This window comes from Winogradskyella thalassocola, from assembly GCF_900099995.1.
Taxonomy (GTDB): Bacteria; Bacteroidota; Bacteroidia; order Flavobacteriales; family Flavobacteriaceae; genus Winogradskyella; species Winogradskyella thalassocola.
The window spans coordinates 1,268,771-1,326,441 of the sequence record NZ_FNCZ01000001.1; the positions used below are offsets into that span (position 1 = coordinate 1,268,771).

The 57,671-nt window shown below is 34.1% G+C and carries 42 protein-coding genes (2 of these 42 running past the window's edge); 22 read left to right on the forward strand and 20 right to left on the reverse strand.

The features are described from left to right. Positions 1 to 6 carry the 5' end (the start) of an ammonium transporter gene (locus tag BLT80_RS05245; RefSeq protein ID WP_394331385.1) on the reverse strand. Its footprint begins 1,290 nt before the window's first position, so 6 of the gene's 1,296 nt are visible here — the first part of the coding sequence; its start codon is at positions 4 to 6; the stop codon falls past the left edge of the window. 30 nt (positions 7 to 36) lie between these two features. Then, complete coding sequence (locus BLT80_RS05250) at positions 37 to 1,071, reverse strand: outer membrane beta-barrel protein (RefSeq protein WP_092466510.1); 1,035 nt, start codon at positions 1,069 to 1,071, stop codon at positions 37 to 39. A 441-nt stretch (positions 1,072 to 1,512) separates the two neighbouring features. Between BLT80_RS05250 and gltB the strand changes: the two genes are divergently transcribed. Together gltB and BLT80_RS05260 are read left to right on the forward strand one after the other, a co-directional pair. Next, positions 1,513 to 6,027, forward strand: coding sequence for a glutamate synthase large subunit (gltB, locus tag BLT80_RS05255; RefSeq protein ID WP_092466511.1), 4,515 nt, complete (start codon positions 1,513 to 1,515; stop codon positions 6,025 to 6,027). Positions 6,028 to 6,118: 91 nt separating this feature from the next. After that, positions 6,119 to 7,582: a glutamate synthase subunit beta gene (locus tag BLT80_RS05260; RefSeq protein ID WP_092466512.1), complete on the forward strand. Its 1,464-nt coding sequence runs from the start codon at positions 6,119 to 6,121 to the stop codon at positions 7,580 to 7,582. 188 nt (positions 7,583 to 7,770) lie between these two features. Here BLT80_RS05260 and argH read toward each other — a convergent pair whose 3' ends face one another. From argH to ilvD, 15 genes are all read right to left on the reverse strand, one after another. Beyond that, positions 7,771 to 9,051 carry an argininosuccinate lyase gene (gene argH / locus BLT80_RS05265; protein WP_092466513.1) on the reverse strand — a complete coding sequence of 427 codons (1,281 nt, stop codon included), beginning with the start codon at positions 9,049 to 9,051 and terminating at the stop codon, positions 7,771 to 7,773. 88 nt (positions 9,052 to 9,139) lie between these two features. Further along, entirely contained in the window at positions 9,140 to 10,201 is a 1,062-nt protein-coding gene (locus BLT80_RS05270) for a M20 family metallo-hydrolase (protein WP_092466514.1), read from the reverse strand. Then, positions 10,198 to 10,974 (reverse strand): acetylglutamate kinase, encoded by a 777-nt coding sequence (argB, locus tag BLT80_RS05275; RefSeq protein ID WP_092466515.1) that lies wholly within the window; start codon positions 10,972 to 10,974, stop codon positions 10,198 to 10,200. The genes BLT80_RS05270 and argB overlap by 4 nt, the downstream gene beginning before the upstream one ends. Before the next feature lie 85 nt (positions 10,975 to 11,059). Then, positions 11,060 to 11,995, reverse strand: coding sequence for a Rossmann-fold NAD(P)-binding domain-containing protein (locus BLT80_RS05280; protein WP_092466892.1), 936 nt, complete (start codon positions 11,993 to 11,995; stop codon positions 11,060 to 11,062). A gap of 67 nt (positions 11,996 to 12,062) precedes the next feature. Further along, positions 12,063 to 13,196: an aspartate aminotransferase family protein gene (locus BLT80_RS05285; protein ID WP_092466516.1), complete on the reverse strand. Its 1,134-nt coding sequence runs from the start codon at positions 13,194 to 13,196 to the stop codon at positions 12,063 to 12,065. Continuing rightward, the gene (proC, locus tag BLT80_RS05290) at positions 13,193 to 13,993 is read right to left on the reverse strand and encodes a pyrroline-5-carboxylate reductase (RefSeq protein WP_092466517.1); all 801 of its coding nucleotides are present in this window, start codon (positions 13,991 to 13,993) and stop codon (positions 13,193 to 13,195) included. Before proC ends, BLT80_RS05285 begins: the two co-directional genes overlap by 4 nt. A 211-nt stretch (positions 13,994 to 14,204) precedes the next feature. Continuing rightward, positions 14,205 to 15,182, reverse strand: a complete 978-nt coding sequence (gene argC, locus BLT80_RS05295; RefSeq protein WP_092466518.1) for an N-acetyl-gamma-glutamyl-phosphate reductase — start codon at positions 15,180 to 15,182, stop codon at positions 14,205 to 14,207. Continuing rightward, positions 15,179 to 16,366: an argininosuccinate synthase gene (locus BLT80_RS05300; protein ID WP_092466519.1), complete on the reverse strand. Its 1,188-nt coding sequence runs from the start codon at positions 16,364 to 16,366 to the stop codon at positions 15,179 to 15,181. Before BLT80_RS05300 ends, argC begins: the two co-directional genes overlap by 4 nt. Beyond that, positions 16,359 to 16,988, reverse strand: coding sequence for a GNAT family N-acetyltransferase (locus tag BLT80_RS05305; RefSeq protein ID WP_092466520.1), 630 nt, complete (start codon positions 16,986 to 16,988; stop codon positions 16,359 to 16,361). Before BLT80_RS05305 ends, BLT80_RS05300 begins: the two co-directional genes overlap by 8 nt. Before the next feature lie 433 nt (positions 16,989 to 17,421). After that, on the reverse strand, positions 17,422 to 19,014 hold the full coding sequence (locus tag BLT80_RS05310) for an NADP-dependent glyceraldehyde-3-phosphate dehydrogenase (protein WP_092466521.1): 1,593 nt from the start codon (positions 19,012 to 19,014) through the stop codon (positions 17,422 to 17,424). 80 nt (positions 19,015 to 19,094) lie between these two features. Next, positions 19,095 to 20,360 (reverse strand): threonine ammonia-lyase IlvA, encoded by a 1,266-nt coding sequence (ilvA, locus tag BLT80_RS05315; protein ID WP_092466522.1) that lies wholly within the window; start codon positions 20,358 to 20,360, stop codon positions 19,095 to 19,097. Between the two features lie 150 nt (positions 20,361 to 20,510). Next, on the reverse strand, positions 20,511 to 22,010 hold the full coding sequence (ilvC, locus tag BLT80_RS05320) for a ketol-acid reductoisomerase (RefSeq protein ID WP_092466523.1): 1,500 nt from the start codon (positions 22,008 to 22,010) through the stop codon (positions 20,511 to 20,513). Between the two features lie 15 nt (positions 22,011 to 22,025). Continuing rightward, positions 22,026 to 22,556, reverse strand: a complete 531-nt coding sequence (gene ilvN / locus BLT80_RS05325) for an acetolactate synthase small subunit (RefSeq protein ID WP_092466524.1) — start codon at positions 22,554 to 22,556, stop codon at positions 22,026 to 22,028. 2 nt (positions 22,557 to 22,558) lie between these two features. Then, positions 22,559 to 24,295 (reverse strand): biosynthetic-type acetolactate synthase large subunit, encoded by a 1,737-nt coding sequence (gene ilvB / locus BLT80_RS05330; RefSeq protein ID WP_092466525.1) that lies wholly within the window; start codon positions 24,293 to 24,295, stop codon positions 22,559 to 22,561. A 153-nt stretch (positions 24,296 to 24,448) separates the two neighbouring features. Further along, the gene (ilvD, locus tag BLT80_RS05335) at positions 24,449 to 26,128 is read right to left on the reverse strand and encodes a dihydroxy-acid dehydratase (protein WP_092466526.1); all 1,680 of its coding nucleotides are present in this window, start codon (positions 26,126 to 26,128) and stop codon (positions 24,449 to 24,451) included. A 317-nt stretch (positions 26,129 to 26,445) separates the two neighbouring features. Between ilvD and BLT80_RS05340 the strand changes: the two genes are divergently transcribed. From BLT80_RS05340 to BLT80_RS05405, 15 genes are all read left to right on the forward strand, one after another. Continuing rightward, positions 26,446 to 27,090, forward strand: a complete 645-nt coding sequence (locus BLT80_RS05340; protein WP_092466527.1) for a fasciclin domain-containing protein — start codon at positions 26,446 to 26,448, stop codon at positions 27,088 to 27,090. A gap of 141 nt (positions 27,091 to 27,231) precedes the next feature. Beyond that, positions 27,232 to 30,039 (forward strand): helix-turn-helix and ligand-binding sensor domain-containing protein, encoded by a 2,808-nt coding sequence (locus tag BLT80_RS05345; RefSeq protein ID WP_092466528.1) that lies wholly within the window; start codon positions 27,232 to 27,234, stop codon positions 30,037 to 30,039. A gap of 250 nt (positions 30,040 to 30,289) precedes the next feature. After that, positions 30,290 to 33,388: a SusC/RagA family TonB-linked outer membrane protein gene (locus BLT80_RS05350; RefSeq protein ID WP_092466529.1), complete on the forward strand. Its 3,099-nt coding sequence runs from the start codon at positions 30,290 to 30,292 to the stop codon at positions 33,386 to 33,388. Between the two features lie 13 nt (positions 33,389 to 33,401). Then, positions 33,402 to 34,811 (forward strand): RagB/SusD family nutrient uptake outer membrane protein, encoded by a 1,410-nt coding sequence (locus BLT80_RS05355; RefSeq protein WP_092466893.1) that lies wholly within the window; start codon positions 33,402 to 33,404, stop codon positions 34,809 to 34,811. A gap of 107 nt (positions 34,812 to 34,918) precedes the next feature. Continuing rightward, a complete protein-coding gene (locus BLT80_RS05360; RefSeq protein ID WP_092466530.1) occupies positions 34,919 to 36,280 on the forward strand; it encodes a glucoamylase family protein in 1,362 nt (453 codons plus the stop codon). 3 nt (positions 36,281 to 36,283) lie between these two features. After that, positions 36,284 to 37,657, forward strand: coding sequence for a glucoamylase family protein (locus tag BLT80_RS05365; protein WP_092466531.1), 1,374 nt, complete (start codon positions 36,284 to 36,286; stop codon positions 37,655 to 37,657). Between the two features lie 18 nt (positions 37,658 to 37,675). After that, entirely contained in the window at positions 37,676 to 38,482 is an 807-nt protein-coding gene (locus tag BLT80_RS05370) for a carboxylesterase family protein (protein ID WP_092466532.1), read from the forward strand. Next, a complete protein-coding gene (gene bglX, locus BLT80_RS05375) occupies positions 38,482 to 40,824 on the forward strand; it encodes a beta-glucosidase BglX (RefSeq protein WP_092466533.1) in 2,343 nt (780 codons plus the stop codon). The genes BLT80_RS05370 and bglX overlap by 1 nt, the downstream gene beginning before the upstream one ends. 138 nt (positions 40,825 to 40,962) lie before the next feature. After that, entirely contained in the window at positions 40,963 to 41,883 is a 921-nt protein-coding gene (locus BLT80_RS05380) for a T9SS type A sorting domain-containing protein (RefSeq protein WP_092466534.1), read from the forward strand. Between the two features lie 89 nt (positions 41,884 to 41,972). After that, positions 41,973 to 42,134 (forward strand): hypothetical protein, encoded by a 162-nt coding sequence (locus BLT80_RS20005; RefSeq protein WP_175455546.1) that lies wholly within the window; start codon positions 41,973 to 41,975, stop codon positions 42,132 to 42,134. After that, positions 42,135 to 43,019: an alpha/beta hydrolase gene (locus BLT80_RS05385; protein WP_092466535.1), complete on the forward strand. Its 885-nt coding sequence runs from the start codon at positions 42,135 to 42,137 to the stop codon at positions 43,017 to 43,019. A gap of 2 nt (positions 43,020 to 43,021) precedes the next feature. Next, positions 43,022 to 44,869 carry a family 43 glycosylhydrolase gene (locus tag BLT80_RS05390; RefSeq protein ID WP_092466536.1) on the forward strand — a complete coding sequence of 616 codons (1,848 nt, stop codon included), beginning with the start codon at positions 43,022 to 43,024 and terminating at the stop codon, positions 44,867 to 44,869. A gap of 76 nt (positions 44,870 to 44,945) precedes the next feature. After that, the gene (locus tag BLT80_RS05395; protein ID WP_092466537.1) at positions 44,946 to 46,712 is read left to right on the forward strand and encodes a DUF4886 domain-containing protein; all 1,767 of its coding nucleotides are present in this window, start codon (positions 44,946 to 44,948) and stop codon (positions 46,710 to 46,712) included. Between the two features lie 242 nt (positions 46,713 to 46,954). Continuing rightward, the gene (locus BLT80_RS05400; RefSeq protein ID WP_092466538.1) at positions 46,955 to 47,776 is read left to right on the forward strand and encodes an endonuclease/exonuclease/phosphatase family protein; all 822 of its coding nucleotides are present in this window, start codon (positions 46,955 to 46,957) and stop codon (positions 47,774 to 47,776) included. Between the two features lie 47 nt (positions 47,777 to 47,823). After that, entirely contained in the window at positions 47,824 to 49,200 is a 1,377-nt protein-coding gene (locus BLT80_RS05405; protein ID WP_092466539.1) for a sugar porter family MFS transporter, read from the forward strand. Between the two features lie 103 nt (positions 49,201 to 49,303). Here BLT80_RS05405 and BLT80_RS05410 read toward each other — a convergent pair whose 3' ends face one another. From BLT80_RS05410 to BLT80_RS05420, 3 genes are all read right to left on the reverse strand, one after another. Continuing rightward, the gene (locus BLT80_RS05410; RefSeq protein WP_092466540.1) at positions 49,304 to 50,140 is read right to left on the reverse strand and encodes a universal stress protein; all 837 of its coding nucleotides are present in this window, start codon (positions 50,138 to 50,140) and stop codon (positions 49,304 to 49,306) included. 65 nt (positions 50,141 to 50,205) lie between these two features. Then, positions 50,206 to 51,036, reverse strand: a complete 831-nt coding sequence (locus BLT80_RS05415; protein WP_092466541.1) for a universal stress protein — start codon at positions 51,034 to 51,036, stop codon at positions 50,206 to 50,208. 55 nt (positions 51,037 to 51,091) lie between these two features. Beyond that, positions 51,092 to 51,940: a universal stress protein gene (locus tag BLT80_RS05420; protein ID WP_092466542.1), complete on the reverse strand. Its 849-nt coding sequence runs from the start codon at positions 51,938 to 51,940 to the stop codon at positions 51,092 to 51,094. A 360-nt stretch (positions 51,941 to 52,300) separates the two neighbouring features. On the opposite strand from BLT80_RS05420, the gene BLT80_RS05425 reads away from it, so the two are divergent. The 5 genes from BLT80_RS05425 to BLT80_RS05445 all read left to right on the forward strand — a co-directional run. Further along, a complete protein-coding gene (locus tag BLT80_RS05425) occupies positions 52,301 to 53,314 on the forward strand; it encodes a glycoside hydrolase family 5 protein (RefSeq protein ID WP_217630749.1) in 1,014 nt (337 codons plus the stop codon). Between the two features lie 17 nt (positions 53,315 to 53,331). Continuing rightward, on the forward strand, positions 53,332 to 54,213 hold the full coding sequence (locus tag BLT80_RS05430; protein WP_092466544.1) for an AraC family transcriptional regulator: 882 nt from the start codon (positions 53,332 to 53,334) through the stop codon (positions 54,211 to 54,213). Positions 54,214 to 54,321: 108 nt separating this feature from the next. Continuing rightward, the gene (locus BLT80_RS05435) at positions 54,322 to 55,419 is read left to right on the forward strand and encodes an SGNH/GDSL hydrolase family protein (protein WP_139181018.1); all 1,098 of its coding nucleotides are present in this window, start codon (positions 54,322 to 54,324) and stop codon (positions 55,417 to 55,419) included. Between the two features lies 1 nt (position 55,420). Continuing rightward, entirely contained in the window at positions 55,421 to 56,395 is a 975-nt protein-coding gene (locus BLT80_RS05440) for an aldo/keto reductase (protein WP_092466546.1), read from the forward strand. Then, positions 56,392 to 57,671 carry the 5' portion of a sialate O-acetylesterase gene (locus BLT80_RS05445; RefSeq protein WP_245710121.1) on the forward strand. The gene runs 94 nt beyond the window's last position, so the window shows 1,280 of its 1,374 coding nt (coding positions 1–1,280); the start codon lies at positions 56,392 to 56,394; its stop codon lies off the right edge, out of view. The genes BLT80_RS05440 and BLT80_RS05445 overlap by 4 nt, the downstream gene beginning before the upstream one ends.

Genomic DNA, 57,671 nt, shown 5'->3' on the forward strand with positions numbered 1-57,671 from the left:
ATATATCATAATAAATGTGTTAGTTAGTGTTGTGGTTTAGAATGTGTAGATTGCAGCTAAAGTAAATGCGCTTAAGCTACTGGCTGCTAAGCCATCATTGTCTACAACATTACCGTAAATACCTCCATCTGCATCGGTTAAAGAATCTAACCTAAACTCTGGTTTAATGATTAAGTTACTATCAACAGTATAACTACCTGTTAACGTTAATCCTATTACGCTAGGATAATCTACGCTATCTTCATCGCCATGTAATGCAAAGTACTCACCTCTTAATCCAATGCTAAAATCATCAGATGTAGCATATTGTGGATATAATGCAGCTCCGTAAAAACCACTTCCGTCATTGTCATTGTATGCAGCGTTGATTCCTAAGAAAAATTCATCAGATACATCAAAACCACCTGTATAATCAACTTCAAAACCTAATCCGCCATTGTTGCCACTATCATAGTAAAGATTTAAGTATTGACCAGAATATCCTAATTGAGCTCCAAATGAATATTCACCTGTAGTAGAAGTATTGTTAGTATCCCAAGGGTTCATAACCGCTAACATTAAACTAAAATCATCAGATAAAGCAAAATCTGCTTTTAAGCCCATGTGTGAAAAAGGGCCACTAGAGAATAAGTAAGATGTACTGTAGTTAAAGTTTGCTGCTGGAGCTATAACTTCGTACCCTAAAAATGTATTAAAACGTCCCATTGTTAAAGTGGTCGTTTCTGAAACATTCCAGTATACGTAAGCTTGATTTACAATACCATCAACAATATCACTATTAAAAGTTGCGCTAGCACCTCTTGGTCCTGTAACTAAATCAAGAACAGCACCCACTTTACCACTTTCGTAGCTAGCAATGATGTTACCCATTCCAAAAGCAAAACCTGTTTGATCTGCAAAAGCAGTACCGAAAGACGCTCCAACGTCATCAGGTGCAGATATATAAGTTTGGTAATAAGCATCTACACTTCCAGATAATGTGAATTTTTTTTCAGCTTCAGCTTCAGTAGAGTCCTGTGCAGTTAAAACTATTGACATTAATAGTAACGTTAATGTGAAAATTTTCTTCATAATAAAAATATTTAATATAGTTAGTTCGCTTCAAATCTATATAATCTTTATTTATGCCCTATAAAAAAACGGGTATAAAATGTAATTTTTATGAATATAAAGTTTTATACCCTATAATTTTTGGGGTGATAATAAAATAGATTGATTTTTTTGATATATCAATAATTTCGTTTTGATTAAATTGAGGTTAAAAGGCTTGTTTTGTGAGTTATTTTTAATCTTTTATTATTTTCGAAAACGTTTTAGCAATAAATGAGGTTTTTTGTTGAATAATTTTCATTAGCTAATTATTAGAATTTGTAGTTATTATTGCAATATTTTCATTTAGAATGCACTTAACTATCGATATGAGAAAAGTGTTTCAACTATTTTCATTATTAACTTTATGCATATATATTAGAGGAGTAATAAGGTGTAAAAACCTTTAAATTTTTTGAAAATATGTTTAAGAAGCAAGGGCTATATTCACCAGAGTTTGAACACGAAAATTGTGGTGCAGGATTTATCTGTAATCTAAAAGGGGAAAAGACAAATCAAATTATACATGACGCCTTAGAAATCCTAGTAAAATTAGAGCATCGTGGAGGTGTAAGTGCTGATGGAAAAACAGGAGATGGAGCAGGTTTATTAATCGATATTCCACATGCTTATTTTAAACGCGTTTGTGGTTTTAAAGTACCTGTAAAAGGTAAGTATGCTGTAGGGATGGTGTTCTTGCCAAAAAACAGAAATCAATATAAATTTTGTAAGGATACGTTCGAGAAAGAAATCATCGCACAAGGACTTACTGTTATAGGTTGGAGAGAAGTTCCTGTAGATTCTACGCAACTTGGAGAAATAGCATTGGCATCAGAACCAAATATAGAACAGCTTTTTGTTGGGAAATCTAATGAGGTTTCTGAAGCTGATTTTAAAGCAAAACTATATGCAGCACGTAAGATAACAGAACATACGGTTCGTAAATCTAAAATGTCTCAAAGCGCTTATTTCTACGTGTCTAGTTTGTCAATGAATACATTGATATATAAAGGTATTATTATGCCCGAAGATATTGGGCCGTATTATAAAGATTTACAAGAAGATGATTTAGTCACACGTTTAGCATTAGTGCATCAGCGTTTTTCTACGAATACGATGCCGACATGGGAATTGGCACAACCATTTCGATTTATGTGTCAAAATGGTGAAATCAATACATTGCGTGGTAATGTGAGTCGAATGCGTGTTCGAGAAGAAATTATGAAAAGTGAAGTCTTCGGTCCACAAATAGATAAATTATTTCCAATCATTCTGCCAGGAAAATCAGATTCTGCGTCTATGGATATGGTGGTAGAATTGTTAACACACACAGGAAGGTCATTGCCCGAAGTGATGATGATGATGATTCCGGAAGCATGGGAAAAACATGCAACAATGTCTCCAGAACGAAAAGCATTTTACGATTATAATGCTTGTATTATGGAGCCTTGGGATGGACCCGCTTCTGTGCCATTTACAGATGGAAATTATATTGGAGCACTATTAGATAGAAATGGTTTAAGACCATCGAGATATACAGTTACAAAAAGTGGTAAATTAATCATGTCTTCAGAAATTGGAGTTGTTGATATTGCACCAGAAGATGTAGAAAGTCATGGCCGTTTAGAGCCAGGAAAAATGTTCTTGGTAGATATGAACCAAGGTCGAATAATCAATGACGAAGAAATAAAAAGTAAGATTGTTAAAGAAAGACCATATCAAGAATGGTTAGATAAAACGAGATTACATTTAAAAGATATTCCTTATACAGGAGAAACATGTCCAATTGAAACTTTAGATATCAAAACAAGACAGCGTTTATTTAATTATACGTTCGAAGATATTCAAGAAGTTATTACACCAATGGCTATAAACTCTAAGGAAGCTTTAGGTTCTATGGGAACTGACACACCTTTAGCCGTTTTATCAAACAAACCACAGATCATTTCTAACTATTTTAAGCAATTATTTGCTCAGGTTACCAATCCACCTTTAGATGGAATTAGAGAAGAAATTGTAACCGATATTAGCTTGTCATTAGGTAAGGATAGAAATATTTTCAGCATTACAGAACGCCAATGTCGAAAATTAAAAATTCAGAATCCTGTAATCTCAAATGATGATTTAGATAAAATCCGACATATTAATGTGGAAGGCTTTAAAGCTGAAACCATAGAAATGTTGTACCAAAAAGATAAAGGTCTTAATGGATTGGAGGATGCTTTAGATACTATTATTGTTCAAATTGAAAAAGCATTATTAAGAAAAACAAATATTATCATTCTATCTGATAGAGGAGTAAGTAAAGCTATGGCGCCAATTCCGTCTTTATTAGCGTGTTCTTATGTAAATCATCAAATGAATCGTTTACGTAAGCGTTCGTATTTTGATATTATTATTGAATCAGCAGAACCACGTGAGCCACATCATTTTGCGACTTTATTTGGATATGGTGCAAGTGCTGTAAATCCTTATATGGTAAATGAAATCATCAGAGCGCAAGTAAAAGAAGGCTTCATTACGGGAATGGATGAGCAAAAAGCAGTAGATAACTTCAACAAAGCTATTGGAAAAGGTATTTTAAAAGTGATGAACAAAATAGGAATCTCTACATTACATTCTTACAGAGGTTCTCAGATATTCGAAATCGTTGGTTTCAACTCACAATTTGTTGAAAAATATTTTCCATATACAGCTTCGCGAATTGAAGGTATAGGCTTGTATGAAATCGAAAAAGAAATTGATAAGCGCTACAAATATGCCTATCCAAATACAGAAGTTGATAAACGTTTAGGCTTAAATATTGGAGGGGATTACCGTTGGAGACGGAATGGAGAAAAGCATTTATTTAACCCTACAACGGTAGCAAAATTACAACAAGCAGTTCGTTTAAGTGATCAGGCTAGTTATGATGTTTATGCAAAAACAATTAATGAACAGTCTGAAAATTTAATGACTATTCGTGGCTTATTCGAATTTAATAATATTGACCCCATTCCTATTGAAGAAGTAGAACCTTGGACAGATATTGTAAAACGATTTAAAACAGGGGCCATGTCTTATGGGTCTATTTCTCGTGAAGCTCATGAAAATTTAGCCATTGCGATGAATAGAATTGGAGGAAAATCTAATTCAGGTGAAGGAGGAGAAGACCGTAAACGTTTTCAGCCCGATGTTAATGGAGATAGTAGGAATTCAGCTATTAAGCAAGTTGCTTCTGGTCGTTTCGGTGTTACTTCTCACTATTTAACAAATGCGAAAGAGATTCAAATAAAAATGGCTCAGGGTGCAAAACCAGGAGAAGGTGGTCAGTTACCTGGTGAAAAAGTATTACCATGGATTGCTGCAGCGCGTAACTCAACACCATTTGTAGGTTTAATTTCGCCACCACCACATCACGATATATATTCAATAGAAGATTTAGCACAATTAATATACGATTTAAAGAATGCAAATCGTGAAGCTAGAATTAACGTAAAACTTGTTTCAGAAGTTGGAGTGGGTACTATCGCAGCTGGTGTTGCAAAAGCAAAAGCAGATGTTGTTTTAATTGCAGGTTACGATGGCGGAACAGGAGCATCGCCTTTAACCTCATTAAAACATGCGGGTTTACCATGGGAACTTGGTTTAGCCGAAGCACAACAAACTTTAGTACTGAACAATTTAAGAAGTAGAATTGTAGTTGAATGCGACGGACAATTAAAAACAGGTAGAGATGTAGCGATTGCCGCATTATTAGGTGCAGAAGAATTTGGTTTTGCTACAGCACCTTTAGTCGCTTCAGGATGTATTATGATGCGAAAATGTCATTTAAATACGTGTCCTGTCGGAATCGCAACACAAGATAAAGAGTTGCGTAAAAACTTTAAGGGCACACCAGAACATGTGATTAATTTCTTCTATTATATAGCAGAAGAATTGCGACATATTATGGCAGAATTAGGATTCCGATCTATGTCAGAAATGATTGGTCAAACGCATAAAATAAATGCGAATAAAGCCATCAAACATTACAAAGCTAAAGGCTTAGATTTATCTTCAATTTTGTACCGACCAGAAGCTTACAGTAAAATGACAGTTAAGAATACTGAAAAGCAAGATCACAATCTAGATAATGTTTTAGATTTTACGATTCTTAAAGATTCGCATCGTGCTTTGTATAGAAAAGAACAAATGACATTGTCGTATCCCATAAAGAATACGAATAGAACGGTTGGAGCTATTGTGAGTAATGAAATTTCAAAAATATATGGTCATTTAGGTCTGCCAGAAGATACGTTGAATATCAATTTCACAGGTTCTGCAGGTCAGAGTTTTGGTGCTTTTGGTGCTCATGGATTAACGTTTAAACTTGAAGGAAATACAAATGATTACTTAGGGAAAGGCTTGTCTGGTGCTAAGTTAATAGTTAAAAAGCCTAGCAAAGCAAGTTTTAAAGCGGAAGATAATATCATAGTTGGTAATGTTTGCTTATTCGGTGCGGTTGAAGGACAAGCGTATATTAACGGAATTGCCGGTGAACGTTTTGCAGTCAGAAACTCTGGAGCAATTGCAGTTGTAGAAGGTGTTGGTGATCATTGTTGTGAATATATGACGGGTGGAAAAGTCATTGTTCTTGGTAAAACAGGTCGAAATTTTGCAGCCGGCATGAGTGGAGGTATTGCCTATGTTTATGATCCTGAAAACAAATTTGTAAACGGCTTATGTAATACGGAAACAATAGAATTTGAAAAAATCTTGAAGAAAGACGCTAATGATTTAAAAGGTATTATTGAAAAGCATGTACAATATACAGATAGTCAATTGGGTGAAAGATTATTGGCAGATTGGGAAATAAGCTTGAAGAATTTTGTTCGCGTTATGCCTACGGAATACAAACGTGCTTTAAAGCGTTTAGAGACAGAAGAACAAATGTTTGAAGAATTAGAAACAGTATAATTCAATAATCAGATTGTCTTAGAAAAAATAAATTTACAGTAGAATTAAAATTAGAAAGTCAGGGTGAAATTCCTGCTTTCGCCGGAATAAAATGGGAAAAGTAACAGGTTTTAAAGAGTTCGAAAGAAAAGATGAGTCCTACAAGCCAGTAAAGGATCGTGTGAAGCATTATAATGAATTTACGGTGCCTTTAAAGGATAAAGACATGACAGAACAAGGGTCGCGTTGTATGGATTGTGGAATTCCGTTTTGCCATAGTGGTTGTCCGCTGGGTAATTTAATTCCAGACTTTAATCATATGGTACACCAAGGCGAATGGCAAAAAGCGTCTTGGATATTACACTCAACGAATAACTTTCCGGAGTTTACAGGTCGTTTATGTCCTGCTCCTTGTGAACAGGCTTGTGTGTTAGGTATTATTGAAGATCCGGTTTCTATAGAAAATATTGAAAAAAATATTGTCGAACGTGCTTTTAAAGAAGGGTGGATTAAACCGCAACCACCTAAAACAAGAACAGGAAAAACAATTGCCATCGTTGGTTCTGGCCCTGCAGGTTTAGCAGCTGCTCAACAATTAAATAGAGCAGGACATTTAGTAACCGTGTTTGAACGCGATGATGCTATTGGAGGATTATTACGTTACGGTATTCCAAATTTTAAAATGGAAAAAGGTATCATAGATCGTCGTTTAGCCATTTTGGAAGCTGAAGGTATTGTGTTTAAAACTAATGTAAACGTTGGTGTGAATTATGATGTAAAAGATTTAAAAAAGTTTGACGCTGTTGTACTTTGTGGTGGCGCAACAGAAAGACGAAGTTTGCCAACCCCAGGTATTGATGCTGATGGTGTAGTACAAGCTATGGATTTTTTAACGCAACAAACTAAAGTTGTTTTCGGACAGAAAATTAAGGATCAGGTTTTAGCAACTAAGAAAAATGTTATTGTTATTGGAGGTGGAGATACAGGTTCTGATTGTGTTGGGACATCCAATCGTCAAGGAGCCAAATCGGTAGTTAATTTTGAAATTATGCCAAAACCACCAGGACATCGTTCGCCAGCAACACCATGGCCATATTGGCCATTACAATTAAAAACGTCATCGTCTCATAAAGAAGGTGTGGAGCGTAATTGGTTAATTAACACCAAAGAATTTATAACGGATGCTAAAGGAAAACTTACAGCAATAAAAACGGTAAATGTAGAATGGGAAATGGTGCCAGGAGAACGTCCTAAATTAATAGAGATTGCGGGTACGGAAAAAACATGGCCTTGTGATTTAGCATTATTAGCTTTAGGTTTTACGGGGCCAGAATCTACAATTGCAGACCAACTAGGTTTGGAAAGAGATGTAAGGTCAAACTATAAAGCAACCTATGGGAAATATCAAACCAATATTTCAAATGTGTTTACTGCAGGTGATATGCGAAGAGGACAATCATTAATAGTCTGGGCAATTTCTGAAGGTCGTGAAGCGGCTCGTCAAGTGGATATTTACTTAATGGGTAAATCGGATTTGGCAACTAAAAATGAAGAAGGAGATTTAATAGGATTATAATTTAATAATACTTCTGCTGCTATAAATTTTAGGGTAGTCTTTTACTAGAGTAGAATCTAAAAAGCATCTGTTTTACAGATGCTTTTTTTATTTTTTATACTGCAAGATCTTGCGGGCCTTGTAGGTGTTATTTTCATTTTTAGACCTACAAGGTTTTTGAAACCTTGCAGGATTTGGTATTATTAGGATTAATCTTTGCTAGGATATTTGGCTTTGATATCATCCAAGCACAAATTATGAATACTTCCTATATGAGAGTGTTCTTTTCCTAAATCGGGCTTGTACGTTCCTGCTTGTACTTGACTTCCGATTTTCTGATACGCTTCTCTAAAGCTCATGCCTTCAACTACTAAATTATTAATACTATCTACTGTAAATAAGTATTGGTATTTCTCATCAGTGAGGTCAATATCCTTCACGATGATTTGTTGAATGGAATAATTAAAGATGTCTAAAATATCTTTTACATCTTCAAAAGCATTGATGATATTTTCTTTCAATAATTGAAAATCTCTGTGGTAACCACTTGGTAAATTATTGGTGATTAATAACATTTCAGAATGTAAGGCCTGAATTTTATTACACTTACCTCGAATCAATTCAAAGACATCAGGATTCTTTTTGTGTGGCATAATGCTACTTCCTGTGGTTAATTCATCTGGAAATGTCACAAAGCCAAAATTCTGACTCATATACAAGCAAATATCCATAGCAAAACGTGCCATGGTATTACATAATCCGCCTAAAGCACTAGCGATAGCACGTTCACTTTTTCCTCGACTTAATTGCGCAGCAACCACGTTATATTTTAAGGTTGAAAAACCTAATTCTTTAGTGGTAATGTCTCGGTCTATTGGAAAAGAGCTTCCGTAACCAGCAGCTGAACCTAATGGGTTTTGGTCTGCGATTTTCGATACTGCATTTAAGACGTAAACGTCATCAATTAACAATTCCGCATAAGCAGAAAACCATAAGCCAAAAGATGATGGCATGGCGACTTGCAAATGTGTGTAGCCAGGTAATAACTGAGTTTTATGAGTTTCGGCTAAACCTAAAAGCGTATCAAAAAATGTTTTTGTTTTAGAATTTATAATTTCAAGATTCTCTTTATAGTAGAGTTGAAGGGCTACTAAAACTTGATCATTTCTAGAACGTGCCGTGTGGATTTTCTTTCCGACGTCGCCTAAGGTTTTTGTGAGCTCATGTTCAATTTTAGAATGGACATCTTCAAACGAGTCTTCAATTATAAAGGTACCATCTTCAATTGATTCCGCTAAAACTTTTAATCCTGATTTCAATTGTTCTAACTCTTCCGAAGTTATTATTCCGATAGATTCTAACATCACAGCATGCGCTCGCGACGCTTCTACATCATATTTTGCAATATGCATATCGATTTCTCTATCGTTTCCGACGGTAAATAATTCTATTTTTTTATCTATTGAAAATCCTTTGTCCCACAATTTCATAGTTCTATTTTTTTAATTGCTGTCTCCTCGAGCGCAGTCGAGAGGTTTTTAATGTAAATAGGTCTCGACTGCGCTCGACCAGACAGTCTTATAATACTTTCTCTAACAATTTAATATACAAATCTACACCTTCTTCAATTTCAGCGATATAAATAAACTCATCTGCTGTGTGCGAACGTGTACTGTCACCTGGTCCTAATTTTAAAGATGGACAAGTTAAAACTGCTTGATCGGATAGGGTTGGTGAACCATAAGTTTCTCTTCCTATTTCAATACCAGCTTCAACTAATTCATGATTCAAGGGAATCGAGGATGAATTTAATCGTAAGCTACGTGCCACAATACTAGTGCACGGTGATTTTTTAGCTAAGATATCAGCTATTTCCTGATTACTGTATTTATCATTAACACGGACATCAATGACTAAATCAACTTCAGCAGGAATGGCATTATGTTGTCTGCCTGCGTTGATTTGAGTTACGGTCATTTTTACATCACCTAAAACAGGTGAGTTTCGTGCAAACTGATAATCTTTAAACCATTTTAAAACCTCAATAGTATTGTAAATTGAATTATCCTTATTTGGGTGAGCGGCATGGCCAGCTGTGCCTTTTACTTTGGCATCAAAAACGACCAAACCTTTTTCGGCAATAGCTAAATTCATTAAAGTAGGTTCGCCAACAATGGCGACATCAATTTTTGGAATGATGCTTAACATGCTATTGAGTCCGTTTGGGCCACTACTTTCTTCTTCAGCAGAAGCGACGATAACTAAATTATAGTTAAGGTCTTTTTTGTCGTAAAAATAAGTGAAGGTTGCAATTAAAGACACTAAGCAACCACCAGCATCATTGCTGCCTAATCCGTATAATTTACCATCTTCAACAATAGCTTTTAATGGGTTTTTGGTGTAACCATTATTAGGTTTTACGGTATCGTGATGCGAGTTTAATAATAGAGTTGGTTTGCTATCATCAAAATATTTGTTAGTTGCCCATATGTTATGATGATCTCTTTTAAAAGGAATTTTATGTGATTTAAACCAATCTTCTATAAGCAATGCTGTGTTGTCTTCTTCTGACGAAAATGATTCTGTTTCTATAAGTTGCTTTAATAAAGCAATGGCTTGTGTGGTTAGTTTTTCAATCATTGGGTTATAGTTGTGTGTCTATTGTTGGTATTGAAAAGCATGTCTGATTTTCCAATACAAACTTTTTGAACGTTTTGATTTATGGCATGAAAGCAATTATCTAATTTAGGTATCATGCCTTCAAATATGATTTTGTTTGCTTTTAATGTTTTGTAGCTTTCTGTGTTGATGTTTTCAATTACAGAATCGTCATTGTTTACATCTTCTAAAACGCCATTTTTTTCAAAACAATAATAAAGCTCTGTGTTGTAAATTGAAGCAAAGCCAATGGCTAATTCTGAAGCAATGGTATCTGCATTTGTGTTTAATAATTGACCGTTTTTGTCGTGTGTAATAGCGCAAAAAACAGGTGTAATACTGTTCTTTAAAAGTATTTCTAAGGTTTCAGTGTTCACTTGTTTTACATCGCCAGCAAATCCGTAATCAATGGGTTTTGTTGGTCGTTTATCTGAAACAATGGTGTTACCATCTGCACCAGAAAACCCAATAGCATTACAGGTGTTGGCTTGCAACTGCGCAACGATATTCTTATTGATTTTTCCAGCATAAACCATGGTGATAATATCTAAAGTATCCGCGTCTGTAATACGTCTGCCTTCATTCATTTGCACAGGAATATTCATTTGAGTCGCTAATTTAGTAGCTAATTTCCCTCCTCCATGGACTAAAATTTTAGGGCCTTTTAGAGTTGCAAAATCTGTAATGAACGCTGCTAGTGCGTCTTCATTATCGATAATATTTCCTCCTATTTTTATGACTTTTAGTATTTTCATCTTGTTGTTTTTGTCATTCTGAGAGAAGCGAAGAATCTTAAACTAAGAGATTCTTCACTATGTTCAGAATGACATTCGTTTACTTTTATAAATCCTCCAAAATCTGTTTCAAAACAATCTGCGCAGCATACGTTCTATTATTCGCTTGTTTAATCACCACAGATTGTTCACTATCTAAAACGGCATCTTCCACCACAACATTTCGTCTTACAGGTAAACAATGCATAAATTTGGCATCACCTAATTTGGCTTTCGTTATCATCCAATTTTCATCTTGGTTTAGGATTTTACCGTAGTCTTTATAGTTACTCCAGTTTTTGACATAAACAAAATCGGCATCTTTTAAAGCGTCTACTTGGTTGTGGTTTATAGGCGTGTCTTTGGTGATGGCTTCGCTTAATTCATAACCTTCAGGATGCGTTATTGTGAAATCAACTTCTAAATCTTGCATCATTTCTACAAACGAATTCGCAACCGCTTGTGGTAATGCTTTGGGATGTGGCGCCCAAGATAACACGACTTTAGGCTTTGCTTTTTCGGTTAATTCAGAAATTGTAATGGCATCTGCCAAAGCTTGTAAAGGATGTGCTGTAGCGCTTTCCATATTTACAATCGGAACAGTCGCATATTTTTTAAAGTTATTGAGGATATATTCGGATTCATCCTTCGCTTTGTTTTGTAGCGTTGGAAATGCTCTCACAGCAATAATATCTGCATATTGCGAAATAACTTGTGCGGCTTCTTTGATATGTTCAGATGAATTACCGTTCATCACTGTGCCGTCTTCAAATTCAATATTCCAAGCGTCATTAACGTTTAAAATCATCACTTCCATGCCTAGGTTTTTTGCTGCTTTTTCAGTGCTTAATCGTGTTCTTAAACTCGAATTAAAAAAGAGCATGACTAAAGTTTTATGTTTCCCTAAGTCTTGAAATCCAAAAGGATTCATCTTCAATAAGATGGCTTCCTTTATGGTTTGTGACAAGTTGGGCAAATCTTTTATTTGGGTGTAATTTTTCATATTCATTTCCCACGAAAGTGGGAATCTCATTAATTAAACTTTAATTCTAAGGTTTTTAAATTAATCCTTATTTCTTTTTTAATTCATTTTCCAAGGCTTCAAAAAATACATCAATGTGTTTTTTCTGAATCGTTAAAGGTGGAAGAATTCTTATCAAATTAGGATTTGTAGCACTTCCAGTAAAAATATGATGATCGAAAATTAGCTTTTTTCTCAATTCTGCAATCGGGAAATCGAATTCTAATCCTATCATTAAACCACGACCTTTGATTGATTTTAAGTTTGGTAATCCTTTTGCTTTTTCTTGAAAATAATCAGCAATGTTCTTCGCATTTTGCATCAGCTTTTCGTCTTCTAAAACATCTAAAACAGAAAGCGTTGCAGCGCATGCCAAATGGTTGCCACCAAAGGTGGTGCCTAATAAACCAAAAGAGGCTTCAATTGAAGGATGGATTAAAATCCCTCCAACCGGAAAACCATTTCCCATGCCTTTGGCAATAGAAATAATATCTGGTGTGATATTATGTTTTTGAAATGCGAAAAAGTCGCCAGTTCTGCCAAATCCAGATTGTACTTCGTCTGCAATAAATGCTGTGTTGTATTGTTTGCAAAGTTGTTCTAGTCCTTGATAGAATTCCGTTGTACTTTGGTCCAAGCCACCAACACCTTGGATAAATTCTACGATGACAGCGCAAGTTTCGTTTTGTTTTAAAATGGTTTCAACCGTGTCTAAGTCACCTAATTCTACAAAATCAACTTTTTGTTGCGCATTAATTGGTGCAACAATTTTAGGATTGTCAGTTGCGGCAACTGCAGCAGAAGTTCTGCCATGAAACGAGTTTTTAAAAGCTAAAACTTTTTGTTTGCCATTGTGGAATGATGCTAGTTTTAAAGCATTTTCATTGGCTTCTGCTCCGGAATTACACAAAAATAATTGGTAATCTTTACAGCCAGAAAGCGCTTCTAATTTATCAGCTAATTCAACTTGTAATGGATTTTGAATCGCATTACTATAGAAACCCAATTTTTCAACCTGATTAGAAATAGCTGATACATATTTTGGATGTGAATGTCCAATAGAAATCACAGCATGGCCTCCATAAAGATCTAAGTATTCAACATTTTTATCATCATAAACGTAAATATCTTTGGCGCTTACAGGAGTGATGTCGAATAATGGGTATACATTAAATAAACTCATATCTGCTCTTTTTTAATGTTACTAATTTTATTGAACGAAGCGACCATACCTTGAATTAAAGACGAACTTAATCCTTTGTGCTCCATTTCGTTTAAACCTTCAATAGTACAGCCTTTTGGTGTGGTAACGCGGTCTATTTCTTCTTCCGGATGATGCCCATTTGTTATTAATAAATTGGCAGCTCCTTCACTAGTGTACATGGCTAATTCTTGTGCTTCTTTAGCATCAAAACCTAATTGAATAGCAGCCTGTGTTGTCGCTCTTATTAATCGCATCCAAAATGCAATACCACTCGCGCAAACCACGGTTGCGGCTTGCATTTGAGATTCTGGAATAGCCAAGGTGTGACCTAATCTATTAAAAATAGCTTCAGCAATAGGTATGCGTTTTTTGCCGTTTTCATTACTACACATGCAAGTCATGGATTTACCAACCGCAATGGCTGTATTTGGCATAGCTCTGATAATAAATTGATCTGTACCGACAATAGCTTCAATTTTTGGAATTAAAAATCCTGTGATTGTGGAAATTAAAACGTGTTTTTCGGTTAAATGTGGTTTAATGTCGTTCAGAATCGTCTCAAAATGTGTTGGTTGAACGGCGAAGATTAAAATATCAGATTGTTTAACAGCTTCAATATTATCGGTTGTTAATGTTACATTCTTATAACCATCTAAATCTTGAATACCGCTCAAGTTTCGTTTGGTTAAGTATAGTGTGGTAATGGCGTTGTTGGTGATTAATCCCTTTGCGATGGACTTTCCTAAATTGCCTGTTCCTATGATTGCTATTTTCATTTTGCTTTTCTATTCTTTTTTAATGGTAAAATGTGTTCGCATTAAAAAATGCTCGGTTCATATTTATTAACCGCGAAAGCGGTTATCTCTTTAAGTTAAACTTTATTTTAATCGAGACCTTTCGACTGCGCTCATTGTGACAACTTTTATCGATTTTAAATTTGATTTTAGACCTGCTAGGTTTTTGAAATCTGACAGGTTTGAATGTGTGTTAAAAATAATTAGCCTTTAATTTTAAGCCTTCAGTTTCCTCATATCCAAAAATTAAATTCATGTTTTGAATGGCTTGTCCTGATGCTCCTTTTAATAAGTTATCGATGATACTCGTGACTAATAATTTATCGTTGTGTTTATGTAAATGAAGGATGCATTTATTGGTGTTGACCACTTGTTTTAAATGAATGTCCTCATCGGAAACAAACGTAAATGCAGCGTCCTTATAAAATTCTGTATATAATTGTTTTGCCTCTTCTAAACTGCCTTCATATTTCGTGTAAAGTGTGGCAAAAATGCCTCTCGAAAAATTCCCACGATTGGGCATAAAGTTGATATCGGACTTAAAATCTGATTGTAATTGATTTACAGTTTGATTAATTTCTCCTAAATGCTGATGCGTAAAAGCTTTATAATGAGAAAAGTTATTATCTCTCCATGTAAAATGTGTGGTTGTAGATAATGAAGTTCCTGCACCTGTGGCGCCTGTCACGGCATTAATATGAACATCGTCTTGTAACGTTTCGGCTTTAGCTAAAGGCAATACGGCTAATTGAATCGCGGTTGCAAAACATCCAGGATTAGCAATATAATTCGCTTTTTTTATGGCTTCTTTGTTTAATTCAGGTAAACCATAAACAAACGTTTTGCCATCTAAATTTGACTCTGCGTTTAGTCTGAAATCATTACTTAAGTCAATGATTTTAGTCGCGTCGGAAAAGCTGTTATTTTCTAAAAACGCTTTTGAATTGCCATGACCTAAACATAAAAACAGGACATCAACTTCTGCATTTATGGCATCTGAAAAGACTAAATCTGTAGAGCCTAATAAATCTTGATGTACCTTACTAACTTTGTTTCCAGCGTTAGAGGTACTGTAAATAAAATCGATTTCTACTTTAGAGTGATGAATCAATAATCTAATTAATTCTCCTGCTGTGTAACCAGCGCCCCCAATGATACCTGCTTTGATCATGATTCTGAATTTACTTGCTGATAAATCTTATTCTGATTGCCAAATATTTTAATAAATCCTTTAGCTTCATCTGCGGTCCAGCCTTTATTTTCTTCACCATAACTTCCGAATTTAGCATTCATTAAATCGTGTTTAGATTTGATGCCTTCTAAAGAAAAATGATAAGGCTTAAGTGTTACGATCACGTCACCTGAAACTTTATCTTGACTACTTTGTAAAAAGGCTTCCATATCTCGCATTACAGGATCTAAATATTGACCTTCGTGTAGGTGCATGCCATAGAAATTAGACATATAATCTTTATGTTGCAGTTGCCATTTCGTCAACGTGTGTTTTTCAAGTAAATGATGTGCTTTGATGATAATTAAAGCCGCTGCGGCTTCAAAACCAACACGACCTTTAATACCAACAATCGTATCTCCAACATGTATATCGCGACCAATGGCATAAGCCGAAGCTAAATTATTTAAGACTTCAATATTAACTTCAGGATTATTTTCAACACCATTTAAAGCAACTAATTCACCTTTAGAAAATGTTAAGACTACTTTTTCAGGATCTGAATGTTTTAATTGTGAAGGGTAAGCTGAATCTGGTAATGGTTTTTCAGATGTTAAAGTTTCTTCTCCTCCAACACTCGTGCCCCAAAGTCCTTTGTTTACTGAGTATTTAGCTTTGTTCCAGGACATATCGATTCCGTTTTCAATAAGGTAATCAATTTCTTGTTGTCTACTTAAACTTCCATCTCGTATAGGTGTAATGATTTCAATTTCTGGTGCTATAGTCTGAAAAATCATATCAAAACGCACTTGATCGTTTCCTGCTCCAGTACTTCCGTGTGCAATATATTTAGCGTCTATGCTTTTGGCATATTGTACAATTTCAATGGCCTGAATAATACGTTCTGCACTAACAGATAAAGGGTACGTGTTATTCTTTAAAACATTTCCAAAGATTAGATACTTAATTACTTTATCATAATACGATGCAATAGCATCAATGTTCTTATATGTTGAAACGCCCATTTTATAAGCATTACTTTCAATAGTTTTAATTTCTTCTTGAGTAAATCCACCGGTATTCACACTAACCGCATGAACATCATATCCTGCTTTACTTAAACTTACTGCGCAGTAAGAGGTGTCTAATCCTCCGCTATATGCTATAACTAATTTTTTACTCATCTTTTTTGTCTTTTTTTAAAAACATATTCTGTTTTATCAATTTTAATCGTGTCCATACTTTCTTGTCGTAAGGACGTTCTTTGGGTTTTGATGTTTCGGCTTTAGCAGGATCATATAACATCCCTGTACACAAGCACATTTTTTGCTCTGTACGTGTTAAAACATCGAAATTTTTACATGTTTGGCAGCCTTTCCAGAAAGATTGGTCGTCTGTTAATTCTGAAAATGTAACAGGTTTATAACCTAATTCGCTATTCATTTTCATAACCGCTAAACCTGTGGTAATACTAAAAACTTTTGAATCTGGAAACTTGGTTCTTGAATGTTCAAAAATGACTTTCTTGATCTGTTTGGCAAGGCCTAGATTTCTAAAATCAGGATGAACGATTAAGCCAGAATTTGCCACAAATTTACCATGACTCCATGCTTCTATATAACAGAACCCAGCAAATTGATCTCCTTCTAAAGCAATAACAGCATTACCATTTTCCATTTTGGTGATGATGTATTCTGGTTGCCGTTTTGCAATACCTGTACCTCTAACTTTAGCAGCTTCGGCAATGGTTTCGCAAATAAGTTCTGCGTAAATGCTATGTGATTTATCAGCAATAACAATTTTCATTGTGATTGTTTTTTATAGATTATAAAATGTTTGATTTTCTTTTGAATGAAGAACTGGACACACCTAAGTTCCTAATATAAATTGTACCCTTACGGGCGACGACTTAAAATATGGCGTACAGAAACCAGCTTAGTAGTTGGGGCTGCTATAGTTGAAAAAAGAGATAAATGTGATGAATTGTTCAATGTGAAAAAAAAATTAAAATTGATTAACTAAATGGTTTAAAGTAGATTCCATTAGCGACGTCGCTTGTTTAATAACAAGCGTGTGGGTCTTTCAATTCTATTTCTTTGACTTAACATAATGTAAATTTAAAATTAATATTTAAATATTGACTTAATATGTGGGCTTTTATGAAATTTTTATCAAATTCATAATTCTTTTAAAAAATACTTTAAATAATTCAAATTGAGTGGCTTCAAAGCGCCTTTTACTAAAGTATATAATCTGTACTCACAAAGTTTGAAGCTCTAGAATCTAATAAATCTTTTAAAATAGCATTGTTATAATCGTTGTCTTTAGAGGCTACAAATGTTCTAATAGAAAATGAACGCAAAGCATCATGGACACTCAGTGTAGCAACTGCCGAATCTTTACGACCTGTAAACGGGTACACGTCTGGTCCGCGTTGACATGAGCTATTTAAATTCACACGACAAACCAAATTCACAAGAGTATCAATTAAAGGCGCTAATGTTTTTACATCATTTCCAAATAAACTGACTTGTTGCCCGTAATTAGATTCTGCCATATCATCTAAGGGCTCTTCAATATCTGAAAACGGAACAACAGGAATTACAGGTCCAAATTGTTCTTCTTGAAAGACGCGCATATCTTTTGTAACAGGATATAAAACCGCCGGAAAAATGTAGTTTTCAGTGGTGTCTCCACCTTTTTCATTAATAACTTTGGCGCCTTTTTCTGTAGCGTCGTCAATTAGATCTTGAATGTAATCTGGTTTATCTGGTTCTGGTAATGGAGTTAATTTAGCTCCATCTTCCCAAGGGTTTCCAAATTTTAAAGCATCGACTTTAGCTGAAAACCGTTTATTGAATTCTTCAACAATGTCTTCATGTACATATAAAACTTTTAAAGCCGTACAACGTTGACCATTAAAAGAAGTGGTTCCTGCAATACATTCATCTATGGCTAAATCTAAATCGGCATCTGGTAACACAATTGCTGGGTTTTTAGCTTCAAGACCTAAAACTAAACGCAGTCTGTTACTTTTTGGATGCTGATTTTGTAAAGCATTTGCTGATTTACTATTTCCGATTAAAGCCAAAACATCAACTTTACCAGATTGCATAATTGGAGCCGCTACGGTTCTTCCTCTTCCGTATATAATATTTACAACTCCTTTTGGAAAGCTATCTCTAAATGCTTCTAGTAATGGTGAAATTAATAATACACCATGTTTTGCGGGTTTAAAAATGGCTGTATTTCCCATGATTAATGCCGGAATCAATAAAGCAAAAGTTTCATTTAAAGGGTAGTTATAAGGACCTAGACATAAAACAACACCTAAAGGACCTCTTCTAATGTGTGCGTTAACGCCAGAACTTTTTACAAATTTAGCGCTATCGCGATCCATTTGTTTGTAGTCTTCAATGGTATCGTAAATGTATTCTACCGTTCTATCAAATTCCTTTTCAGAATCTGGTAGGGTTTTACCAATTTCCCACATGAGAAGTTTTACGATTTCCTCACGCTTCGTTTTCATTTGCACTACAAATTTTTCCATGCAGGCAATTCTGTCCACAACTTTCATTGTTGGCCATAAACCTTGTCCTTTGCTGTATGCGGAAACCGCGGCATCTAAAGCTTTTATGGCTTCTTTTTTTCCTAAAGTCGGAATAGTTCCAAGTAACGTAGGTTTATAATCTTCAGTGGAAGAAATTGTAGAATAGACTTTAGAAGTTTCTCCACGCCAAGGTATCAGTGCTCCGTCTACTAAATAGGTGTTCTGGTCGACTAAATTTTTAATTTGAAACTGTTCTGGAATATTCACAAATGCTGAAGTCATAATAACTTGTTTTGAACTATTAATTGTAAGTAATAAAGATACGTAATTGTACCTTTTATGAGGGTTAGGTATATGTTAAGCTATACTAAAAACTGGAATAAATCCGGTTTGTCATTTAGGTAATCTCCATAGAAATTATGAAGTTTCATTTTAGTAATTAATGGCTCTAAATCATCAGGTGATTTTAATTGTATGCCAACTACGGCCACATCGTTTTCACGGTTCGCTTTCTTGGTGTATTCGAAATGTGTAATATCATCATTTGGACCTAAAATATCAACTACAAAATCCCTTAAGGCTCCTGCGCGTTGTGGAAACTTAACGATGAAATAATGCTTTAGATTGGCATAGAGTAGGGCACGTTCTTTAATTTCTGCCATTCGTGTGATATCATTATTGCTACCGCTAATAACACAAACTACATTTTTACCTTTAATTTCTTCAGAAAATTGGTCTAAGGCACAAAGACTTAAAGCTCCTGCTGGTTCTACAACAATGGCATCTTTATTATATAGGTCTAAAATAGTCTGACAAATTTTGCCTTCATCTACCGTAACCACACGATGTAGTGTCTCTTTGCAAATAGCAAAACTTAAATCACCAACACGTTTAACTGCAGCTCCATCAACAAAGCTATCAATGGTATCTAACTCCGTATTTTTATTAGCTCTAATAGAGGTTAACATAGCCGGAGCACCTTTTGGTTCTACACTTATGATTTTTGTTTGAGGTGATAAGATTTTAAAAACAGAGGACAATCCTGCTGCGAGTCCACCACCACCAACTGGTACAAATACATAATGAATGGGATGCGTTTCTGCTTGATCAATAATTTCTAAACCAACTGTTGCTTGTCCTTCAATAACTTTTTCATCATTAAAAGGGTGGACAAACGTTTTGTTGAGTTCCTCACTTTGTTGCATGGCCGCATGGTAAGCATCATCAAACGTATCTCCAACTAAAACAACATCAACATAATCTTCCCCAAACATTTTTACCTGTTCAATCTTTTGATTTGGAGTAGGGGAAGGCATAAAAATAGTGCCTTTTATTTTTAAAAGCTTACATGAAATCGCAACACCTTGCGCGTGGTTTCCTGCACTGGCGCACACAATCTCATTTTTAATTTGAGAAGGACTTAAAGAGGCTATTTTATTATAAGCACCACGGATTTTGTAAGAACGCACAACTTGTAGATCTTCTCTTTTGAAGTAAATGTTAGCATCAAAATCTTTAGAATATCGTGCATTTTTAATTAAAGGTGTTACGGATGCAATGCCTTGTAATTTTTCTGCTGCAGCTTCAATGGCTTTTAATGTTGGTCTGTATGTGGTTTTGGTTTCCATATTCCTGCGAAAGCAGGAATCTCTTGAGAATGACCTACTTTCATTAAATCTTAAAGTTAATGTTCTACGAAGTTTTAATTTTCGCAGTAAACAGAGTTTTTTTTATCTTTAAACCTAGAAGGTTTTTGAAACCTTGCAGGATAATTTTTATTACGCTAAAACAGATGCTTTTACATCATCAGTTTTAATCACTTTCATTGCTGTCATTGCCGCACGTAAACGTTGACCAACAGCTTCGATAGGATGATTTCTAATCGCGTCATTAACAGCGATTAATTCAATGTTATCAACTCCTGTTGTTTTTGAAAATGATTTTCCAATGATTGATGTATCGACTGTTTTCATGAAATCCGTTAATAACGGTTTACATGCATGATCAAATAAATAACACCCATATTCGGCTGTATCAGAAATGACGCGGTTCATTTCAAATAATTTTTTTCTTGCGATAGTATTAGCGATAAGTGGTAATTCATGTAAAGATTCGTAATAAGCAGAATCTTCAATAATACCTGCACTTACCATAGTTTCGAAAGCGAGTTCTACACCAGATTTTACAAAAGCGACTAATAATACTCCATGGTCAAAATATTCTTGCTCTGTAATATGATCTGAAGTTAATTCTGTTTTTTCAAAGGCAGTTTCTTCAGTTGCAGCTCTCCAAGTTAATAAGTTGATATCGTCATTTGCCCAATCTTCCATCATGGTTTGAGAGAAGTGTCCAGAAATAATATCATCCATATGCTTTTCAAAAAGCGGACGCATAATACCTTTTAATTCTTCAGATAATTCGAATGCTTTTAGTTTAGCAGGATTAGATAAACGATCCATCATGTTAGTAATTCCACCATGCTTCAATGCTTCGGTAATGGTTTCCCAACCAAACTGAATTAATTTCGCCGCATAACCAGGTTCGATACCTTCTTCAACCATTTTGTCAAACGATAAAATGGCTCCGGTTTGCAGTAGTCCACAAAGTATGGTTTGTTCTCCCATTAAATCACTTTTTACTTCAGCAATAAAAGACGATTCTAATACACCTGCACGATGACCTCCAGTTGCGGCTGCATAAGCTTTTGCTTGCGCCCAACCTTTTCCTTCAGGATCATTTTCTGGGTGTACAGCAGTTAATGTTGGTACCCCAAATCCTCTTTTATATTCTTCTCTTACTTCAGTTCCAGGGCATTTTGGTGCCACCATAATTACAGTGATATCTTCACGAACTTTGGTGCCTTCTTCAACAATATTGAAACCATGAGAATAGCTTAATGTTGCTCCTTTTTTCATTAAAGGCATTATAGCTTTTACAACGTTAGTATGTTGCTTGTCTGGTGTTAAGTTTAACACTAAATCTGCTGTTGGAATTAATTCTTCGTACGTACCAACAGTAAATCCGTTAGAGGTTGCGTTTTTATAAGAATCACGTTTTTCATCAATAGCTTGTTGACGCAACGTATAAGAAATGTCTAATCCGGAATCTCTCATATTTAATCCCTGATTTAGGCCTTGAGCACCACAACCAACAATTACTATTTTCTTTCCTTTTAACGCGTTTACGCCATCTTCAAATTCTGAGGCGTCCATAAAACGGCATTTTCCTAACTGATCTAATTGTTCTCTTAATGGTAATGTGTTGAAATAATTTGACATTGTTTCTAATTTTTTTTACTGTTCTAATGCTAATAGCATTGTTGATATTTTCATTTCGTCTTTAGTTACAGCAATGCGTCCTGAACGTGTAAATTGCATGATTCCGAAAACGGTTAATTCTCTGTGTAATAAATCTATTTCTTCCTTTCTGCCTGATTTTTCTATAACGAAGAAATCACGATTTACGGTGACAATTCTAGCGTTGCTTTCCTTAATTATATTTTGAATCTGACGTTCATCAAACAATAAGTTAGATCTCATTTTGAAGATGCAAGATTCTTGGTAAATGATTTCTTCCTCCGTATGATAATAGGCTTTGATAACTTCGACTTGCTTTTCAATCTGACCTTGAATCTTTTTCATTTGAGATTCGGTAATATTGACGACAATTGTGAATCTTGAAACACCGTCGATTTCTGATGGTGATGTGTTTAAACTTTCAATATTCATGTGTCTTCTTTGGAATATTGCAGAAATTCTATTCAATAATCCAATATTGTTTTCTGTATATATAGAAATGGTGAATTGTTTTATTTCGTTTTCCATAATTAATCGAGTCTTATATCTGAAACACTTGCGCCTGTTGGAATCATTGGGAATACATTACCTTCCTTTTCCACTCTAACTTCTAGGAAATAAGGACCTTCACAGTCAATCATTTCTTTTACGGCAGCTTTTAAATCTTTACGTTCGGTTACTTTTTTAGCTTCAATAGAATAGCCTTTTGCAATGGCTACAAAATCTGGGTTTGTCATTTCTGTTGAGGCATATCGCTTATCGAAAAACAACTGTTGCCATTGGCGTACCATACCAAGGAATTCGTTATTTAATACCACAATTTTTACAGGTACTTTTTGTTGAAAAATAGTCCCTAATTCTTGAATGGTCATTTGGTAACCTCCATCACCAGCGATCATTACAACTTCTCTGTCTGGCGCTGCCATTTTTGCACCAATAGCTGCTGGTAAAGCAAATCCCATAGTACCCAACCCACCAGAGGTAATATTACTTTTGGTTTTGTTGAATTCGGCATAACGACAAGCAATCATTTGGTGCTGACCAACATCACTTACAATGGCAGCATCTCCTTTGGTTTGAATGTTGATTTCTTTCAACACTTCAGCCATAGTTAAGCCTTCTTTTGTAGGATGCAAATCGTCTTTAATGACTTTTTCGTATTCTATTTTATATAAATCTTTAAATTTTTGATGCCAATCATTATGAGAATTTTCATGCAATAATGGTAACAAACTTTTTAGACTAACTTTTGCATTACCTAGAACGGCAACATCTGTTTTTACGTTTTTATCTATTTCCGCAGGATCAATATCAAAATGAATGATTTTTGCCTGTTTTGCGTACGTTTCTAAATTGCCGGTTACACGGTCATCGAAACGCATTCCGATAGCAATTAAAACATCACAATCGTTAGTTAAAACATTTGGAGCATAATTACCGTGCATACCAACCATTCCAACATTTAATGGATGGGAAGTAGGAATCGCTGAAGCTCCTAAAATAGTCCATGCAGAAGGAATCCCGGCTTTCTCAATTATAGCTTTAAATTCTTCTTCAGCCTTTCCTAAAATGACTCCTTGTCCCCAAACCACTAATGGTTTCTTTGCGTTATTGATGAGTTCTGCTGCAGCTTTTAACGAGTTTTCATCCGTATCAGGAACTGGTTTATAACTTCTAATACCTTTACATTTTTCGTATTTAAAATCGAATTCCTCAAACTGAGCATCTTTAGTAATATCAATTAGAACAGGTCCTGGTCTTCCGCTTCTTGCAATGTAAAATGCTTTAGCAAAAGCCTCAGGGATTTGAGATGCTTTAGTAACTTGACAATTCCATTTGGTGACTGGTGTAGAGATTCCTACAATATCAGTTTCTTGAAACGCATCGCTTCCTAATAAATGCGAACCTACCTGACCAGTGATACACACCATTGGAGTAGAATCGATTTGTGCATCTGCAATACCCGTAATTAAATTGGTTGCTCCAGGTCCAGAGGTGGCCATGCAGACACCAACTTTACCTGAAATACGAGCATAACCTTGTGCGGAATGTGTGGCACCTTGCTCATGACGTGTTAGTACATGATGAATTTTATCTTGATACTTATATAATTCATCATAAACTGGCATAATGGCTCCACCAGGATATCCATATAGTATATCAACACCTTCGGCTAATAGACATTTAATTACAGCCTCACTACCAGAAATACGTTCTGTCGTTTCGGTAGTTTTAGTGTTATTTTGTATGGTTTGAGTTTCTTTCATGTTTTTACTTCCCGTTAAATTGGGAATCTCATTTTAAAATCTGTCATCTCGTAGGACGTTAGATTGGTTATTCAATTCTTATATCTTAATTCTCTTATAATCGAAAGGCTTTCTACTTTCTCGACTAGGAAATTCCTTTTTTAAAGGACTATTTTAGAATTCGTCCGTGACACACCCTTTAGATGCTGATGATACTGTTCTCGCATATTTATATAGAACACCACGTTCAAATTTTAATTCTGGCGCTTTCCAATTTTGACGTCTTTTCTGAAGTTCTTCTTCTGAGACTTCTAATGAGATTGAATTGGTTTCTGCATCAATGGTAATAATATCTCCATCTTTTACGACGGCGATTGTACCTCCTTCTTGTGCTTCTGGTGTAATATGACCAACAACAAAACCATGTGTTCCACCTGAAAAACGTCCATCTGTAATTAACGCTACATCTTTACCTAAACCTGCTCCCATAATGGCAGCCGTTGGTTTTAGCATTTCTGGCATTCCTGGTCCGCCTTTTGGACCTTCATATCTAATGACGACAACATCGCCTTTTTCAACTTTACCATCTCTAATACCATCGTTTGCGGCATATTCTCCTTCAAAAACTTTGGCTTTCCCTCTAAAACATAGTCCTTCTTTACCTGTAATTTTAGCTACACTGCCTTCGGTAGCTAAATTTCCGTAGAGCATTCTTAAATGTCCTGAAATCTTGATAGGTTTTTCAATAGGTTTTATAACGTCTTGTCCTGCTTTAAGATCTGGTACATCTAATAAGTTTTCTGCAATTGTTTTTCCTGTGACAGTTAAACAATCTCCGTGAATCATGCCTTTCTTTAAGAGGTATTTTAATACTGCAGGAATGCCTCCAACGGCATGAACATCTTCCATTAAGTATTTTCCGCTAGGTTTTAAATCTGCTAAAAATGGCGTGTTATCACTTATTGCTTGAAAATCTTTTAGTGTAAAATCTATTTGCGCAGCTCTAGCAATGGCTAAAAAGTGTAAGACAGCATTTGTAGAACCTCCTAAAATAGTCACTAGTCTTACTGCATTTTCTAAAGATTTTCTGGTAATAATATCAGAGGGCTTTATGTCTTTTTCTAATAATAAGCGTAAAGCTTCACCAGCTCTTACGGATTCTTTTTTCTTAGCATCACTTAACGCAGGGTTTGATGAATTAAAAGGTAAAGTCATCCCTAGAGCTTCAATGGCGGAAGCCATGGTGTTTGCAGTGTACATCCCTCCGCAAGCTCCAGCTCCAGGACATGCTTTTTCAACGATACTTTGATATTCAGTTTCGTCCATGGTTCCGGCAACTTTACTTCCCCATGCTTCAAAAGCAGAAACAACATCTAACTTTTTTCCTTCGTGACAGCCAGAATCGATTGTGCCTCCATAAACTAGGATGCTTGGTCTATCTAAACGAATCATAGCCATTAATGCTCCAGGCATGTTTTTGTCACATCCTACGACTGTGATTAGCCCATCATAACTCATGGCTTGGACTACGGTTTCCATTGAATCCGCAATAATATCTCGAGAAGGAAGTGAGTAACGCATTCCTGGTGTTCCCATAGATATACCGTCGCTCACACCAATGGTGTTAAAAATTAACCCAATCACATCTTCGTTTTTTGTACCTTCTTTAACTAGTTTGGCTAAGTCATTAAGGTGCATATTACAAGGATTACCTTCGTAACCTGTACTTGCAATACCGACGATTGGTTTAAAGAAATCTTCTTTGGTTAATCCGATAGCATGCAGCATGGCTTGAGCCGCTGGTTGCGTTGGATCTTGTGTAACTGTTTTACTGTATTTGTTTAATTCGCTCATAATAAATAGGTGTGCAACATCGATTTGCAGAAACTAAAGTACTTGATATGCTATGTTTCATTCGGAGTGTTCTATAAGTTAATCTAAATTCAATAGTATTAACCTTGACTTAAAAATCTGTAAATCAATATTTTAAACCTAAATAATTATGATGTTCAAGTGTGTGAATTTTTTGTATAAAAAATGGCTTGAGTCTTTTAATATGAGCTTAAATAAGGAGTCTATTTTTTGTTAAAATTGTACTAAACCCGATGTTGGTAAAATCCAAAGGCGTGTATTACCGTATATATAGTATAACCAATAAATAAAATTTAATTATGAAATTAAAAAAGAATAGAATATTAGGAACAGTAACGCTAATGTTATTTGTAGTGTTAACTGCGTGTAATGATGGAAAAAAAGAAGCAGAGGAGATGAAGTTGGAAGCTGAAAAAACTGAAATGGAGGCTAACCAACAACGTGAGATGGAAATGAAAAAGATGGAAGAAGAGGAAAAGAAGGCAATGGCCATGGAAACTAGTATTGCTGGTAAAGCAATGTCTAATGGTGATTTATCTACTTTAGTAGCTGCATTGAAGGCTGCAGATTTAGCGACAATGTTGTCAGAACCTGGAAACTATACTGTTTTCGCGCCATCTAATCAGGCATTTTCTAAGCTACCAGAAGGTACAATAGATAATTTGATGAAACCTGAGAATAAAGTAGGTCTTCAAAATGTTTTAAAATACCATGTAGTATCTGGAAAAATAACTTCGGATAAACTGATGGAAGCTATTAAAGGTGGGAAAGGTAAATATACCTTTAAAACCGTAGGCGGTGAGGAATTAACAGCTATGATGGATGGTGATCAATATGTAATACAAGACTCTAGAGGTAAAAAATCTCAAGTTGTACAAGGAAATGTTGATGCATCAAACGGAATAGTATATATTATTAATGATGTATTGATGGCTAAGAAATAATAACATCTAAATACTAATTGATTAAAGACTCAACTTCGGTTGGGTCTTTTTTATATCACGAATTGTTTCTCTAAGTGCAGTCACGTTGAATGAAATTCTTATTTTTAAAGCGTTTTCATAAAATTTGTATATTGTTGCTACATGAAAAAAATATTATTTTTTTTACTTTTCTTAATTGTTTTTTCTTCAGACTGTTATAGTCAATTCTCTCCAAACATCCATAATTTTACTTTGGCCGAGTATAAAGCAGGTAATCAAAATTGGGACATTTCTAGAGCTGATAATGGTAAAGTCTATGTTGCTAATAATAGTGGATTATTAGAATATGACGGTTTAGTTTGGAAATTCCATCAATTACCTAATAAGACTATAGTAAGATCTGTATTGGCTGTTGATGAAATCGTTTATACTGGGTCTTATGAGGAGTTCGGGTATTGGAAGAAAGATGAATTTGGGTATCTTAAGTATTATTCCTTAAGCGATACTGTTCTTGATTTAATTTCTCCAAATGAAGAAATTTGGGAAATAGTAAGTTTTAATGGTAAAATGATTTTTAGGTCATTTTCAAATATTTATGTCTATGATTTTGAGAATGTCGTGCGGTTAAGATCGAGCTCTGTTATTATTTCTTGTAGTGTAGTTGAAGATAATTTATATATAAGTACTTTAAATCAAGGTGTATTTTTATTAAAAGATAACACTTTAGAGCCTTATTATTTTGATGAAAAATTATTAGATACTAAAATTGTTTCTATTAATCAGTATAAGGGTAAGCTTATGCTAATGACCTCTTTAAGAGGTAGTTTCTTCCTAGATAATGGTCGGTTAATTCCAACTGATTTTGAAATTAATGAGCAAATTCGACTACATCAATTGAATGCATTTTCTATTTTAGGTAATGGAGATATGGTTTTTGGAACCATAAAGGATGGTGTGTTTTTAACGGATAATAATGGGAGGTCTAAGTTTCATATTAGTAAAGAAAACGGGTTATTCAATAATACTGTTTTAGGCCAGTCGATAGATAAAACAGATAACCTTTGGTTGGGCCTAGATAATGGGATAGCTAATATTGAACTCAATAGTAGTAATTACTTTTATAATGATGTCTCAGGTAAGTTGGGTGCTGTTTATGATATTGTAAGATATAAGGAGGTTATTTATATCGGAACCAATACAGGATTATTTTATTTAGATGAAAAGGAGAAGCTACAATTTATTGAAGGATCACAAGGTCAGGTTTGGGATTTAGAAATTATTGAAGACGAGCTTTTTTGTGGTCATAATGAAGGTACGTTTATAGTTGATAAGGATAAATGGACTAATATTTCTACATATACTGGGGGGTGGACTATTAAAAAAGTGCCAGAACGAGAACATACTTATATTCAGGGGACATATTCTGGTTTAGTAAAATTTGAAAAAATTTCAGGAAAATGGCATGTAAAACATCTTGGCAAGACCACAGTTCCTTCACGTTTTTTAGTGTTTGAAAATCCATATACGGCATGGGTTGCTCATGCAACTAAGGGTGTTTATAAGGTTAATTTTGATGAAAACTATAATACAATAACTAGAGTAGAAGACTATCATGATAAAGGCATAAGCTCTAATTATAACATTCGTGTTTATAATATTAAGAATAATATTAGTTTTAAATCTAATGAAGGCTGGCAAAAATATGAGCCTATTTTGGATTCTATAGTCCCGTATGAGTTGCTCAATGAGTTGTTAGGAAAGAATAGTTATATTATTTCTGAAGACGATACAGCTATGTTCGCTCTAAAAAATAAAGGAGGGTTCATAGAATTTAAGTCATTTGATACTAGGCTCGAGGATTTTTATTTGAACGACATTTTTTTAAAAAATAGGTATATAGTTGGTTACGAAAACGTTTCTAAGATTAAAGATTCTATTTATGCTTTAAATCTCGATAATGGATTTATGATGATAAATAATACGTCTATCGCAAGTGTTAATTTATATATGCCAAACATTGAGACTATTTCCATAAGTGGTGTTCCACTTAGTGTTTCTGCTATTGACGATGAAGCGGTAGATTTTAAATTTAAAGAAAGTATTACGGTAGAGTTATCGTCTTCAGAGTCGTTAAATCATTTTTTTGAATATCGTATTTCAGAAGCGGAGGTGGATGAAGCAAATGATATGTGGTTTGCCATTGATGGTAATAAAGTAGAATTTTCAAACCTTATAGATGGTGATTATACGATTTCTTTTAGAACTAGTGATAATGCAGGAAATGTATCTCCAATTCAATCTTTAGGGGTAGATGTATATCCGCCATGGTACAGAGATACCTTAGGATATTTGTTGTATTTGCTTTTAGCGGGGATAATCATATTTATATTTTATACACTTCACAATAAAAAAATAGCAAAAGAACAGCGCATTATTAAAATTAAATATCAAAAAGAGCAGCAAAAGCTATTGCGAGAAAAAACCTTAGAAAATGAAAAGCGCATCGTTCAGTTAAAGAATGAATCCTTACAGAATGAAATCAAACTCAAGAGTAAGCAATTAGCGAATAATGCGATGGCATTAGTTAAGAAAAATGAAACACTTCAAGATATAAAAAAGGATTTAACAATAAATAAAGATGGTTTTAGTAATTACTACTCGTATAAAAAGCTCGTAAAGAAATTAGATAATTCTATTGTTTTAAAAGACGAATGGGAAGTGTTTGAGAATAATTTTAGTCAGGTCCACGATGAGTTTTTTGAAGCATTAAAGCTTAAGCATTCTAAGCTTACACCTAAAGATTTAAAGATTTGTGCTTACATCAAAATGAATTTATCTTCAAAAGAAATTGCACCACTTATGAATATCTCAGTAAGAGGTGTTGAAACTCACCGATATCGATTAAAAAAGAAATTAAATTTAGAAAATGACATTTCTTTAGTTGATTATTTGTTAAATATTAAAAATTAGAGGTATTTTCCTACTTTATTAGAAATACTCGCTACGTCATTAATACGTCACTTTGTTAATTATGTTTCTACTACAACGATTTTTTTGTAGCTTTATAGTACGTCATAACGTGTTTTATTAACACTTTTTAACTTTCCGAGTTATGTATGACGTATTTAAAATGTAAATAGATTTTAATAGGATTTAACATTAGATTATAACTTGGTCACTCAAATAAACTAACAGTCTAATTTAAATAGTAATCAATTTTATGAAAACAAAAATCAGTCTATTGTTGATGCTCTTTGTTTCAATTTGTGCTATGGCACAGCAAATTGAGATTAATGGAGTTGTAACAACTAAAAGCGATGGAATGCCTTTGCCAGGAGTAAGTATTGTAATTAAGGGTACGAGTACAGGTACGACTTCGGATTTTGAAGGTAATTACTCCTTATTAGTAAATAAAGGAGACCAAATAGAATATAGTTATATTGGTTTTGAGACAATGATCATTACAGTTAAAGATGAATCAAAAATTGATATTTCACTATTTGATGACATAGAAAGTCTTAGTGAAGTAGTTGTTATTGGTTATGGAACTCAGAAGCGTAAAGAAGTAACTGGTGCAATTGCCAGTGTTTCGGGTGCTGAAATTACTAAGCAGCCTGCTGTAAATGCACTTCAGTCCATTCAGGGGAAAATGACAGGTGTAAATATTGTTAACACCAACGCTCCTGGTAGCGAGCCTAATATTATCATTAGAGGTATTGGTACAGCGTCCGCAGGTAGTAACATACTATATATTGTAGATGGTGTTCAAGTGAACAGTATTACTAATATTAACCCAGAAGATATTGAAACCTTTGATGTTCTTAAAGATGCTGCATCTGCAAGTATTTATGGTATGAATGCTGCAAATGGTGTTGTTATTGTAACGACAAAAAGTGGTAAAAAAGGAAAAATGAAAGTTGAATTATCTTCATACTACGGAGCTAAATCAATGCTAAATCCTGTTGAGATGGCTAACTCAAGTCAATATGTAAGGTATTTTAACGAAAACCAATTTATGAATGGGGAAACAACTTTTTTATCTCAAGATCAACCTTATGACACGGATTGGTATAAAGAGTTAACAGATATTGGATTTAGTAATTCTAATAACGTAGCTATTTCTGGTGCGAGCGATGATATAAAATACTTTTTTAGTTTTAATAATTATAGTGAAGATGGTGTTTTAGATGATCATGATTATAACAGAAATACAATTAGAGCTAACAATAGTGTCGATTTATTTGAAGATCGTTTAACACTAAGTACTAATTTAAGTGCGTCTTTTATAAAATCTCTACCTAAGCCATTTAATGCTTTTAACTCAGCTTATAGACAAGCACCAGTTATTCCTGTGTATTATGAAAGTGGTCAATACGGTCAGTCATATTGGAACCAAACCACTGGTATTGCAACGTATTTAGGGGCAAATACAGATGTTATTGGGTCTTTAAACTCAGTGGGTAACCCAATCGCTGCAGTGGAGTATACAAACCAAGTAAATAACACTACAGATTTACAAGGTAGTTTTCAAGCAGATTTTAATATCACAGATTATTTAAAAGCTTCTGGTAGATATACAGGAACAAAATCGTATTCTAAAAGTAGAAGCTTTAATGATACAAGAGCTTTGTGGTTAATTAGCGACCCTACTAGAACGGATGAAGAATTTCAAATCAATCAAGATAATAATCCTGAGGTAACAACTTATGCCAACAATAGTTTGTCTTATACAAGTTCAGAAAGTTATAGATACAATTTAGAAGGGTTTTTAACCTTTGACAAAACGTTTAATTCTGTGCATAATGTTAATGCTGTTGCAGGATTTTCTAGAGGACAGAGAAATGATGTTTTTACAATGTATGCTTTAGGGTACGGAGTGCCTTCTCAAGAAAATTATTGGAGTATTAACTTTGCTGATGATGGTTATGAAAAAGTGGTGTCGCAATTTTATTCTACGCCAACAAGAGAACAATCTTATTTTGGTAGAGTAATGTATAATTATGACGGTAAGTATTTCTTACAAGCAAATATCAGAAGAGACGGTACAAGTAATTTTAAAAATGATAGTAACGAAGATTATTTTGACAACTTTCCAGCATTGAGTGCAGGTTGGACAATCTCTAATGAAGACTTTTTTAATGTTTCATTTATTAACTTTCTTAAGTTAAAAGCAGGATGGGGACAAGTAGGTAATTCAAGAGTACCATTTAATCAAACGACAATAACAACTGGTACGGGCAGTAGTAGTGTAAACTATGTGTTTGGAGCAAATCAAGATTTAGTTTTTGGTGCAGCATATGGAGCAGGAATACTTCCTATATCTTGGGAAATTACTGAAGAACTAAATGCTGGTTTTAATTTAACTGCGTTTGATAATAAGCTTAGTGCCGAGTTTAATTACTACGATAGAAATACTAAGAATGCTATTTTATTAGTAACACCAGTTTATACAACAGAAGGATCTGGTAGTTTTTATGATCATGGTGCTGAAGTAACTAATAAGGGTATTGAAATTGATTTAAAATGGAGAGATTATATCACCGATGATTTATCGTATAACGTAGGTGCTATATTTTCTACTAATAAGAATAACGTTGAAAACGTAAAGTCTGCTTATGATGGTCAAGTGGGCGGAAGTTTAAGTAATGGACAAATTACAAAACGTTTAGAAGAAGGGCAGCCACTTTACTCTTGGTGGATGTATGATGTTGAAGGAGTTTGGCAAACTCAAGAAGAGATAGACAATGGTGCAAGTATTTCAGGTGCATTACCTGGGCATTTAAAATATTCGGATTTAAATGACGATGGTGTTATTGATGATAAGGATAAAAAATTCTTCGGTTCTTATTTACCAACATACTCATATGGACTTACTTTAGGTTTAAATTATAAAAATTTAGATTTAATCATTGAAGGCTATGGTGCTGGCGGTAATAAAATATACAATGGATTAAAAGGAACACGTATTAATGGTGGTGAAAATATAGCAGAAGATGTATTTAACTACAGATGGACAGGAGAAGGGTCTACAAATACTAATCCAGGAGCCAATAGAGATTCTTATGCTTCTAGCTATTACTTAGAGGATGGTGATTATTTTAGAATCAACAACATAACGTTAGGATATACATTGAAAAATGTTTTGCAAGGTGTAAGTTCTATTCGACTTTATGCTACAGCTCAAAATCCATTTATGTTTACTAAATATTCAGGATTTACTCCAGAAATTATTGGTTCTTCAGCTGGTACAGGTGGTATAGAGCTATCTGCTTATCCTACTCTTAAAACATTTTTATTCGGTGTTAATATTGAACTATAAAAAAAAATTAAAAATGAAACTAAAAACAATAAAATTCGGAACGTTGCTTTTCACTTTGCTTTTAGTAGCAAATTGTAGCGATGATTATTTAGACGTAGATAGTAGAGCAGAAATAGATGCCGCTGATAGTGGTGATGTTGTAGTGCCAGAACAAATGGTCAATGGGATCTATGGTATGCTAACAGATTGGGACTATTCGTTCTCTTATTTAGGAGTTACAGAAATTATATCTGATAATGCAGATAAAGGAAGTTCAGCATCAGATACAGGTGCAGATAAACACTTATTAGATGCTTTAGAGCATACTACTACAGGGCCTTCAATTTTAGCGATGTGGGAACATTGGTATAAAAGTATTGGAAGAGCGAGTATTGCTATAACTTACACATCAGATTACGGTTTAACAGATCAAGCTTATAAAGATAGACTTATTGGTGAAGCTAAGTTCTTAAGAGCTCTAAACTATTTTTGGTTAGTGCGTTCTTTTGGCGATGTGCCTCTACAACATGTAGATTATGTTGTGCGTCAACCTAAAGCTGATGTTTATGAATTTATTGAGCAAGACTTATTGGATGCCATTGACTTGTTACCTAAAAAGAGTGAATATGCTAGTGCTGATTTAGGAAGAGCAACCCAAGGTGCGGCTCAGGCATTATTGGCTAAAGTTTACTTATATGACGAAAAATGGCAAGATTCTTATAATATGGCTACTGCTGTAGTTACAGGTGGAAATTATGATTTGCACCCTAATTATGAGGAGTTATGGAGAGCATCTCAAGAGAATGGTATAGAATCTCTTTTTGAAGTGCAAGGAAGAGGTGAGTCTATAGCACATGGTGTACAGCAATATTCGCAAGTTCAAGGTGCCAGAGGTACTAGCGGATGGGGTTGGGGATTCAATATTCCTTCACAGAACCTATTAAATGCTTTTAATGCAGAAGGAGATGCTATCAGAAGAGATGCCACTATTATTTTTGCGGGTGAAACATTATGGGATGGAAGAGAAGTAAGTGCTTCTACAGAAAACCCAATGTATAATGAGAAAGCATACTCAAGCGCTAATGCTGGTGCTAGTGATGGGGATAAAAATGTTAGAATACTTCGTTTTGCTGAAGTATTATTAATTCAGGCAGAAGCAGCTCTTCATGTTGGTGCTGACGCGGCTACTCCATTAAATAGAGTTAGAAGTAGAGTTAATCTTACTCCTATTGCATCTCCAACTTATGAAAATATCTGGAATGAAAGACGATTAGAATTGGCTTTTGAACATGACAGATGGTTTGATATTGTTAGAACCGGTGAAGCTCAAAGTGCAATGGCGGCTGATGGGAAAACATTTGAAGTAGGTAAGCACGAATTGTTTCCTATTCCATCACTTCAGATCAACCAAACTCCAGAAATGACTCAAAACCCTAATTGGTAATTTTTGGAAAAGGAGACAAATAATTAAAACCCTTTATATTTGAATTAGTCTTTAAATTAACTGCATCTAGAACGTATTAGATGCAGTTAAATTTATAAAAATCACACATGAAATTTTCGGCATTTAATATTACCATTTTAATCATGGCCTTGGCGATTTTTGCCTGTAAACAAGGTGAAGAGCAACCGTCAAAGGTGGTGGTGCAGCCTCAGGTAGAGCTTACGGAGAATAGTCTTTTAGAGACTATTCAGTACCAAACCATCAACTACTTTTGGGAAGGTGCAGAACCTAATTCGGGTTTGGCTAGAGAGCGTTTGCATTTAGATGATGATTACTCCTTATCACCAAAACAAACTGTTACAATTGGTGGCAGTGGATTTGGTGTAATGGCGATTTTAGTGGGTATAGAAAGAGGATTTATTAATAAGGAAGAAGCTTTAGATAGATTTCTTAAAAATGTTGATTTTCTAGAAAAAGCAGATCGCTTTCATGGAGCTTGGCCACACTGGTTAGATGGTGAAACAGGTAAAGCACTTGCTTTTAGTAAAAAAGACGATGGTGGAGATTTAGTAGAAACGGCATTCCTAATACAAGGCTTATTAACAGTTGCTGAGTATTATAATGGAGACACAGAAAAAGAGAAACAATTAGTGGCTAAGATCGATGCACTTTGGAAAAGTGTAGAATGGGATTGGTACACCAAAGGCGGTGAAGATGTTTTGTATTGGCATTGGTCACCAAAGTATGGTTGGGATATGAATTTCCCAGTTGGTGGATATAACGAGTGTTTAATTATGTATGTTCTTGCGGCAGCCTCACCAACACACTCAATTAGCAAATCAGTTTACGAAAAAGGTTGGGCTAGAAATGGTAAAATCGTATCTGATAAAAAATATTATGGAGAAGATCTTGTGCTTAATTATTACGAGCATGATAATCATTCCGTTGGACCTTTATTCTGGGCCCATTATTCGTATTTAGGATTAAATCCTAATGGGTTGTCCGATCAGTATGCGGATTATTGGAAATTAACTCAGAATCAGGCCAAAATACATTACAAATATGCTGTAGATAATCCAAAACATTACAAAGGATATGGAGATAGTCTTTGGGGATTAACTTCTAGCTATTCCATAAAAGGTTATCACGGACATAGACCAGAAAGTGATGTTGGTGTAATATCACCAACGGCTGCATTATCTTCATTTCCATACACTCCAAAAGAGAGTATGAATGTTTTAGAGAATATTTATAAAAACCATGATAGCTTAGTTGGTAAATACGGCCCATATGATGCTTTTAGTTTTGAACATAACTGGTCTACACCGCGTTATTTAGCTATAGATCAGGGTCCAATACCTGTGATGATTGAAAATTACAGAACAGGTCTATTATGGAATTTATTCATGAAAAATAAAGATGTACAATCGGGCTTAGATAAGTTAGATTTTAAATATAATAAGAATTAAAATATGAGATTTTTTAGCCTATTCATAGTTGCATTAATCTGTTTTAGTTGTGGTACGGACGATAGCGGTTCAAATTATCAAGAACCTAATGAGCCTGACCCAACGGATGATGATCCAATTGTAATAATAGATACATTAACGGACGAAGAATTATTAGATTTAACGCAACAAAAAACCTTCAAGTATTTTTGGGATTTTGCGGAGTTTAATTCAGGAGGAGCTAGAGAACGTTACCATCCTAGTGATCCTTCAAATAGCCAAAATGTCGTAACCACCGGTGGAAGCGGATTTGGGTTAATGGCAATTTTGGTAGGTATAGAGCGCGGTTATGTTTCAAAAACTGTAGCTATTAGTAGACTAAGTAAAATTTTAGACTTTTTTGAAAGCGCAGATCGTTTTCATGGCGCATGGCCACATTGGATTGATGGAACAAACGGAAGTATTATTCCTTTCAGTGCTCAAGATAACGGGGGTGATTTGGTTGAAACCGCTCTCTTTGCGCAAGGCTTAATATGTATTAAAGAATATTTTAAAAATGGCACGCAAGAAGAGATAGCCTTAGCAACTCAAGCAGACGAATTGTGGAAAGGTGTGGAATGGAATTGGTACACACAAAATCAGAATGCCTTGTATTGGCATTGGAGTCCTGATAATGGTTTTTCAATGAATTTAGAACTCAAAGGATATAATGAAACGCTAATAGCGTTTATCTTAGGTGCAGCTTCGCCGGACTTCCCTATTCCGGCAGAAGTGTACCATCAAGGTTGGGCTAGCAATGGAAATATTGTAACTTCTGAAAGCCAATATGGTATTCCACTTATATTGGACCATGCAGGTTCTGGAACTGGACCGTTATTCTGGGCACACTATTCGTTCTTGGGCCTAAATCCAACAAACCTTTCAGACCAATATGCTAACTATTGGGATTTAAATGTCAACCATACCAATATCAATTATCAACACTGTGTTAGCAATCCAAATAATTATGCAGATTATGGTGAGAATTGTTGGGGCTTAACAGCCAGTTATAGCCGAAATTCAGATGGCTCTGTAGGTTATTCGGCACATAGTCCTGAAAATGATTTGGGTGTTATTTCTCCAACAGCAGCCATTAGTTCTATTCCATATACGCCAGAGAAATCATTAGCAGCAATGCATTATTTCTATAGTAAAAAAGATATTTTATTCGGAACAGCAGGTTTTTATGATGCCTTTAGTCCACAGTATAATGACTGGGTAACCGACCGTTACTTAGCCATTGATCAAGGACCAGAAATTATTATGATCGAAAATTATAGAACTGGTTTGTTTTGGGATCTATTTATGCAGAATGAAGATGTTCAAAATGGCTTAGATGCTTTAGACTTTAACTATTAAACAATAAAATAACTGAATATGAAACATCAATTGTTAACCTTAATCTTTAGTGTTGTAATCTTTAGTTCATGCGCTGTAAAAGCGCAGCAAGCTGAATCTTCAAAAGAATTATTTTCATACGAAAATCATATTGTGAATGGAGACACGCTTAATTACAGAATGCTTTTACCTAAGGATTTTGATGAATCTAAAACGTATCCACTAGTATTATTTCTTCATGGTGCTGGTGAACGTGGAAATGATAATAAAAGACAACTCGCTCATGGTAGTAAGTTATTTTTAAATGAAACAATAAGGGATTCGTTACCTGCGATTGTTATTTTTCCTCAATCTCCTAGAAATGATTATTGGTCTAAGTTAGAGGCAGATCGCTCAACAAAACCCATCACCTTTAAGTATAAATATAATGAGGCACCAACTACTGCAATGGCATTAGTAATGGATTTAATGGACGAGATGGTTGCTAAGCCTTACGTAAAAACAGATCAGGTCTACTCTATGGGATTATCGATGGGAGGCATGGGAACTTTTGAAATTATTTATCGAAAATCTGAAATGTTTGCTGCGGCTATTCCAATCTGTGGAGGTGGTGATCCAGCTTCAGTAACAGCATATGCAAAAACTGTCCCTTTATGGATATTACACGGGGCAAAAGATGATGTGGTCGATCCAAAATTATCTTTAAATATGGCTTCTGCCATAATAAGTGCAGGTGGGTTTCCTAAATTGACTTTATATGATTTTGCAAACCATAATAGCTGGGATCCGGCTTTTGCAGAACCAGAACTTTTAAATTGGCTTTTTTCAAATACTAAATTAAAATAATGAAGAGATTAATTAACGTTCAAACAATCACAATTGCTTTTTTAGCAATATTACTTTCAAGTTGTAATTCGGGCACTAATACAGTGGATGAATCTAGAATGACGACAGAGAATCCTTTTGCTTCAAAAGTAGACTCTATTTTAGAATTAATGACCATTGATGAAAAAATTGGGCAGCTTAATTTACCAACTTCAGGAGATATAACAACAGGTTCAGCAAAAGGATCTGATGTAGGAAAACGAATTGAAGAAGGGAAAGTCGGAGGCTTGTTTAATATCAAAACGGTAGAAAAGATTTATGAAGTTCAGAAAATAGCTGTTGAAAAAAGCAGACTAGGAATTCCTTTAATTTTTGGAATGGATGTTATTCATGGTTACGAAACCACATTTCCAATTCCATTAGGCTTGTCTAGTTCTTGGGATATAGAAATGATTGAAAAAACAGCACGTGTAGCAGCAACAGAAGCAAGTGCAGCAGGTATTAATTGGACGTTTTCTCCTATGGTAGATGTTTCTCGCGATCCACGTTGGGGACGCGTTTCTGAAGGAAATGGTGAAGATCCATATTTAGGAAGCCGTATTGCTGAAGCTATGGTGAGAGGGTATCAACAAGATGATTTAAGTCAGAATAATACGTTGATGGCCTGTGTAAAACATTTTGCGCTTTATGGTGCTTCCGAGGCTGGTCGTGATTATAACACTGTTGATATGAGTAAGATTAGAATGTATAATGAATATTTAGAGCCTTACAAAGCTGCTGTTGATGCAGGTGTGGGTTCTGTAATGGCTTCATTTAATGAAATTGATGGTATTCCAGCAACAGGAAACAAGTGGTTGCTTACTGATTTGTTAAGAGATGATTGGGGTTTTAATGGTTTCGTGGTAACTGATTATACCGGAATTTACGAAATGACGGAACATGGAGTTGGAGATAAATATCAAGTTTCTGAGCAAGCTTTAAAAGCAGGTGTGGATATGGATATGGCAGGTGATTCACCTTCAATACCTGTAGCTTTTGTAAAAACGCTGAAAGAATCTTATGAAAACGGTAAGGTTTCAATGGATGATATTGATACGGCAGTAAGACGAATGTTATCGGCTAAGTTTCAATTGGGATTATTTGATGATCCTTACAAATACTGTGATGTCAATAGATCTGAAACTGAAATTTTTACACCAGAAAACAAAGCATTTGCACGTACAGTGGCAGCCGAGTCTATGGTATTACTTAAGAATGAAGCGCAATTATTACCTATAAAAAAAGCTGGCACTATTGGTTTAATTGGTCCTTTAGCTAAAGCTGGAAATAACATGGCAGGAACTTGGAGTGTAGCCACAAAACAAGAAAAATCGAACTCTGTTTTCGATGGTTTAACGGAAGTTATAGGTGATAAAGCCACCTTGCTATATGCTAAAGGAAGCAATATTGATTACAATTTAGAATTAGAACAACGTGCAACAATGTTCGGTAAAGATATTCCACGGGATGGCCGCACAGATAAGCAGTTGTTAGATGAAGCGCTTCAAATTGCGGCAAAGTCTGATGTTATTGTAGCAACAATTGGAGAGTCTGCAGAGTTCAGTGGTGAAAGTAGTAGTAGGACTGATTTAGGTATTCCTCAGGTACAGAAAGATTTATTAAATGCCTTATTGAAAACGGGAAAACCTGTGGTTTTAGTTCTGTTTACAGGTCGTCCGCTTGTTTTAGTTGAAGAGAATGAAAACGTACCAGCTATACTTAATGTTTGGTTTCCGGGTAGTGAAGCTGGTTTAGCAATTTCAGATGTTTTATTTGGAGATGTTAATCCATCAGGTAAGTTAACGGCAACTTTTCCAAGAAATGTTGGTCAAGTACCAATTTTTTACAACCATAAAAATACAGGTCGTCCTTTAGGAAATGAAGAGGGTAAATTCGAAAAATTTAAAAGTAACTATATCGATGTACGTAACGAGCCATTATATCCATTTGGCTATGGGTTGAGCTACACGACGTTTAAGTATTCTAACTTTAATATCAGTGCATCTGCAATTGGTATGGATGGTGTTTTAGAGGTTTCTGTAGATGTTACTAATTCTGGAGATTACGATGGTAAAGAAGTGGTGCAATTATACCTTAGAGATGTGGTTGGGTCGGTAACAAGACCTGTTAAAGAATTAAAAGGGTTCCAAAAAATTGAAATTAAAAAAGGAGACACAAAAACTGTTACCTTCAAGTTAACAGTTGAAGATTTAAAATTCTATAATTCAGATTTAGATTTTGTTGCGGAACCTGGACAGTTTCAAGTGTTTGTAGGTACGGATTCAGATACTAAAATGATGAAAGAGTTTGAGTTAACGAAGTAAAACGATTCTGAGATTGCGATTTTTATACATTATACCCTTTTGTATTGTAAATCAGGTTTTTATTAAAATGATAAGACTAAAGTGAATATATAAATAGCTTATACAATGAAAATTTTTATGAACTAATACTTAAACATTATGAAAAAAATTACATTTATTTTAGTATTAATCAGCTATGTGTCTTTTGCACAAGATTACACATATATTGATTTTGGAATCAACACCCAAGAAACCGTTGGCAATTGGAATAATATCTCCATATTGAATGCCGCTGATGCAGTAGGTTTAACAACAAATTTAATAGATTCTAATGGAGCGAGTACTGGCGTTAGTTTAACCATTGATGATGCTTTTGATACAGTTAATACTGCTGGAAATACGTCTCCAGATCCTTCCTTGCCTTTTCCTGATACAGCAGCTAGAGATAGCTTTTTTGGGGAGACTAGTACTTTTAGTGGGTCTTTAGAACCAACAGGAGGATTTATTTTAACAGGTTTAGATCCTTCAAAATATTATGCTTTCTCAATTTTTGCATCTAGAAATGGCGTAAGTGATAATAGAGAAGCGCAATATACAGTTGTAGGTTCAACGACTGAAATTGTGACTTTAAATTCTTCAAACAACACTACAGAAACAGCAGACGTTCTTAATATTCAATCTAATTCAAGTGGCGAAATTACTTTAACAGCTGAGCCAGGACCAAATAATACTAATGGATCGGGATTTTACTACTTAGGTGCTATTGAAATGATAACATCAGATACTTCACTTTCTACTAGTGATTTTAAATTAGAACAGATGTTGAGTGTTTATCCAAATCCAGTTGCTGATATCCTTGAATTAAATATAAATCTTGAGGAAAAATCTAAGCTTAATATAGAGATTTTTGATATCAATGGAAAATCGGTCGCAGCCCTATTTAATGGAGAGCAAGACGCTGGGAATTTTCAATTTAATTGGGAGAGATCTTTAAGTAAATCTCAAATAAGTACAGGTATGTATTTCTTGAAAATTAACGTTAATAACCGTGAACAAACAAAGAAAATATTTTTTAAATAATTAATACACATCTTAAAAATTCAGGTTTTTAAGGTTTTATTTAAGGATGCAAAGTCCTTAATTTAACTTAATAGATTAATAGTCAAATTATGCCATACAGAACAACATATAAAGTTTTATTCTTTAATATAATGTTAGGTGTGGCTTTTTTATGCAATAGTGATGTTCGTATAAAATCTATTAATTCTGATTGGGGCTCTGCAGAAGATGAAACTATAATAAGTGGAATTTTAATTTATAAAATAAACTAAATGAAAACTATACTAATCACACTTGTAACGCTTATCACCTTTAGTCTATCTGCTCAAAAAAAAGAGACTTTAATCTATTCTATTAAAGGAAATGATACCTTAAGAATGGATGTGTTCACACCGAAAACTATTAAAAAAACAGATTCACTTCCAGTACTACTTTGGATGCATGGAGGAGGCTTTTCTGGTAGTCATCGGGCCTTTCCAGATGATGCGAATCTGGTTAAATATGCAGCTGAAAAACAAAATTATATAGGTGTTTCTATCGATTACCGTTTACTTAGAAAAAATACAGCAACTGGCTTTGGGTGCGATTGCACTAAAGACGAGAAAATGGAAACCTTTAAACAAGCTACAATCGATTATTTAGATGCTGCAAAATTCTTAGTTGAACATGCCCAATCGTTACAAATCGATCCTACTAAAATTATAGCAGGAGGCAGTAGTGCAGGAGCAGAGGGCATACTAAATGCTGTGTATATGAAGGATTATTTTGTAACGGAAAAAGACGCTTATAATAACGTCTCATTTGCAGGAGTGTTTTCTTGTGCAGGTGCTGTAGTTGATGCGCGATATATTACTGAAGAAAATGCAGTTCCAGCAGTATTATATCATGGAACAGACGATCGATTAGTGCCATATAGTAAAGCTTCACATCATTATTGTGACCCAAAGAAAGACGGTTATATTATGTTAGATGGTTCTGACGTTATAGCAAATCAGTTGGAAGAATTTGATACCGCGTATTCCTTCAATATCGTCAAAGGTGGTGGTCATGAGATTGCCCGAATTCCTTTTGAAGATTTAGAAAAGGTATTCCGCTTTTTTGAACAGACGATGCTTAATAAAGAGGTTATTCAAACTAAAATTATAAGAACTAAATAACCATGAAAAACATACTTTTTCTATTCACTATAGCATTTCTTTTTTCGTGTAATAATGATAAGAGTCAGCGTTCAGAAGAACTTTCTAATACCAAGGGGAAATCAGAATTAATAAAAGATCTTGACACCTATATCAATCCATTAGATATAGATTATACCTATATGGTTTATAATTCTAGTCAAAATAAATCGTACCGTTCAGGAGCCGATCCTGCTGTTATAGAATTCAAAGGGGAGTATTACATGTTTGTCACACGTTCTTTTGGCTATTGGCATTCTACCGATTTGGTTAATTGGACTTTTATTAAGCCGCAGCAATGGTTTTTTGAAGGTAGTAATGCACCAACAGCTTTTAATTACAAAGATTCGTTAGTGTATTTTGCTGGTAACCCTGCTGGTTACGGAAGTATTCTTTATACCGATGACCCTAAAAGTGGTAAATGGGAACCAACTGCGTCTATATCGACTAATATTCAAGATTCGGAATTGTTCATTGATGATGATGGAGAGACCTATTTATATTGGGGCTCTTCTAATGTGAATCCACTTCGTGTAAAGATGTTAAATAAAGATGATCGTTTTTTAGAAACAGGAGTTCAGAAAGAATTATTCAATCTTGTTGAAGAAGAGCATGGCTGGGAACGTTTTGGGGAAAATAACTTTCACCCGACTTTAAAAGAAGGCTATATGGAAGGAGCTTCCATGACCAAACATAACGGAAAATATTATTTACAATATGCAGCACCTGGCACACAATTTAATGTGTATGCAGATGGAGTTTATATTGGCGATACGCCGCTTGGACCGTTTACATATATGAAAAATAATCCGATGAGTTTTAAGCCTGGTGGGTTTACCAATGGTGCAGGTCATGGCATAACAGTTAAACAAACTAATGGGCAATATTGGCATTTTGGAACAATGGCATTGGCGTCTAATGCGCAATGGGAACGTCGTTTGTGTATGTTTCCTACTTATTTTGATGAAGATGGTTTAATGTATACCAATACAGCCTATGGAGATTATCCGCGTTTTGGTTCTAGTCATCCTACAAAAGCAGGACAACACAATGGTTGGATGTTGTTGTCTTATAAAGGAGATGTTACGGTATCATCGTCGTTAATGCAGATTATGAAATTTACGTCGAATGATGATGAAGTAAAAGTTACCGAATTACCACTCGAGAAAAATACGGACGGTGAAATAATGTCTAAAATATTAACGGATGAAAACCCTAAAACATTTTGGGTCGCAGACGCTAATGACGATAAACAATGGATAACCATTGAAATGAAGAAGCCCGGTAACATTAATGCTTTTCAGTTGAATTTTCATGATCATGATTCTGTGATTTACACACGTGTAGAAGGATTAAAGCACCAATTTACTATCGAGGTTTCAGAAGATGGAGCAAATTGGCAAACTGTTGTTGACCGAAGCAATAGTGAAAAGGATACACCAAATGCTTACATCGTATTGGATGAGGCTGTAAAGGCAAAGTATGTACGTTATAATAATATAAAAGTACCTGGCGCAAATTTTGCAATGTCAGAATTTAGAGTATTTGGATTGGGACTAGGTGAAAAGCCAGCTAATGTTTCCGGACTCGAGGTGAAAAGAGAAGAAGATCGTAGAGATGTATCCTTGTCTTGGAATCCTATAGAAGGAGCTCAAGGCTATAATATTCGTTGGGGAATTGCAGAAGATAAACTCTATCAGTCTTGGCAAGTTTATGATGCTAACGAACATTTTATGCGTTCTTTAGATCGTGATACACCATATTATTTCACTATTGAAGCGTATAATGAGAACGGAATTTCTGAACGAAGTGAAGTGATTTTTGTGGAATAATAGTGTCGCATATTTTAACCATATCATGAACACTAATTTTAATTTAAAACTAAATATTAACTAAATAAATATAATTATGAAAAATCGAACAACCAGCAAGTTAATGAAGTTGGCGCAATTTTGTTTTTGCGTGCTCTTTTTAATCAATTTTAATTCCTGTACTAAAGAAGACGATATTACTCCTTTAGGAAGTGAAGAAACATTAAATGTAGAAACTGAAGCAATATTGCCAGACGGTGTAACGTTGATGTCTGGATGTGAATATACGATTACTCCAGAATTTAATAGCGTTATTTTTGCTGCAAGGAGCTATACGTGGTCGGCAGAACCTGCTAATTTAGTTGATTTTACAGTAAACCCTTTAACTTACGCGATATCTATTCAAACAATTTCCGAAGGAACTGTAACCTTAAGTTTAAATTCAGATGATGGTGAAGTTTCATCTTCTGTTGATATCCTTATTGATGATGAAAGTGATGGTATTATAAAAATCTTAGCTATTGGTAATAGTTTTTCAGAAGATGCTTTAGAAGCTTATTTTTGGGGCTTAGCTAATGCAGAAGGTAAGCAAGTTGTAGTTGGGAATATGTATATCGGTTCTGCAAATTTAGATACGCATGCTTCAAATGCAACAAGCAACTCAAACAGTTATAGTTATAGAAAAATTGCTTTAGATGGAACTCGTACTGTTACTTCAGGTGTTTCAATTTCTGAGGCTGTAGCTGACGAAAATTGGGACTATATCAGTTTTCAGCAAGCTAGTTATGATTCTGGACTTTTTGATACATTTATAAATCCGCTTCCAACTTTATATAATACTATAAAGAATCAAAATCCTAATCCATGTACAAAGTATATTTTACATAAAACTTGGGCCTATGCTCAAAATTCAACCCATTCTGGTTTTGCAAATTATAATAATGATCAAACGACTATGTATAATGGGATTATAGAAGCTTACAGTCAAGCAGAAAATTTAATGCCTACAGATATGGTGATTCCTGCAGCAACGGCGATTCAAAATGGAAGAACTAGTTTTTTAGGTGATGGTTTTACTCGTGATGGATATCACTTAAACGATTTAGGTCAATATACAGCATCATGTACTTGGTACGAAATGTTGTTTGGAGAGTCAGTGATTGGGAATACTTATGAGCCTGAAGGGATATTACCTTATTATAGAGAATTGGCGCAACATGCAGCACACGAAGCAGTATTAAGTCCAAATGAAATTACGGTTTTAACCGATTATGAAACAGCAGGAGGTAATGGTATTATTACGCAACCTGTATTTATTAATTTTTCTAGCTCAGACAATCCTGATGGATGGAACGCCTATTCAAGCTTTTTAGAAGGAGCAGGAATCGCAAACATTTTATATCCTAGTGGTGGATTTACTGGTGTGGCAGCAACAACAACGGCCCGTTTTAGAGGAATAAATAATACGTCTGGTGCAGGTTCTACAACAACAGATTTAAATATGGATGATACAGTATCACGTTCTAATTTTTATTCTCATGCATTAGCTTGGGGCTCAAATCCGGGACTAGAAGAAAGTGTGATAGAATTTACTGGTTTCGAATCTAATGATACCTATGAATTTTGCTTCTTTGGGTCAAGAAATAGTGTGAGCGATAATAGAGATACTAAGTATACTGTTATTGGTGCTACTGAACAATCGGCTAATTTAGATGCTGCGAATAATGCAACAAATACAATCTGTATTTCTAATGTACAGCCTGATGCTGATGGTAAAATCATCTTAAAAGTGTCAGCTGGGGATTCTAATAACAACGGCAATAAATTTTATTATTTAAATGCAATGAGAATAACTCCAGAATAGACATTAATTATAACATAGGTCTCTTTATTTGTTAGTTTTTGTGATGCAGCCAAAAGAATGCTTTCGCGATAAACGTCATTTAAAGAGACTTATATTTTTTACAAAAGCGTTAACATGTTTGCATTTCTAATGTATTCATCAAGATATTGATTGTGCTTTTCCGTTATTTTACGATAGAAGCATATAATGAAAACGGAATTTCTGAAAACAGCAAAGTTATATTTGTAGAATAATTTTTTAATATGAAGTATTTATTAGTCATCTGTTTTGCTTTTTCTAGCATTTGTTTTGCTCAAGATTTTTCTATTATGAGCTATAACATTAAGTTAGACTATCCGAAAGAAGGAGAAAATAGCTGGACAAATAGAAAGCCGTTTTTTATCAATCAGCTTAAGTTTTACGAACCCGATGTTTTAGGTGTTCAAGAAGCAATGCCTAATCAAATGGAGGATATAGATAGTCTTTTGGTAGATTATAGTTATGTTGGAGTTGGAAGAGATGATGGAAAAGATTCAGGGGAATATTCAGCACTATTTTACAAAACTGATAAATTCAATATTATAGAATCCGGAACCTTTTGGTTATCTGAAACACCAGATAAAGTGTCAATGGGTTGGGATGCGATTTGTAATAGAGTTTGTACCTATGCTTTATTTGAAGATAAAGTTTCGGGACAACTATTTTGGACATTTAACACGCACTTTGATCATGTTGGTAAAGAAGCTAGAAAAAACAGTGCCATCATTATTATGGAAAAAATAAAGGAACTCAATACAGCGAATGATCCCGTTGTTTTAACAGGTGATTTTAATATGGAGCCCAATCACGACAGTATAAAATATATAAAAGAGAAGTTAAAAGATTCAAAAGATATAACACATGTTGTTTTTGGTCCCGAAGGAACTTTTAATGGCTTTCAATTTGATAAACCCGTTACTAGACGCATCGACTTTGCTTTTGTGAGTGAAGATGTTGAAGTGAATAAATATGCCGTATTAAGTGATAATTGGAATTTGCACTATCCTTCTGACCATTTACCAATTTTAATTACATTGCGCTTATAAAAGGTAAAATAAACTAAGACTCTAACTAATACTAAATAAATTTAAAAATGAAAAAAAGTGTTTTCTTATTATTAATTGCAGCGGTTTCCGCTTTAGGAGGTTTGCTCTTTGGTTACGATACAGGTGTTATTAATGGCGCACAGTTTTACCTTACAGAGTATTTCGATTTAAGCGATGCATTAAAAGGCTGGGTTGTTGGTAGTGCACTTTTAGGGTGTTTTGTAGGAGCTATTATTGCAGGACCTTTAAGTATTAAAATAGGTCGAAAAAAATCTTTAATAATTTCGGCTATATTCTTTACCGTTTCTGCTTATGGATCGGGTTTACCAGAACTATTCCCTCAAACCGTTAGTATGTTGGTTGTTTTTAGGATTATTGGAGGTTTAGGTATTGGTGTGGCATCGATGAATGCACCTATGTATATTGCAGAAATTGCACCTTCAAACATTAGAGGTCGTATGGTGACCTATTACCAATTGGCTATTGTAATTGGATTTTTTGTGGTTTTCTTAGCGACTTATTTTATTGGTAATGACTTAAGTCTACAAGAAAATATTGAATTTGGGTGGAGACGAATGTTTTGGTCAGAATTAATACCAAGTCTTTTGTTTTTAATTCTGTTGTTTATTGTTCCGAAAAGTCCGCGTTGGTTAGCTTTAAAAGGAAAAGAAAAAGAAGCTTTAGCTGTTTTACAGAAAATAAATGGTGATGACTTAGCCGCCGAAGAAATGGTTAATATTAAGAAATCTTTAGATGAAACTAATGATGGTATTAAAGTGAGTTATTTCTCTAAAGGGATATTAGTCATAATCGCTATCGGTACTGTGCTTTCTGTATTACAACAATTTACAGGTATCAATGCGGTATTGTATTATGGTGCTGATATTTTTGAAAAAGCACTTGGTTTTGGAAAAGAAGATGTACTTGCACAACAAATATTGTTGGCTTTTGTAAACTTGGTATTTACGTTTGTAGCTATGTTTACTGTAGATAAATTTGGAAGAAAGCCATTGCTTTATATTGGCTCTGTTGGAATGATCATTGGGTTTTTACTTTTAGGAGTTACTCTGCAACAAGGAAATGTAGGTGTGTTATCTCTAATTGGTGTTTTAGTTTTTATTGCATCGTTTGCATTATCAATGGGACCAGTAGTATGGGTTTTATTATCAGAAATGTTCCCAAATAAAATACGAAGCGTTGCAATGTCTGTAGCTGTTGCTGCACAATGGGCTGCCAATTATGTGGTGTCACAATCTTTCCCTGTTGTAATGGGAAGTGAAACTAATAATAGTGCACCATGGAATGGATCATTGCCTTATTATATCTTTATAGCCTTTATTTTAATCATTGTATATGTAACCTATAAGTTTATACCAGAAACTAAAGGGAAGTCTTTAGAAGAGATTGAAGGCTTTTGGAAGTAAGTAAAATACTAGACTTAAATAATAAAAAAAACCGATTCATATGAATCGGTTTTTTTATGTTAAGCCCACAAAATGTAAGGCGAACTATTATAAAGAATAGGGTTTATTTAAATTCTGGAATCACCAAAAATGGAATGATAGTATGGAATCCAATTTTCTGAATTACAGGTTCATTTAGGAAATTTTCAATAAAACTGTGTTTGTAGTTTATCATTGCAAGAATACTAATATCAAGCTCTTTAATAAAGTCAGTGATTGTTTGTTCTTTACTTCCAAAATTTGGCCTCCAGTCTACGCAACTTGGACAATCTTCAATATACGCTTTTAGCATGGCTAAATTATAATTCTGCTTTTCAGTTAAATTGTCTTTTACATTAATATGAAGAACTCTTATTTTCGAATTATACAATTGGGTTAATTGTAGTAAGGACTCTAACTCATCTCCATAAAATCTATTAAAATCAGTTGGAAATGCAATTTGTTCAGGCTTCACAAAGTCATAAGCGTCTGGAATAACTAAAACAGGGCAAAGTCTTATTTTGTTAATGATATTTACCGTGTTACTTCCAAAAATGAATTCTTTGGCGCCAGTAGCACCCTTGGTACCCATTACAATTAAGCTTATGTCAAATTCTTTAATAGTGCTTTCAATCGTATTTAATAACGGTTCTGTGCTATATATCGTTTCAAATTTGTGCTTAGGATTTGTGCTTTCTGCCTCTATTTTGTTTTTTAGGTCAATAAGTTGATGCTTTGCTTCTTCTTTTTTTATATCTATAAAATGTGAAGTGATATATGTTCTAGACGTTTGGTTTGCGAAAGACCACGCATGTAAAAAGTAAAATGTACAAGGTTCGTTAGCATATAATTTTAATGTATAATTTATGGCCGCCCATGAATTATCTGAAAAATCTGTTGGAAGTAATATGTGATGTCTCATAATGTTTCTATAAACTTAGATATGACAAAATTAACTTACGGCTTCTTAAATTAATATGATTTATGTCACTTTCGTGGTATAACTAAAAAGGGAATCGTAGGTTGAAATCCTATGTTCTTTATTATTGGTTCTTTTATAATATTTTCAATAAAACTATGGTTGTAATTAACCATGACAAGAATATTAATATTGAGATCTTCAGTGAAATCTTGAATCGCTTTTGCTTTTTTATTATAATTAGTCATCCAATGAAAACTAGGGTTGTAATTTTCTAAGGCTATTTCTAATAAGGTTAAGTTCTGTTTTTGAGCTTCTGAGATGTCATCTTCGCTATTAATATGAAGAATCCTAATTTTAGAATTATGTAGTTCTGCTAATTGTTTTAGAGGTTGTAATTCATCTCCATAAACACGATTAAAATCTGTAGGGAAAGCGATTTGCTCAGGTATTACAAAATCATAGTCATTTGGGATAACCAAAACAGGACATTTTTTTGCATGTTTAATCACGTTTACGGTATTACTTCCAAATATTATTTCTTGTGCTTTAGTTTCTCCTTTTGTACCTATAATAATAAGATCTATATCTATTTTTTCTGCTATGGCTTCAATTGAACTATGTAAGTCATTAGTGCTTAATATAACTTCGAATGAATGGTTCTCATTAGCATAATTTTTTTCAAATTTTGCCTTTAATTCGGTTAAATCCTTTCTTGCATTTTCTGCCATAACACGTATGAGTTTATTAGACATACTAGACATTAAAGACACTTTTATTACAGAAGAATGTAAAAAGTGAAATGTACATTGCTCTTTGTCATATAATTTAATAGCATATATAGCAGCGCTCAAGGCGTTATCTGAAAAATCGGTAGGTAAAAGGATGTTTTTTGGCATAATTGCTTTTTTGTATTACGGTTGGTTGCTCTGTTTTTTTTGTACTGTGTTATAATTAATTCCTAATCGCATTCTGAAATGCTAAAAGTGGAATGTCTAAACCAAGACTCACTTTATCTATTGTAGACGGGAACAGCATATCTTCTAAAAATGAATGTTGCGTATTTATCATGGTTATCATTTCTATATCGTTTTCTTCTATATAGCTAGTAATAGCATCTGCAACTTTTTTACTGTTTACAATCTCAAAGTTTACTTTGTTTGGTGATAGGGTGTCTTTTATAAAGGCTTGATTATCTTCTTGTCTAATAGATAATTTTGAGCTTGTACTTATGTAAACGACATCAATTTCACTTCGATATGATTTAGCTAAAATTGATAGTAGTTTCAATTCGCGTCGTTTATAAGGAATGAGATAATTTGTAGGGAACAGAATTTTCTTTGGCTGAGTGTTATTGTAGTTTTCAGGAATGGCTAAGACAGGACATTCGACATATTTCAAAACCTGAAAAGTTTGACTTCCAAATACAATATTACGAGCGTTAGATTTCCCTTTTGTACCCATAACAATTAAATCTATATTATGGTGATCTGAAATAGAATTCGCTTCTTCTACAAGTGTGCTATAAGCAGAAATACTATGGTAAGTATATCTAGGGTTTGGTGCAATTTTTTGTAACTCAGATAATAATTTATCGAGATTATTTTGAGAATCAGTTTTTACTTTGTTCAAAACGGTTTCAAAAACCTCACGAGATACTAAGTCATCATGGTCATAAAATTCATTTCTATAGGCATGCATCACAATGAATTTAACCTTCTGATATTTAAAAAATTCTAAAGCATATTTTATTGCATTCATAGAATTTTCAGAGAAATCGGTGGGTAAAAGTATGGATAACATGGTTTTAGCTTTTGTTTTGCAGGATAAAGTTAGATATTAAATATGTTTTAAACTATGATAAAAATCAGTTGAAAAGTTAACCGTAATGCTTTGCAGTTTAGAAAAGCCAACGAGAATGCTATTAAAATCAATTCCAGAATAAATACAGCAAGCCAGTAATAAATGATTTTAAATGGTAGACCAAATTGATAAAATGAGTATGAATAAAATAGAAAATGGGTTAAAAAAGTGTAGATAATTGTGTAATCTATACTAAATTACCATTTTACTGAACTATTTTACCAATTATAAGTTTTGATTTCTTAATTTACTATTTATCTAATAAATTTAAAAAAGCTATAAATCACTAAAATGATGCGTTTGATAAAAACAAAACTCAGTATTACAGTATTTCTATTAATGTCAACCTTATCATATGGGTTTCAGGTGAGTAGTTTAGATAGACTTATAGTTCAAGGAAATAGTTTTGTAAATGATGAAGGAACAACTTTCGTTTTTAGAGGGCTAAACGCCAGTGATCCCAATAAATTAGAACTTCAAGGACATTGGAATAAAGCCTATTTCGAAGAAATAAAAAATTGGGGTGCAAATATTGTGAGGCTACCTGTGCATCCAACCGATTGGACAGAAAGAGGTAAAGAATCTTATTTAAAGCTTTTAGATGATGGTATACAATGGGCAACAGAATTGGGTTTATATATTATTATCGACTGGCATAGTATAGGTAATTTGAAAACCGAAATGTATCAATCAGACCGATATGATACGACTTTAAAGCAAACCTATGACTTTTGGAGAACGTTAGCTTCTAAATATGGTGATAATACAACTGTTGCTTTTTACGAAATTTTTAATGAACCTACCACTTATAATGGGGCTTTAGGGACCGTTACTTGGACGGAATGGAAAACGATTAACAAAGAAATCATTGGTATTATTAGAGCTAATGGCGGGGAAGGAATTCCACTAGTTGCTGGTTTTAATTGGGCTTATGATTTAACACCTGTTTTAGAAGACCCTTTAGATGTTGAAGGCATTGGGTATGTCAGTCATCCGTATCCACAAAAAAGAGAGAAGCCTTGGGAAGATCAATGGACCAAAGATTGGGGATTTGTAAAAGAAAAGTACCCTTTAATTCTTACTGAAATTGGTTTTTGTGGACCAGAAGATCCCGGTGCGCATTCACCCGTAATTAGTGATGAATCTTATGGTGATGCCATTACAGCGTATTGTGATGAAAAAGATATTTCATATGTTATTTGGGTATTTGATGCCGAATGGGCTCCAAGATTATTCGAAGATTGGAATACTTATAAGCCGTCTAGGCATGGTAAATATTTCAAGAAGAAATTACAAAGTTATACTTATGATTAATTAAAACTACACGTAAAATGAGCGAAAATATTAATCGAGAAATAACCCAATTAAAATCAGATGATGTTTTTTTAATCATCGATAGGGTGAAGCAAAAGTTTGATTTTCCTATTCACTTTCATCCAGAATATGAACTGAATTTTATTCTAAACGGAAAAGGTATACGTCGTGTAGTGGGAACTTCAATGGAAGAAATTGATGATATAGAATTAGTTTTAATGGGCCCCAATTTAGAACATGGTTGGGAAACGCATAATTGTAAAAGCAAAAGTATTTATGAAATAACAATTCAGTTTCATGAGGATTTGTTCAATAGTAAATTACTCTCTTTAAAAAATTTCAAACCCATACAAGACTTGTTTACAAAGTCTAAACATGGTGTGCTTTTCGATGGAAACACAGCGATGAAATTAATGCCAAGAATAAAAGAATTATCAGCTACAGACGGAGTTACAGATTTTATTAAACTTTTAAAATTACTCGAAGAACTTGCAGATTCTAAAAGTCAAAGGTTATTGTCATCTAATGTTGTGCGAGATAGTGAGTATGACAATAGTGATCGGATTAAAAAAGTTCAGGAATTTATAAGACAAAATTATTCGCGTAAAATTTCACTGAAAGAAATATCTACTTTGGTCAATATGAGTCAGAGTTCGTTTAATAGATTTATTAAAAAACGCACTGGGAAAACGTTTATTGAATATATGAACGACAAAAGAATTAGTCATGCCATAAAACTACTGATTGAAACCGATATGTCTGTTGGAGAAATCGCGTATAAATGTGGATTTAATAGTATCGCTAATTTTAATAGATTCTTCAAGAAATCTAAAAATGTAACACCGAGTAAGTTTAAATCAGAATTCAAATCTGTTCAGCGGTTTAGCAAAATTTCTTAGTGTTATTTCCTGTTTCTTAATAGTAAATAGTATTAGGATTTGAAAATTTACGCTTAGAAAAAAAAGTATGTTTACTTTATTTTTACATGTATCTATAAATGTATTCTAGTGCTTAAATTCGGTTTGTATTCTGTTGTTTTAATGGTGCTTTTTTCTTGTGAAGAAGCAAAAAAACAAATGCTTAAATATCAGTTTTCAAATGAATTGATTAAACATTCAGGTCGAAGTGAGGTGTTGACAGATCAATCAATAGCCTTAATTGGTTCGGCAGCTTCTGTTGAATTTAATGTAAAAGGAGACTCCGTAAATATATATCTTCAAACAGAATCTTCAAACCGTAATTATTATGTTGTTTCTGTAAATGATGTGTATAAAAAGCGTTATAAAATTGAAGGTGATTCTATTCAAAAAATAGCTTTAAAATTACCTAACCTTGAGCAAAATACAATCGGAATTTACAAAGCTACAGAAGCTTCCAATGATAAGATTATATTTCATGGTGTAGATGCAGTAGCCCTATTACCAATTGAAGTTAAACAGTTTAAGATTGAATTTATAGGCGACTCCATAACCTGCGGCGCGCTTTCTGATGATTCTGATATACCATGCAACGAAGGGGAATATCAAGATCAACACAATGCCTATTTAGCTTATGGTCCACAAGTAGCAAAACAACTAAATGCGGATTTTATGGTGAGTTCTGTTTCTGGGATAGGGATGTACCGCAATTGGAATGATGAAAACAGCGAAGAAGCCATAATGCCTGACGTTTATGATTATCTATATTTAAATAAAGACAATTTAAAGCCTTTCAATTTAGAATTTCAACCAGATATAGTAAGCATTTGTTTAGGTACAAACGATATGTCTGATGGCGATGGTGTTAAAGAACGCTTGCCTTTTAATGCAGAAAAGTATACGAGTAATTATATCAAGTTTGTAGAAGGTATTTACAAGCGTTATCCAAACACAAAAGTTGCTTTACTAAGTAGTCCCATGCTCAGTGGTGATAAACAGAAAGTTATAGTAGCTTGTTTAGAACAGGTTCAAGAACATTTTAAGACACAAAATGATAAAGATATTGCACTATTTCAATTTAATGATATATACCCACATGGTTGTAGTGCTCATCCAAGTATAGAAGAACATAAAACTATAGCTAATGTTTTAGAGCCGTTTTTTAAAACATTATTAGTTAAGGAATAGTATGTATTCAGCTTCTGTAAATAGATATGAGGATATGTATTATAGACGTTGTGGAAACAGCGGATTGTTAGTGTCTGAAATGTCATTGGGTTTATGGTCCGATTTTTGGCATAAAGAAAATCTTGAAAGCAGTAAAAATATAGTACATACCGCTTTTGATAATGGGATTACTCATTTTGATTTAGCAAATAATAAGGCTTCAATTTTAAATACAGCTGAAGAAAAATTTGGTGTTATTTTTAGACGAAGTTTTTTCAATCACAGAGATGAATTTATTATTTCAACTAAAGCTAATTGTGAAATACAACACGTTTCAGAAAAAGACTTGATAGCTAGTTTAGATCAAAGTTTGAAGCGTTTAGGTGTAGGTTATATTGATATTTTTTATGTCGATAATTTAAGTTCTGAAATAGCTTTAGAAGAAACTATGGCAACATTAGATTTAATTGTTCGCCAGGGAAAAGCATTATATGTAGGGGTTTCGTTTTCTAGTGTAGAAGAATTTAAAAACGTTTCAAATAGTATAAGAACTATCGGAACGCGACACTTAATTTATCAACCAAAATTTAATATAATGGATAGTTGGGCTGAAACAAAATTAATAGACGATTTAAAGGATGAAGGAGTAATCTGTGTTCCTTTTTCTTCTTTGGAACAGAAAATTTTCAGTTCAAAATATTCGAAAGAAGCATCAACGGATTTAAATAATGAAAAAAAATCTGAGTGTTCACAATTAGATTCGCTTACAACAGAAAACATAAAACGAGCAAAATTGTTAAATAACATTGCAAATAGTAGAAACCAATCTTTAGCGCAAATGACCATAGCGTGGTTGTTAAAAGATAAAGATGTATCTTCTGTATTGGTTGGTGTAAGTAGTGAAAATCAATTGTTAGAAAATATTAATGCGTTAGAAAATAAAATATTTTCATTGGAAGAGCGAGAGGTTATCGTTGCCATTTTAAAACGATCATGAAAAAAGGAATACTATACATCTTATTATTAATGTCTAACGTTATGTTAGCCAACATAACTTTGCCATCTATATTTTCAGACCATATGGTCTTACAACAAAATGAGGATGTCAAATTTTGGGGATGGGCGGGTCCTAATGAAACTGTAGAAATTAAACCTTCTTGGACTAATGAGATCTATACTGTTAAAGCGACAAGTGATGCTAAATGGGAGCTTATAGTTAAAACACCAAAAGCAGGTTCTACGTATTCAATAATCATTTCTGGTTACAATGAAATCATAATAAACGATGTTTTAATAGGTGAGGTTTGGTTGTGCTCAGGGCAATCTAATATGGAAATGTCTGCGTCTTGGGGAATTGAAAATGGAGAAGAAGCGATTGCTGAAGCAAATCATCCCACAATTCGTTTTTTTAAAGTAGAGAAATCTTCTGCAGATGGTCCGCAAGATCATATCATCGGAAAATGGGAGATCTGCACATCAGAAACGATGAAAGATAATAGTGCTGTAGCTTATTTTTTCGCAACACAACTTCAAGAAAATATTAAAAATACACCTGTTGGATTAATTATTTCTGCATGGGGAGGCACACCTGCAGAGATATGGATACCAGAAGAAGTTTTTGAAAACGATAAGGTGTTAACTGAAGCAGCCAATAAACTCCAACCACAAGATTGGGGTCCAACCCAACCCGCAAAAGCATTCAATGCCATGATTTATCCTATTGCAGGCTATAATTTAGCCGGAACGCTTTGGTACCAAGGAGAATCAAATGTAGGGTCTTTAGTCTATGATAAAACACTTTCAGCTTTAATTACGTCTTGGAGAATGTTATGGGAAGCTGATTTTCCATTTTATATCGTTCAAATAGCACCTTATGATGATGGCTATAAACATTATGGAAGTGTAATTATTAGAGATGCGCAACGTAAAGTAGCTAACACAATTGAGAATGTTGAAATTGTAGTTGTTTCCGATATATCTCCAACAGATGATATTCACCCAAAAAATAAAAAATCAGTAGGACAAAGATTAGCGAATATAGCTTTGAAGAAACAGTATCAAGCCATAGATAATCTTGTAGAACATCCGGAATTAGAACGCGTTGTTTATAATAAAGAAAATGCAGTAATTCATTTTAAAAATGCAGATGGTCTTTTTATAAAAGGAACAGCTTCTTTGTTCGAGATAGCAGGAGAAGATAATGTGTTTTATCCTGCAAAAACTAAATTAAAAGATCAGACCATACTGGTATATTCTAATAAGGTGAAACAACC

Bases quoted from the DNA above. Each gene is read 5' to 3' on its own strand.
- BLT80_RS05250 (WP_092466510.1), bottom strand. From the start codon at position 1,071: ATGAAGAAAATTTTCACATTAACGTTACTATTAATGTCAATAGTTTTA.
- gltB (WP_092466511.1), top strand. From the start codon at position 1,513: ATGTTTAAGAAGCAAGGGCTATATTCACCAGAGTTTGAACACGAAAAT.
- BLT80_RS05260 (WP_092466512.1), top strand. From the start codon at position 6,119: ATGGGAAAAGTAACAGGTTTTAAAGAGTTCGAAAGAAAAGATGAGTCC.
- argH (WP_092466513.1), bottom strand. From the start codon at position 9,051: ATGAAATTGTGGGACAAAGGATTTTCAATAGATAAAAAAATAGAATTA.
- BLT80_RS05270 (WP_092466514.1), bottom strand. From the start codon at position 10,201: ATGATTGAAAAACTAACCACACAAGCCATTGCTTTATTAAAGCAACTT.
- argB (WP_092466515.1), bottom strand. From the start codon at position 10,974: ATGAAAATACTAAAAGTCATAAAAATAGGAGGAAATATTATCGATAAT.
- BLT80_RS05280 (WP_092466892.1), bottom strand. From the start codon at position 11,995: ATGAAAAATTACACCCAAATAAAAGATTTGCCCAACTTGTCACAAACC.
- BLT80_RS05285 (WP_092466516.1), bottom strand. From the start codon at position 13,196: ATGAGTTTATTTAATGTATACCCATTATTCGACATCACTCCTGTAAGC.
- proC (WP_092466517.1), bottom strand. From the start codon at position 13,993: ATGAAAATAGCAATCATAGGAACAGGCAATTTAGGAAAGTCCATCGCA.
- argC (WP_092466518.1), bottom strand. From the start codon at position 15,182: ATGATCAAAGCAGGTATCATTGGGGGCGCTGGTTACACAGCAGGAGAA.
- BLT80_RS05300 (WP_092466519.1), bottom strand. From the start codon at position 16,366: ATGAGTAAAAAATTAGTTATAGCATATAGCGGAGGATTAGACACCTCT.
- BLT80_RS05305 (WP_092466520.1), bottom strand. From the start codon at position 16,988: ATGAAAATTGTTATTGCTGATAAATCACATAGCATTTACGCAGAACTT.
- BLT80_RS05310 (WP_092466521.1), bottom strand. From the start codon at position 19,014: ATGACTTCAGCATTTGTGAATATTCCAGAACAGTTTCAAATTAAAAAT.
- ilvA (WP_092466522.1), bottom strand. From the start codon at position 20,360: ATGGAAACCAAAACCACATACAGACCAACATTAAAAGCCATTGAAGCT.
- ilvC (WP_092466523.1), bottom strand. From the start codon at position 22,010: ATGTCAAATTATTTCAACACATTACCATTAAGAGAACAATTAGATCAG.
- ilvN (WP_092466524.1), bottom strand. From the start codon at position 22,556: ATGGAAAACGAAATAAAACAATTCACCATTTCTATATATACAGAAAAC.
- ilvB (WP_092466525.1), bottom strand. From the start codon at position 24,295: ATGAAAGAAACTCAAACCATACAAAATAACACTAAAACTACCGAAACG.
- ilvD (WP_092466526.1), bottom strand. From the start codon at position 26,128: ATGAGCGAATTAAACAAATACAGTAAAACAGTTACACAAGATCCAACG.
- BLT80_RS05340 (WP_092466527.1), top strand. From the start codon at position 26,446: ATGAAATTAAAAAAGAATAGAATATTAGGAACAGTAACGCTAATGTTA.
- BLT80_RS05345 (WP_092466528.1), top strand. From the start codon at position 27,232: ATGAAAAAAATATTATTTTTTTTACTTTTCTTAATTGTTTTTTCTTCA.
- BLT80_RS05350 (WP_092466529.1), top strand. From the start codon at position 30,290: ATGAAAACAAAAATCAGTCTATTGTTGATGCTCTTTGTTTCAATTTGT.
- BLT80_RS05355 (WP_092466893.1), top strand. From the start codon at position 33,402: ATGAAACTAAAAACAATAAAATTCGGAACGTTGCTTTTCACTTTGCTT.
- BLT80_RS05360 (WP_092466530.1), top strand. From the start codon at position 34,919: ATGAAATTTTCGGCATTTAATATTACCATTTTAATCATGGCCTTGGCG.
- BLT80_RS05365 (WP_092466531.1), top strand. From the start codon at position 36,284: ATGAGATTTTTTAGCCTATTCATAGTTGCATTAATCTGTTTTAGTTGT.
- BLT80_RS05370 (WP_092466532.1), top strand. From the start codon at position 37,676: ATGAAACATCAATTGTTAACCTTAATCTTTAGTGTTGTAATCTTTAGT.
- bglX (WP_092466533.1), top strand. From the start codon at position 38,482: ATGAAGAGATTAATTAACGTTCAAACAATCACAATTGCTTTTTTAGCA.
- BLT80_RS05380 (WP_092466534.1), top strand. From the start codon at position 40,963: ATGAAAAAAATTACATTTATTTTAGTATTAATCAGCTATGTGTCTTTT.
- BLT80_RS20005 (WP_175455546.1), top strand. From the start codon at position 41,973: ATGCCATACAGAACAACATATAAAGTTTTATTCTTTAATATAATGTTA.
- BLT80_RS05385 (WP_092466535.1), top strand. From the start codon at position 42,135: ATGAAAACTATACTAATCACACTTGTAACGCTTATCACCTTTAGTCTA.
- BLT80_RS05390 (WP_092466536.1), top strand. From the start codon at position 43,022: ATGAAAAACATACTTTTTCTATTCACTATAGCATTTCTTTTTTCGTGT.
- BLT80_RS05395 (WP_092466537.1), top strand. From the start codon at position 44,946: ATGAAAAATCGAACAACCAGCAAGTTAATGAAGTTGGCGCAATTTTGT.
- BLT80_RS05400 (WP_092466538.1), top strand. From the start codon at position 46,955: ATGAAGTATTTATTAGTCATCTGTTTTGCTTTTTCTAGCATTTGTTTT.
- BLT80_RS05405 (WP_092466539.1), top strand. From the start codon at position 47,824: ATGAAAAAAAGTGTTTTCTTATTATTAATTGCAGCGGTTTCCGCTTTA.
- BLT80_RS05410 (WP_092466540.1), bottom strand. From the start codon at position 50,140: ATGAGACATCACATATTACTTCCAACAGATTTTTCAGATAATTCATGG.
- BLT80_RS05415 (WP_092466541.1), bottom strand. From the start codon at position 51,036: ATGCCAAAAAACATCCTTTTACCTACCGATTTTTCAGATAACGCCTTG.
- BLT80_RS05420 (WP_092466542.1), bottom strand. From the start codon at position 51,940: ATGTTATCCATACTTTTACCCACCGATTTCTCTGAAAATTCTATGAAT.
- BLT80_RS05430 (WP_092466544.1), top strand. From the start codon at position 53,332: ATGAGCGAAAATATTAATCGAGAAATAACCCAATTAAAATCAGATGAT.
- BLT80_RS05440 (WP_092466546.1), top strand. From the start codon at position 55,421: ATGTATTCAGCTTCTGTAAATAGATATGAGGATATGTATTATAGACGT.